Consider the following 56,820-nt stretch of genomic DNA (forward strand, 5'->3'; position numbering starts at 1 on the left):
TGACCAGTTGGAACCGCGCTGCGGAACGGATGCTCGGGCACGCGGGTCGCCTGGTGATGGGCGAGCCTTTCGCCGCATTGGCCAACGGTGCACCGGCACCGACGGTGGCGGCCGATGGGGACGTGACGACCAGCGTGCTACAGGTCGAGCGGCCGGACGGCAGCCCGGCCGAACTGCAGCTGAGCCGCACGGCGGTGTGTGCACCGGATGGGCGCCAGGTGGGGACCGCGGTGACCGTGCGCGACCTCACCGAGCAGCACAGCGCCGATGAGCGCTTCAGGCTCGCCGTGGACGCGGCCCCGACCGCCATGCTGATGGTCGATGCGCAGCAGCGGCTCGTGCTTGCCAACCGCAAGGCGGAAGAGCTGTTCGGCTACAGCAAGGACGAGTTGCTGGGCCTGCAGGTCGACGCCCTGATTCCCATGCGCCTGCGGGCACGGCATGCGCACCACCAGGCGGGCTACCTGCGCGATCCACGCTCCCGGCCCATGGGACAGGGGCAACCGTTGTTCGCCCTGCACCGGGATGGCCGCGAGATCTCGGTGGAGGTCGGGCTGAGCCCGGTGAAGACCCGGCACGGGCTCGGCGTGCTGGCGGTCATCACCGACATGTCGAGGCGCGTGGAACTGGAGGCCCAGCTGCATGCGGCGCTGAGCCGGCTGCAGATGGCCCTCGACGTGGTGGGCCTCGGCGTCTGGGTCTGGCGGCCGGACGACAACCTGTTGGTCTGGGACGAGCAGATGTTCTCGATCTACGGCGTTCCTCCCGAACTGCGCCATGCCGGCAACGACTGGTTGGCCTTCTGGCGCACGCGTGTCCATCCGGACGACCGGACGGAAGTCGAGGACCGGCTGCAGCAGCAGTTGCGCGGCGAGAACACGTTCGACCCCGTGTTCCGGATCGTCCGAGAGTCGGGCGAGCTGCGCTACATCCAGGCGGCGGCACTCGTGGAGCGAACGGCCGACGGCCGGCCGGTCCAGCTCGTCGGCATCAACCGCGACATCACCGAGCAGAAGGCCGCGGAGTCGCGCGTCCTGGAGCTGAATTCCTCGCTGGAGGAGCAGGTCGCGCAGCGCACCCGGCAGCTGCACCAGGCGCTGGAGTCCGCCGAAGCCGCCACCCGGGCCAAGTCCGAGTTCCTGGCGAACATGAGCCACGAGATCCGTTCGCCCATGAATGCGATCCTGGGCCTGTGCTACCTGCTGGAGCGCGAAAGCCTGTCGACGGCACCTTACGAAATGGTGCTGCGCATCCAGGGCGCCGGCCGCGCATTGCTGGGCATCATCAACGACATCCTGGACCTGTCGAAAATCGAGGCCGACCGCCTGGACATCGAGCGTGCCCCGTTCCTGTTGTCTGCCGTGCTCGACAGCCTCGCTTCGATCATGGCATCGTCCCTGGGCGACAAGCCCCTGGAACTGGTGGTGGGGCCGGTGCCTGCGGGCTCGGAGCATCTGATCGGCGACAGCCTGCGCCTGAGCCAGGTGCTGGTCAATCTGGTCAGCAATGCCATCAAGTTCACGGCGCACGGCGAGGTGGTCGTCAGTGTGGAACGTGTCGACGACGGCTCCGCGCAGGGGCCCGTGACACTGCGCTTCGCCGTGCAGGACACGGGGATCGGCATCGAGGCGGACAAGCAGGCGCAGATCTTCGAGGCGTTCAACCAGGCCGACACCTCCACCACCCGCCAGTACGGTGGCACAGGCCTGGGCTTGACCATCAGCAGCCGCCTCGTTGCGCTGATGGGGGGGCGCCTGACGGTGGACAGCACTCCGCAACGCGGCAGCACCTTCGCGTTCACGCTGGAGCTGCCGACCGGCGCGGCGACCGGCGGCACGGCGCCGTTGGTACGGCCCCTGCGCGTGCTCGTCGCCGACGACAACCCGGTGGCCCTGGGCATGCTGGCGGCCGTGGTGCGCAGTCTGGGCTGGCAGGTCGATGCCGTGGAAGACGGCGAGAAGGCGGTCGACCATGCCTGCGGTCCACAGGCCCGGCCCTACGACGTGCTGTTGCTGGACCTGCACATGCCCGGCATCGACGGCCTGGAGGCGGCCCGGCGCGTGCGCACCAGCAGCGGTGCGCGCCAGCCCATCCTGGTCATGGCGGCGCCACGCGACCGCGAGAAGCTGCTTGCCGGGGACACCCAGGGCGTGCTCGACCGTGTCGTACAGAAGCCGGTGACGGGATCAGGCCTGTACAACATCGTGATGGAGGTGCTGCGGGACCGCGACGTGCTGAACATCCCGGTGTCGGCGGCCGTCGCGGCACAACGCCTGCGCGGGCTTCGGTTCCTGGTCGTGGACGACAGCGACATCAACCGCGATGTGGCGGCACGCATCCTGGGCAGCGAGGGCGCTTCGGCGTTGTGCGCGGAGAACGGTGCCGAGGCCCTTGCCGTGCTGCAGGCGCATGAGCCGGCGATCGATGGCGTGCTGATGGACATGCAGATGCCGCACATGGATGGTTACGAAGCGACGCAGAAGATTCGCAGCTCGGCATCCCTGCGCCATCTGGTCGTGGTCGCGCTGAGCGCGGGCGCCTTCGCGTCGCAGCGGGCGCAGGCCCTCGCTGCAGGGGTCGACGCATTCGTGCCCAAGCCATTCGACGTGGACCAGTTGGTGGAGACCCTGTTGCGCCTGTGCCGCCCCGGGACCGATGCGCCGACCGCGACACCGGTCCCGTTCGCCCCTGCAGCGCCGGCGGCGCTCGATATCGAGCAGGGTCTTCGGCTCTGGGGCGATCCCGCGGTCTTCGCGAGCACGTTGGAGAAGTTCCTGGAGACCTATGGCGCAGTGACCCCGCAGATGCGGACGATGCCACACGCGCCCGTGGCGGAACTGGCGCACAGGCTCAAAGGTGCGGCGGCCCAACTCGGGATCGGGCACGTCGCCGCGAGCGCGGAATCGTTGGAGCACGCGTCGCGTGCGCGCCGGGACATCGCCGGGGCGATCGGGCACCTGCAGCTGGCGCTCGAGGCGGCCCGTGACGAGATCCGGGTGTATCTGCAACGCATGTCGACCAGGCCAACGGCGGTGCCCCCGCCTTCCATGTCCGCCCTGCAAGGGACGGCAGGAGAGATGCTGCACGAGTTGCTGAGGGCCCTGGCAAGCGACGATGCGGCCCGCGTCGAGGCCGCGCTAGCGCATGCTGCGCCGCATCTTTCCGTCGATGCGTTGAGCGCGCTGCGCTCTGCCGTGGCGTACTACGAATTCCGCGCCGCCGAGGCGCTGGTCCGCAGCGCGCTCGCCGCCCGGTCTCGCAACCAGGAGAGCTAGCCATGCCCACAGGCCCCATCCTTGTCGTGGACGACGAACCGATCAACCTCGATGCGATGCGCAACATCCTGGAGCGGGACTACAAGGTGATCGTGTCGCGCAGCGGGGCGGATGCCGTTGCGACCGCAGCCAGGCATGCGGCCTCGTTGGTGCTGTTGGATATCCAGATGCCGGGCATGGACGGCTATGCGGCCTGCCGGGCACTCAAGGCGGATCCGCGGACGGCGCACATCCCCGTCATCTTCGTCACGTCCCTGTGCGACAGCTGGGACGAGGCGCGTGGGTTCGACTGCGGTGCTGTGGACTACCTGACCAAACCCGTGTCTGTGCTGGCGGTGCGCGCACGTGTGCGCACGCACCTGTCCCTGGTCCAGGCCAGCCGGCTGGAGAAAAGCCACCGGGACGCCATCTCCATGCTCGGAAGAGCGGGCCATTTCAACGACAACGACACGGGCGTGCACATCTGGCGCATGGCGACCTTCGCCCGCGAACTGGCGCGCGAGGCGGGTTGGAGCGCGGCCGATGGCCGCACACTGGAACAGGCCGCCCCCATGCACGACATGGGCAAGCTGGGCATTCCGAGCGCCATCCTGCGCAAGCCCGGTCCGCTGGACGCGGACGAGTGGCGCGTGATGCAGACGCATGCGCGCATTGGCCACGAGATCCTGAGCGAGAGCGATGCCCCGGTGTTCCGCCTGGCCGCCGAGGTGGCGTTGCGTCACCACGAGAAGTGGGACGGAAGCGGGTACCCGGATGGCTTGCGCGGCCAGGACATTCCGCATTCCGCCCGCATCGTCGCCATCGCCGACGTCTTCGATGCCTTGTCCATGCGCAGGCCCTACAAGGAGCCCTGGCCGATCGAACGCGTGGTGCAGACCCTGGAGCAAGGCGCGGGCAGGCATTTCGATCCGGAGCTGCTGCACGCCTTCATCCGGATCCTGCCCCGCATCCGCGCCCTGCAGGCCGAATGGGAGGCGTACGAGCACGATCAGCTCGGCCGTAACGGCCTGGCCCAGCCGGCGCTCTGGTACAGGGCGTGATGCCCTGGGCAGCGCCGCCCCGAAGCGCCCGCGCCCCGCCAGCTTGACCTTGTACATGGCCGCGTCCGCCGCGGCCAAGATCTCCTGCCCTGTGGCGCCACTTGCAGCGCCTGGCGCCACGCCGATGCTGCAGTCGACCGTGACCTGCTCACCGCCGGTGAGGGCGATGGGACGCTGCACGGCATCCATGCAGCGCAGCAGAACCGGCTGGGCATCGAGGGCGGTCTCGACATCCGCGAGGATCCATGCGAACCCGTCGCCTCCCAGCCGGGCCACCGTATCGTTGGCACGCAAGACGTCGCAAAGCCGCTGGCCGACCGTCCGCAGCACCACGTCCTCGGCATCATGGCCATGGCGGCCGTTCACGGGCTAGAAGCCGTCGAGGTCCGTGCAGCAGACCGCGAAGCCCTGGCCGGTGCGCCGGGTCTGCGCGAGACTGCGCCGCAGAAGGTCTTCGAGGAGCCGGCGGTCGGCCAGGCCCGTCAGCGGGTCGTGCAGGGCCTGGTGCCGGGCACAGCTGCTCGCTGTGCTTGAGAACGTCGATGCCGACATCCACAGCGATGGGGCCTCGGTGATCGCAGCGCCGCTGAGATCGACCCAGAGATCGGCAGCCGAGCAGGTCTTCATCTTGGTCTGGATGCGGAATCGCCGATCGCGGAGCAGGGCTGCCTAGCCGACCTGACCGACGGCCGCGAACGAAGCGTCGCTCTCGGACAGGACGGCCTGGCTAGATCGACAGCCGCGCCATGCGCGGCAGCGTGCGCTCGCCGGACTTCTGCAGATGCCTGCGCATGCGCTTCTCGGCCAGGGCCGGGTCGCCGGCCAGGATGGCCTCGGTGATGCCGCGGTACTCGGCCACCATGGCGCGCAGGTCGGCGGCCGTGAGCGCATGGTAGAACTGGGCGCGGAACAGGTGGGCGCGCGATTGCGGCAGCACGCGGTCCAGCTCCTGGTTGCCGGCGATGTCGAACATCACCCTGTAGTAGTTGGCGCGTGCGTCGAGCACGCGGTCCAGCGCCTCGGGTGTGTCGGCCGTGACGAGCTTGTGTGCCGCCGCCGCGAAGCGGCGCGCGTTGTCGCCGGTGCCGATGCGGGCTGCGGCCAGCCGCGCCGCCAGGCCCGACAGCACCTCCAGCACGCTGAGCAGGTCGGCCGCGTCCTCGCGCGTGAGCGAGCGGATCACCGCGCCGCGGTGCGGCGTGAGTTCGACCACGCCGCTGGCGGCCAGGATGCGCAGGGCCTCGCGCACGGTGCTGCGGCTGACCTGCAGTTCACGCGTGAGGTCGGCTTCCACCAAGCGCTGGCCCACCGCGAAGCGGCGCATCAGGATGCCCTTGCTGATCGCATCGGCCACGCGGTCGGGCGTGCTGCGCGGGTGGCGTTCGGCTGCTGCGCCTGCGCGCAGGGCCGCGCGTGCCGCGCTGGGGGGTGGGGTGGTGTTCACGGGTCGGCCTCGGTCTGCGCGATGGTGCGTTGCGCCGGAAGCGCGCGGCGGCATCGCAGCCGTTCGCACCATACGCGATCGGGGCCGGATTGTCCGGCAATATCGGCGGACACGGCCACCTGAGTCGGCGCGCACGGCGCCGCCGCTGGCCGGGCTGCTACCGCGCGGATGCCGGGCCGTCGATGGCCTTGAGCAACTCCAGCTGGACGCGCACGACACCGCGCCGCAGCATGCCCAGTTCGCGTGCGGCGGCCGTCGACACGTCGCCGATGCGGTCGGCGCTCCAGGCGCCGCGGTCGTTGACGCGCACCACCACGCTGCGCCGGTTGAGCAGGTTGGTCACGCGCACCAGCGTGCCGAAGGGCAGGGTCTCGTGCGCCATGGTCATCTTCTCGGGGTCGAAGCGTTCGCCGCTGGCCGTCGGGCGGCCCGCGAGCCGGCGCGCGTAGTAGGTCAGGCGGCCCTCCAGGGCATGCACGGTCTCGGCCACCAGGCCCTCGGGCGCAGCCGGCTGCGCCCGGGCAGGCGTGGCGCAGGCCAGCAGTAGCGCAGCGCAACAGCAGCCCACGCGGGCGAAGCGGACGATGGGCAGGGGCTTCATGGCATCCGCATTGTCGCGCAGGCCGCAGCGCCTGGGCGCAAGCCCCCCGCTTGGCCGCCGCATACCCTCGCAGCGGCTTCTTGCCTGCCCGCCTGCCACGCCGGACAAACCCTGATGATTGTCTGACAATCTGGCCCTACCATCCTGGGCCATTGCAGGTGCCCGCCATGCCTGTTCAACACGCGGCACGCCAGCCGCCCCGAAAGGACGATGTGTACGAGTTCTCGCCCAGGGTCCAGGATCTGCAGCAGCGCCTCGCTGCCTTCATGGAGGCGCACATCTACCCCAACGAGCAGCGCTACTACCGCGAAGCCGAGGAGCTCGGCCCCTGGAAGGTGGCGCCGGTGCTCGACGAACTCAAGCCGCTGGCGCGCGCGGCCGGCCTGTGGAATCTGTTCCTGCCGGCCTCCGAGCACGGCGCGGGCCTGTCCAACTTCGACTACGCGCCGCTGTGCGAGATCATGGGCCGCTCGCACCTGGCGCCCGAGGTCTTCAACTGCTCGGCGCCCGACACCGGCAACATGGAAGTTCTGGCGCGCTACGCCACGCCCGAGCACCAGGAGCGCTGGCTCAAGCCGCTGCTGGCCGGCGAGATCCGCTCGTGCTTCGCGATGACCGAGCCCGCCGTGGCCTCCAGCGACGCGACCAACATCGAAAGCTCCATCGTGCGCGATGGCGACCACTACGTCATCAACGGCCACAAGTGGTACACCACCAACGCGACCGACCCGCGCTGCAAGATCTGCATCTTCATGGGCAAGTCCGACCCCGACAACGCCGACCGCCACAAGCAGCAGTCCATGGTGCTCGTGCCCATGGACACCCCAGGCGTCAAGGTGCTGCGCTCCATCCCGGTGTTCGGCTTCTACGGCGTGCCCGACCGCGCCTCCGAGGTCATTTTTGAGAACGTGCGTGTGCCGGTGTCCCACATGCTGCTGGGCGAGGGCCGCGGCTTCGAGATTGCGCAGGGCCGGCTGGGGCCGGGGCGCATCCACCACTGCATGCGGCTGATCGGCCTGGCCGAACGCATGCTCGAACGCATGTGCAAGCGCAGCCTCACGCGCACGGCCTTCGGCAAGACGCTGGCCCAGCAGGGAGTGACGCTGGAGCGCATCGCGCAGTCGCGCATCCTGATCGACCAGGCACGGCTGCTCACGCTCAATGCCGCGCACCGCATGGACACCGTGGGCAACAAGGCGGCCAAGGCCGAGATCGCGATGATCAAGGTGGCGGCGCCGCAGATGGCCTGCCAGGTCATCGACTGGGTGATCCAGGCACATGGCGGCGGCGGCACCAACAACGACCTGGGCATCGCCGCGGCCTACGCCACGGCCCGGCTGCTGCGCCTGGCCGACGGCCCGGACGAAGTCCATTGCGCGCAGATCGGCAAGCTCGAACTGGCAAAGTACCGCTGAGGCGCCCGCCGCACGACAACGCAACAGGAGACAAGGCATGCAGATCGATTTCCAGGGCACCGGCCTGCAGGCCGCCCGCCGCCCACCCGACGCCGACTGGCAGCGCATGATGTGGATCAACGCCGACCGCGTGCTCTACCTGGGCCTGCTCGGCGAGCCCACGGTGCGCTGCTTCGGTGGCTTCTCGGTCTACCTCTCGCTGCGCGGCACGCACCGCATCTGTGTGGACGGCGGCGACTGGCAGGACAGCGCGGTCTCGGTGGTGCCACCGTATGTGCGCCACCGCATCGTCTCGGGCGAACGCATGATCTGCAACCTGCTGGTCGAGGCCGAGACGGTGGACGTGGCGGCGCTGCCGCCGCACCTGCGCGCGGGCCGCGGCGCCGTGGACGCCCCGGCGGCGCTGCAGCGCATGCGCGAGGCGCTGGACGCCCTGCGCCGTGCCGACAACCGGCGCTATGCCAGCACGGCGGCGTTCGACGAGGCCTTCTTCGGCGCGCCGCTGCGCACGCGGGCGCTGGATGCGCGCGTGCAGGCCGTGCTGGACCGCATCAAGTCCGATCCCAACGGCCATGTCTCGGCGCAGGAGTGCGCCGCCGCCGCGCACCTGTCGGTCTCGCGCTTTTTGCACCTGTTCAAGGCCGAGACCGGCTCGCCGTTTCGCAGCTTCCGCACCTGGCAGCGCGCGCGCAGCCTGCTGTACTACGTGACGCAGAGCAGCAACCTGACCGACATCGCGCTGGACGCGGGCTACCCGGATTCCACCCACTTCAGCCACTCGATCCGCCAGGTCTACGGGCTCACGCCCAAGTCCATCTTCGCGGGCAGCCGCAAGCTGGCGCTGTACGCCAGCGGCGCCGGTGTGCCGCGCCTGAGCTACCACTAGCATGCAGATCGATCTCGACTACACCGGCCGCCATGTCGTCGTGTTCGGCGGCACCACGGGCATCAACTTCGGCATCGCCCAGGCCTTCGCACGCCAGCGCGCGCGGGTCACCGTGGCCAGCCGCAAGCAGGACAACGTGGACGCCGCCGTGGCCAGCCTGCGCGAGGCTGGCGCCGAGGTGCATGGCGTGGTGGCCGACGTGCGCGACTTCGAGGCCGTGGGCGCGGCCTTTGTGCAGTCGGTGGCGCGCTTCGGGCCGGTGGACGTGCTGGTCTCGGGTGCGGCCGGCAACTTCCTGTGCGCGGCCGAGGCCATGTCGTCCAACGGCTTCAAGGTCGTGGTGGACATCGACCTGGTCGGCAGCTTCCACGTGCTGCGCCAGGCCCACGCGCACCTGCGCAAGCCCGGCGCCTCGGTGATCCAGATCACGGCGCCGCAGTCCTTCGTGCCCATGCGCTACCAGGCCCATGCGGGCGCCGCCAAGGCCGGCGTGGACCAGCTCACGCGCACGCTGGCGCTGGAGTGGGGCCGCGAGGGCATCCGCGTCAATTCCATCTCGCCCGGTCCCATCGATGGGACCGAGGGCTTCCGCAAGCTCATGGCGCCGACCGCCGAGGACCGCGCCTTCGCGCAGGAGCAGGTGCCGCTGCGGCGCTTCGGCAGCCTGGACGACATCGCCAACCTGGCGCTGTTCCTGGGCTCGCCGTATGCGGGCTACATCTCCGGCGCGCTGATTCCCTGCGATGGCGGCGGCGCGCTGGAGAGCGTCAAGCCGGCGCTGGAGGCCGCGGGCCGCCGCGCCCTGGGCTGAAAGGCCAGTCTCCCCAAGCCATCCCGTCTGCGTCCCGCGATCACGGGATGCGCAATCACGGGATGGGCGCGCGCGCACCGTCTCCCCATACTCCAGCGCGTCCCCATGCGGCGCAGGGTGCGCCGGCACGGGAGTTCCCTTGCTGGAGGCTGGCGATGGTCAGAAGCTGTGTGCGTGCCGCTGCGGTGGCCTGGGCGGTGTGTTGCGGGCTGTTGCTCGGCGGTCCGTGGTCTGCGGCGCAGGCCGCGCCCATCGTGTTCGAGAAGGCCACGGACAACGGCACGGGCGCGGCTGCGGGCCGTTTCACGGCCGCGTTGCATCCCGGCAGCGGCGCCAGCCAGGCCTTGCTGCAGCTGTTCACCGCGGCGGACCCGGGGGCCAGGATCACGGGCCTGTATGTGCAGGACGACACGGGCGCCGTCGCACGCGACAGCATCTCCGGCGGCCCGCTGGTGCGGCTGTCCGAGACCCAGGTCCACGAGGTGGTGCTGGCCAGCCCCGGCGCCAACAAGATCGCCGTGATCAAGGCCTTGTCGGACGCCCTGGCCATCCCGCTGGCCGCTGCGAAGAACCTGGTGGACAACGCGCCCAGCGTGATCCGCACGGGCAGCACGTCCGCGGGCCACGCGCAGCTCCAGCAGGCCCTGGAAAGCGTCGGCGCACAGGTGAGGCTGAACAGCTACCCCGACCCCTCGGTCCCCGCCGGCGCGAACCTGGGCGTGACCATGCCGGGCGCAGCCCCGACGGGCTACGACGTGGTGCTGACCAGCGTCGGCGCCAGCAAGCTCAACGTCATCAAGGTGGTCCGTGACCTGACGAACCTCGGCCTGACGGAGGCCAAGAAGCTGGTGGACGAGGCGCCATCCGTGCTGCTGGCCAACGCGGGCCGCGACGAGGCGGCCGCGATGCGACAGGCCCTGCAGGAGGTCGGCGCCACGGTGGCGCTGGAGCCCGTCGGCGGGACGCCGGGGCAGGGCGTCGCGCTGCCGGCCGGCAGCGCCGGCATCGCGCCCGACTTCGCCTTCGGCTTCGCGTACGACGATCCCGATGTCCGGCCCACGCTGCAGTTGGCGCTGGGCCTGGACGGCGTGTTGGCCGATCTGCTGCAGGCCTGGCAGGACGGGCGCTTCCTGCTGGGCCTGCGCGTCACCGATGGCAACGGCGTCTCCGATCTCTACCTGGCCGCCAGCGACGCACCGCCGGCCGAGGTGCCCGAGCCGCCCACGGCGGTACTGCTCGGGCTGGCGCTGCTGGGCTTGCTGCGGCGGGCGCACGCCGGGGCCGCGGGCGCGCTGCCGGCCACGGTGGCCTGAGCGCCCGCTACGGCCGCTACGGGCGCTCGGCCAGAAACGCCGCCACGAGTGCGTTCGCATGCCCGTGGCCCAGGCCATGCTCGGCTTTCAGCCAGGCGACGTACTCCATGTGCTTGCGTGGCTCCGCCGTGCGCAGCAGCGCCATCCAGTGGCTGATGGGCTGCCCGTACTTGCTCTCGATCGACGGGAAGTAGGAGGCGGGGCCTTTGATCGTGCCTGACGTGGCCATGGCGTGAATCCTTTTGTTGTGGCGTGGTGGGGGCGGAACGCGCGATCCGGCGCATCCCGCTCCCACGACGTGCGAAGCGGCAGCATATCGACATGCGCGAACGGTCCGGCCCGTGGCGGGCCGCTCCCGCCTTGGCGTGACAGCGCGGTCGCGCCGCCGGCACCGTACCGCCTCGGCGGGATGTGCGGCGCACCCCCTGCTGCCTACAGTGCGGACGCCCGGTTGCACGGGCCCACGCGGCACGGCGGCTCGCCGATGTGCCCATGCGTTCTGAACTGGAGCCGTTCCCCATGCACCTGTTGTCGATGTTGTTCACGCCCGCGCTGCGCCAGCGCGTGAGCCTGGTCCTGGGCGTCGCCGTGCTGGCCCTGTCCGCCTGCGGTGGTGGTGACGACACCGCGCCAGCGGGCGACCCGGGCACCACGCCGCCCGTGGTCACGCCTCCGGTGACCCCGCCCGCGACACCGCCGGCACCGACCATCGCACAGCAGCCGCAGCCGGTCACCGTCACGGCGGGTGCGCCGGCCAGCTTCAGCGTGGCGGCCAGCTGCAGCAGCGGCACGCTGGGCACGCAGTGGCAGCGCAACAACGGCGCGGCCGGCGACTTCGCCGCCATCGCCGGCGCCACCGCGACCAGCTACAGCCTGAACACGGCCCTGGCCGACAATGGGGCGCAGTTCCGCGCCGTGCTGTCCTGCGGCGGCGACAGCACGACCAGCGACGTGGCGGCGCTCACCGTCGAGGCCGCGCCACCGCTGGCAGGGCCGCTGCTGGCGCCGCTGGCCGTCAACGGGCTGCGCGACCAGGCCGACATCGGCATGTCGCGCGGCATCGTGCGCGAACCCTCGGGCAGCTTCGCCTTTGTCTCGGGCAACACCGTGCGCCGCCTGGCGGCCGACCTCTCGTCCATCACGCTGATCGCCGGCGAGAGCGACAGCGCCGCACCGCGCTCGACCACGGACGGCACCGGCACTGCCGCGCGCTTCGACCACCCGATGGGCATTGCCGCGGACAGCGACGGCAACCTCTACGTGACCGAAGAGCTTGGCCACACGGTCCGCCGCATCACGCCCGCGGGCGTGGTGACGACGCTCGCCGGTGGGGCCGGTGTGGCCGGCATGGCCGATGGCGCGGGCAGCGCCGCGCGCTTTTCCGCCCCGGTGGGCATCGCCCTGGGCGCCGATGGCGACCTCTACGTGGCGGACAGCGGCAACGCCCGCATCCGGCGCGTGAGCCTGGCGGGCGCCGTCTCCACCTATGCCGGCAACGGCGGCTTCGGCTCGGTCGACGGGCCGGCCGCCAGCGCGCAGTTCGCCGTGCCGACGGGCGTCGCCGCGGCGGCCGACGGCACCGTGTACGTGAGCGAGTTCGGTCGCGTGCGCCGCATCGCGCGCAGCGGCGCCGGTGCCGGCCAGGTCGACACCTTCGCCGGCAAGGGCCCCGTGCAGGGCGATGACAACGCCGACGGCACCGGCCTGGCGGCTGGCCTGCCGACGACCGGGTTCCTGGCCCTGAGCGGCAACACGCTGTACCTGCGCGACGGCATCGGCCTGCTGCGCGCCATCGACACCGGCACGGCCGTCGTCACCACGGTGGCCGGGTCCCGGCCCACGGCGGCCGAGTACAACGGCCCATCCTCCTCTTACCCGGGCTTGGTCGACGGCCCGCCAGGCCAGTCGCGGCTGGACCGGTTCCGCGGCGGCGTGGCCGTGGTGGGCGATGGCAGCTTCATCCTGACCGACAACACCGCCGGTGCGGTCCGCCGGGTGGACGCCAGCGGCCTCGTCACCACGATCGCCATGGCCAGCGCCTACGCCGTGGCGCCGCAGGCGCGCGGTGGCACCGGCGTGCTGGCGCAGATGACGCTGCGCAGCACCACCTTCGGCTTCGCACCCCTGGCCGCCGCGCCCGACGGCAGCCTGGTCCTGAGCCAGGCCAACAGCGTGCTGCGGCGCATCGCCCCCGATGGCAGCGTCACTCCCCTGGTCGGCTTGCCGGGCAACCGCTGGAACGTCGACGGGACCGGCAGCGCAGCACTGCTCAATGCCGCCATCGCGCCGACCGTCGACGCCGCGGGCAACATCTTTTTCTTCGACGCCTACAACATCCGCCGTGTCGACGCCGCCAACACCACGGCACCGCTGGCCGGCGCGGCCTACGACTCCGTTCCGAGCCAGAGCGCGCCGCCGCCGCAGTACGGTGCCGCCGACGGCAGCGGCGCGGCGGCACGCTTTTCCACGGTCGTGGCGCTGGTGACCGGCGCGGGCGGCGAGCTGTTCGCCGCCGACCAGGAGAACCGTGCCATTCGGCGCATCGATGCCGCGGGCAACGTGAGCACCTACGCGGGCGCGCTGGGGCAGTCGGGCACCGCCGACGGGCCGGCCGCCAGCGCGCGCTTCAGCGGACCGCTGGGCCTGGCGCGCACGCCCGACGGCGCGCTGTGGGTGCTCGACGGCAGCCGCAGCAATACCGCCGCAACGCTGCGCCGCATCGCAGCGGACGGCAGCGTCAGCAGCTTCGCCGGCCTGGCTTACCGCATCGCCGTCGACCCGGCGGGCACGCTCTACGCCATCACCGGCGCGGGCGATCTGGCGCGCGTGGACCCGGCCACTGGCGACTTCACGACACTGATCCCGCGTGGCCAGGGCGTCACGCTCGGCAGCAGCCCGACGCTGGGCGGCACCGGCGCACTGGTGGCCACGGGCGTCAAGCGCCTGGTGCTGATCTCCGACGACCAGCTGCTGCAGGCCACGCTGCCCTGAGGCCGGCCGGGCGTGTTCGGCCTAGCGGCTGGCGCGCCGCGGCTTCGGGCGGCGCTCCGCGGCTTCGGGCGGGCCCTCGCCCAGCCATTGCGCTTCCCAGCGCCCGCTCGCGATCAGCGTGCGGGCAGCTTCGCCCAGGGACTGGGCCACCACGGCCGCGGCCGCGTCGAGCGGCCGGTCGGCGGCGGTCGCAAGGCTGTAGCTGCGCTGCAGTTCGGGCTGCACCACGCGCGCGACCAGCCAGGGCGTGCTGCGGCGGCCGGCGTCGGGCAGGGCACAGGCGGGCGTGAACGTGAAGCCGGCGCCGCTTGCGTAGAGCGAGCGGATCACGCGCGCGGAATCGTGCTCGTGCGCAATGTTGAGCACCACGTCCTGGCTGGCGGCGGTGTCCTCCACACGCTGGCGGATCGAGAAGCGGCGCGACTGCAGCACCAGTGGCTGGACCGCCGCATCGGCGAACGCGATGCGCGGATGGCCGCCGCGCGGCGCGCCGCGTTGCAGCAGCGGGGCCACGCGGCCGTCGGCGTCGTGGCCGCAGAAGTACATGGCCTCGCGCGCGAACGGTCGGCAGCGCAGGCCGTCGACCTGGGCGGTGTCGACCAGGATGCCGATGTCGGCGCGCCGGTCCAGCATGGCTTTCCTCACCATCAGGCTCAGGTCGTCGAGCACGAACACGCGGATGCGGGGGTGCGTGGCCTTGAGTGCGGTCAGCACCGGGCCCATGAGCAGCGAGGCGAGCAGGAAGGGCAGGGCCACGGTCACCGAGCCCTCGGGGCCCTGCGGCAGGCTGCGCACGCGCTCGCGCACGGCGGCGGCGTCGGACAGCAGCCGGCGCGCATCCTGGTAGAGCTGCAGCCCGGCCGGCGTGGGCGTCATGCCCGCGTGCGAGCGTTCGAACAGCTGGGCGCCGAGATCTTCCTCGAGCTTGCGGATCTGGGCCGTCAGCGCCGGCTGGGCCACGTACAGCGTGCTGGCCGCACGCGAGAGGCTGCCGGCTTCGAGCACGGCGATGAAGTAGCGCAGGGTTCGCAGTTCCACGGTGGGGCCGACTGTACGGCCTGCGCGCGCCGCACTCACATCGGCGCGAGCCCCACGCGCTTCATCATCGCCTCGGTGAACGCCATCTCGCGCGTGAAGCCGCGCACATAGTCCTCGCCGTCCAGCATGTCCACGCCGCCGCCCTGCGCCTGCAGGGCCTCGACCACGCGCGGCTGCTGCAGCGCGGTGCGGAAGGCGGCGCGGATGCGCTCGACCACCGCGTCCGGCGTGCCGGCCGGCACTGACACGCCGCCCCAGGACACGAGCTCGACGCCGGGCACGCCGGCCTCGGCCAGCGTGGGCACCTGCGGCAGCATGGGATTGCGGCGCGGACCGGCCACGGCCAGCGCGCGCAGCTGGCCGGCCTTGATCTGCTGGTAGGGCACGGACAGGATGGGCGTGCCGAACACCACCTGCTTGCCCAGCACCGCGTTGACGAGTTCGGAGGCGCCCTTGTAGGGCACGTGCAGCGCGCGTGCATCGAGCGCGCTGAGCAGCAGTTCCATGCCCAGGTGCGAGGGCGTGCCCACGCCGCCCGAGGCGTATTCGAGTTTGCCCGGCGCCGCGCGCAGCCGGGCCGCCAGCGCCTGCACGCTGTCGATGCCCGAATCGGCATGCACGATGAGCACGATGTCCGAACTCGTGAGCCGCATCACGTGGCGGAAGTCCTTCAGCGCGTCGAAGCCCGGCTGCTTGTACATGCGCATGTTCGCCGCCATGGGCGCGGCCGAGTAGACCCAGGTGTAGCCGTCGGCCGGTGCCTTGGCCGCCAGCCGCGCGCCGATGTTGCCGGCCGCGCCACCCTTGTTTTCGATCACCACGGGCTGGCCCAGCAGCGGGCCCACGGCCTCGGCCAGGATGCGGGCGGTGTTGTCCGGGCCGGTGGCGGCCAGGTAGGGCAGCAGCCATTTGATGGGGCGGCTGGGGTAGGGCTCGGTGGCGTGCGCGAAGGGCGCGAAGGCCGCGGCCAGGCCGGCGCCCAGCAGGGCGCGGCGTTGCGGGTGGAATGGTGTCGTCATCTGTCTGTCTCCGGTGTTCTTCGGCAGGCGCTGCTCAGGCGGATTCGAGCAGCTCCTTGGCGATGGTGTTCTTCTGGATCTCGCTGGTGCCCGTCAGCACGCGGTACATGCGCAGCATGCGGAACAGGAACTCCACGCGCCGGCCCTGCACGATGCCCTCGCCGCCGTGGATCTGCACGGCGCGGTCGGCCACGCGGAATGCGGTCTCCGAGCAGAACAGCTTGGCCATCGAGGTCTCGGCGCGCGCCGCGCCGCCGGCGTCCAGCGCGCGGGCCGTGCCCAGCATCAGCGCGCGCGCCGCGGCCAGCTCGGTCGCCATCTCGGCCAGCATGTGCTGGATCGCCTGGAACTGCGCGATGCTGCGGCCGAACTGGCGGCGCTGCAGCGCGTGGTCGCGCGCGTCGCGCAGCGCCAGCTGCGCCAGGCCCAGCATGGCCGGGCAGTGCAGCAGCCGGTTCACGCTGATGCGGCCCAGCGCCAGCGCCAGGCCGCGGCCGGGCTCGCCGATGCGGTGGGCCAGCGGCACGCGGCAGTCCTTGAGCACGATGTCGCCCGTGCTGCTCTGGCCGGCCATGGTCTTGTAGCCCGATTCCACGCGCACGCCTTCGCTGCGCAGGTCGATGAAGAAGGCCGTGACCTCGCGCTCGGCCGCGCCCTCGGCGGCAGTGGAGGCCAGCAGCACGGCCGCGTCGGCGAAGGGCGAGCCCGAGATGAAGCGCTTGCGGCCGTTGACGAGATAGTGCTCGCCCTGCAGCACGGCGCGCGTCTGCACGGCGCCGGCGTCCGAGCCGGCCTCGGCCTCGGTCAGCGCGAAGCAGATCGCCATCTCGGCCTGGGCCACGGGCACGATGAACCGCGCCATCTGCTCGGGCGTGGCCTGGCGCGCCAGCGCGCCCACGCGCGGCGGGCCGCTGAGTTCGCCGAACACGTGCGGCGCGAACGGCGAGCCGCTGGCGTAGATGGCCTCCTTGACCAGCACATGGTCGAGCACCGACAGGCCGAGCCCGCCCATGGGCTCGGGCAGCGTCATGCCGTAGAAGCCCAGCGCATGCGAGCGGCGCCAGACCTGCTGCAGCAGCGCGCGCTCGGCGCCGTGCTCGTGGTCGATGCCGTGGGCGCGGGCCAGCGCGGCCAGTTCGCCGTGCAGGAAGTCCTGCACGCGCGCGATGATGTCGGCGGCGCGTGCGCTGCCTTCGAAGGGGCTGTCGAACAGGGGTTTGGGTGGGGCGGTCATGGTTCAGTTCACCTTGCGGCTGTGGTTGGCCCAATAAGGGGCCTGAATGGCTTTGCGCGCCACCTTGCCGTTGCTGTTCTTCTCCAGGGCGGCGACGAACTCCAGGTGGCGCGGTCGCTTGAAGCCGGCCAGCCGCTCGGCGCAGAAGGCGTCCAGCGCGCGCGCATCGGCGGCCTGGCCGGGCCGCAGCACCACGTGGGCGGCCACGGACTCGCCCCACTTGTCGTCGGGCACGGCGAACACGCAGGCCTCGGCCACGGCCGCATGCTGGTACAGCACGGCCTCGACCTCGGAGGGGTACACATTGAAGCCGCCGCTGATGACCATGTCCTTCTTGCGGTCGACGATGTAGACGAAGCCTTCCTCGTCCAGCCGGGCGAGGTCGCCCGTGTGGTAGCGGCCGTCCTTGAGCACCTCGGCCGTGAGTTCGGGCGCGCGCCAGTAGCCGGCGAACACGTCCTCGCCGCCGACCACGATCTCGCCGATCTCGCCCAGCGCGACGGGCTGACCTGCGTCGTCCAGGATCTGCACATCGCACTCCAGCAGCGGCCGGCCGCACGAGGCCAGGCGCTCGGGCCGCGCGGCGCGGGCGTGCAGGTGGTCTTCCACCGTGAGGCCGCAGACGCCCGAGGTGGTCTCGCCCGCGCCATAGCCCTGCGACAGCACGGGGCCGAACACGTCCATCGCGCGCAGGATGCGCGCCGGTGCCATGGGCGCGGCGCCGTAGCCCAGGCGCTGCAGGTCGGGCAGCGGGCGGTACTGGCCCTCGAGCTCGGCCAGCAGCATGTTGACCATGGTCGGCACGAGGAAGGTGTGGGTCACGCGCTCGGCCCGCATGTCGGCCAGGAAGCGGCCCGGTTCGAAGCCGCTGAACAGCCGGATGGTGGTGCCGCTGCACAGCGCCGGCACCAGTTGCATGCCCGAGGCGTGCGTGATCGGGCCGACCAGGCCCAGGATGTGCTCCGGCCGCGTGGTGTCCGGCCGCATCAGGAACTTGCGCAGCTGCGCGAGCCGGTTGCCGAAGGTCTGCATCGCGGCCTTGAGCACACCCGAGGAGCCCGAGGTGTAGTGCAGCACGGCCAGCTCGTCGGCGTGCACGGGCACGGCCTCGAAGCGGTCGCTGGCGCGGGCCAGCAAGGCTTCGTAGTCGGCGCCGGCCGGGCCGTCGAGCAGCAGCAGGCGCGGCATGGCGCCGCGCACGTGCGGACGGAAAGCCTCGGCGCGCGCGGCCGTCGTGATGACCAGGCTGGCTTCGCTGTTGTCCACGGTGGCGCCGACCTCGGCGGGCGACAGCCGCGCGTTGTAGGGCGCCTTGACCAGCGCGGCCTTGTAGCAGGCCAGCTCGGCCTCGACGATCTCGGCGCAGTTGGGCAGGTAGATGCCGACGCGGTCGCCGCGCGCGAGGCCCAGGCCCAGCAAGGCGTTGGCCAGGCGGTTGGCACGCGCGTCGAGTTCGGCGTAGCTGAGGCTGCGTTCGGGCGTCACGATGGCGCGGCGCGTGGCGTGGCGCTGCGCGCTGCGGGCGACGAGGGCGGCCACGTTGGTCACGGGGCGGGGGGCTGGGGCGGTCAAGGGCTTGTCTCCTGGGGGGGCGGCGCGGGGCGCTGCGCTGCGGGCACTGTCCCAGAACGCCGGCCATCACGGAAATACGGATTGCTGATGCACGGCCATCGATTTGTGTGATGGACGCGGCGGCACCGCGTCCGACAGGCTGTGCGCATCGGCCTGCGCACCGGTGCGCGGCTGCCGACGCGAAGATCGGCCATTGGCGCTGGCGCGCAGGGCCGCTGCAGGCGCAAGCTCAGGCGCGTCACAGGAGACCACCATGCACTGCATCGCCTGCGGCCGCGAGGGCCACAATTCCGCACGCTGCCCGCTGCAGCTGTGGAAGCGGGAGGCACCTGCCGCGCCAGCCGCTGTCATACCTGCCAGCGGGGCGCAGCCAGTGCGGCGCCACGTCGACAGCCACGACCGTGCGCGCGAGGCCTGGCTGCCGTCCGCCTGACGCGCTGCGTTGCAAATGTCATCGAAGCCGCCGGCGCTGCAACGGCGTTGCAGCGCGTGCGCCCCACAGTGCGTCCATGGCAGGGCCGCCGGTCCTGCCGCTTGCAGGAGACGTGCATGCCCGAACCCACCACCACCTTCTCACGCCGCGGCGCCCGCCTGCTGCTGACGCTGGCCTGCATGGCGGCGTTGGCCGGCCCGGCGCTGGCCGCCGACGCCAGCCTGGACCAGGTCTACCAGGCGGCCCACAACGGCCATGTGGAGCAGGCCTTGCAGTTGATGGACCCGGTGCTGCGCGACCACCCGAACAGCGCCAAGGCCCACTATGTCGAAGCGGACCTGCTGGCCCAGCAGGGCCGCCTGGGCCCGGCACGCACCGAGCTGGCCACTGCCGAGCGGCTGGCGCCCGGTCTGCCCTTCGTGCAGGACCAGTCGCTGCAGCATCTGCGCCGGGTGCTCGACCAGCCGCCCGTGCCGGCCGCCAGCCGCAGCCCGCTGACCATGCCGGCCGCCGAGGCGGCCGAGACCGGCCGTGGCCGGCCCCTGGCCTGGGGCCTGGCATTGGCCGTGGGCTTCGGCGCCTTGCTGGGCTGGCTGCTGACACGCGCCAATCGGCCGCGCCCGGCACCCCAGGGGCCGGCCATGGCACCCATGGCCGCCGCCGGCCCGTCCATGGCCTGGCCGCGTGGCCCCGCGCAGCCCGATGGTGTGGTGCCTTGGGGTGGTGCACCGGCTGCGCCGGCGCCGGTCGGCCCGGGCTGGGGGTCGCAGGTGGCGGCCGGCGTGGCCGGTGGGCTGGCCGCCGGTGCAGCGGCCGTGGCGGGACAGGAACTGGGCCGCCGCCTGTTCGGCCATGAGACGGCATCCGCGCCCGTGTGCGTGCCCTACGCCGCGCCGCTGGCGCAGGCCGCGCCCACCGCAGATGGTTGGGGCGATCCGGACTTCGGCATCCGTGATGGGGGTGGCAGCTGGGACGATGCGACGGACGCCGACGCCGGTGGCCTGGGAGGGAACTGGGACGTTTAGGCGCCGTGGCGAAGGCCCGGCGCCATGGCCCGGCGCGTTCACCGCTTGCCGAGAGGCAGGGACGCGTGGGCGGATGCGGCCGCAGGCGGTGGCAGGCGGCCGTTGAGCACGGCATGCGCCACCAGCCCTGCCACCAGCCCCCAGAACGCGCCGCCGATGCCCAGCATGGTGATGTTGGCGGCGGCCGCCAGGAAGGCGATCAGCGAGGCTTCCCGGGTCCTGGCATCGGCCATGGCGTTGGCGAGGCTGCCGCCCATGGTGCCCAGCAGTGCCAGGCCTGCCAGCGTGGTGATGAAGGTCGCGGGGAAGGCCATGAAGACGGCCGCCAGCGTCACCCCGAACACGCCGACCAGGATGTACAGCGCCCCTGCGGCCACGCCCGCAATCCAGCGTTTGGAAGGGTCCTCGTGTGCGTCCCGGCCCGTGCAGATGGCGGCGGTGATGGCCGCGATGTTGAAGGCGTGCGCACCGAACGGCGCCATCAGCAGCGAGCCCAGACCGGTGGCAGCCACGATCGGGTTGGCGCTGGTGCGAAAGCCGTCGTTGCGCAGCACCAGCATGCCCGGCATGTACTGGCCGGTCAGGGTGATGAGGAACAGCGGCAGCGCCACGCTCAGCAAGGCATTCAGCGAGAACGCGGGCAGGGTGAGCACCGGGCCGGCCAGCTCCAGCCGCAATCCGGACAGGTCGACGCGGTCCTGCGCGAGCAGGAAGGCCAGCCCCAGCACCAGGATGCCCACCACCGCGTAGCGGGCCGCGCAGCGCCTGAGCACCACGTAGGCCAGGACGAGCAGCCCGGCCAGGAGCGGGTCGACGTTCATGCCGCCGAAGGCCTTGACGCCGAACTGCAGCAGGATGCCTGCCAGCAGGCCGGCCGCCACGCCCGGCGGAACCATGCGGATGACGCGCTCGAACCAGCCCGACAGCCCCAGCACCACGAAGGCGGCTGCCGAGACGATGTAGGCGCCCACGGCTTCGGCATAGGGTGTGGTCGCCAGGGCCGTGACCAGGAACGCCGCCGCCGGCGTCGACCAGGCGGTGATGATGGGTTCGCGTGAGATCCAGCTCAGGGCCAGCCCCGTCACACCCACGCCGATGGAAATCGACCACACCCAGGAGGCGGTCAGCGCCGGGCTCAGGCCCGCCGCCTTGGCGGCCTGGAACACCAGGATGAAGGTGCCGCCGTAGTTGACGATGACCGAGATGAGGCCGGCGACGACGGGATGGGTGAGATCGCTCCAGCGGATGGGTGAGGGTGAGGGGACGGACGGCATGGCTTGGCTGGGAAAGGGAAGGGCAGTGGGACGATAGCCTTCCAATGGCATGATGCCCCCTGCCACTTTTTCGATGAGATGCCGGCCAATTGTTCAAGCACGCCCAACTGGAATCCGTCAAGGCCTGGCTCGGCGACCCCGCGCACCGCAGCTTGCCGCTGCATGTGCGGGTGCAGCGGGCCATCCGCCAGTTGATCGTGGATGGCGCGCTCGCGGCGGGCCGCCCTTTGCCTGCGTCGCGTGCGCTGGCGAAATCGCTGGGGGTGTCCCGTGACACGGTGGAGTCGGCCTACGGCCAGCTGCACGCCGAGGGCTTCATCGAACGGCGGGTGGGCAGTGGCAGCTTCGTATCGGAGCGCGCGCAGCAACTGCCCGGGCGTGGCAGGCCCCGGCACACGGGAGCGGGCCTCCAGCCGGCCCTGCGTTTGAGCCAGCGCGGCCAGGCCGTGCTGCAGGGCGGCGGTGTCCGAGACTTCCTGCAGCCCCGCCCCTTCGCGCCCGGCGTGCCGGAGACCCGCAGCTTTCCGCTGCAGACCTGGGAGCGCCTGCAGCGCCAGGTGCTGAGGGAGTACGGCACGCTGGCACTGCTGCCCAGCCCGCCGCAGGGCATGGCGCCCTTGCGCCGCGCCATCGCCGACTACGTCAATCTCGAACGGGGTGCGCGTGCCACGCCCGAACGGGTCCTGGTGCTGACCAGCGCCCAGCAGGCCATGACCCTGTGTGCCACGGTGCTGCTCGACGCCGGTGAGCGCATCTTCATCGAAGACCCCGTCTACCACGGGGCGCGCAAGGCCTTCGACGCCGCGGGTCTGGCCTGCGTGCCGTTGCCGATGGATGCCGACGGCATCCTGGTTGAGCACCTGCAACGGGCGGCGCAGGCGCCTGGCGAGGCGGCCCGTGCCGTGTTCCTCACGCCTTCGCACCAGTTCCCCACCGGGGCCACCCTGGCGCTGGACCGGCGCCTGGCCGTCATTGCATGGGCCCGCCGGCACCAGGGCTGGATCATCGAGGACGACTACGACAGCGAGTTCCACTACGAGGGCAAGCCCACCGCCTGCGTGCAGGGGCTGGACCCGCACGAGCGCACGGTCTACATCGGCACCTTCACCAAGTCGCTGTTCCCCGGCGTGCGCATCGGCTACATGGTGCTGCCCGAGGCGCTGGTCGCGCCCATGACCACGGCCCGCACCCTGATGGACGGGCACAGCGCGCCGGTTCCGCAACTCACGCTGGCGCGTTTCATCGAGGGCGGGCACTTCGGCGCCCACGTGCGCACGATGCGCGCCGTCTACGCCGAGCGGCGCGACGTACTGGCGCGGCTGGTGCGCCAGCATCTGGCCGACTACGTGGAGCCGCGGGTGCCGGCCGGGGGGATGCAGATGCCTTGCGTGTTCGTCCGCGACATCCCCGAACACGAGGCGGTCGAATCGGCACGGCGGGCCGGCATCGACCTGCTCGGGCTGACGCCCTTGCATGCGCCGGGCCGCCACGAACCAGGCCTGCTCATGGGATTCGCCGCCCACGCACCGCACGAACTGGAGATGGCCGTCACCAGGCTGGCGAAGTTGCTGCGCGCGCTGTGCCGTTGAGATGAACCACCCGTTTGGACTTCTCACTGCGTGTAGAGCTCCCATCCCCCTCAAGGGGGCGCCGCGAGCGCCCAGGCAGAGCCCGTAGCGCCGCGTCCGCTGGCGTGGCCTGCTCCGCGGCTTTGGGAGCAGCGGCTTGCGTGCCGGTTTTGTGTCCTGCGGGTGGCGTGCCAGCGCCGTGGAAAACTGACCGGCACGCCCGGACGCTAGTACAGCGTCTCGACGTTCGCGTTGAACAGGTAGCCCGCGCCGCGCTCGGTCAGGATCAGCTGCGGCGTGAACGGATCGGCTTCGATCTTGCGGCGCAGCCGCAGCACCTGCACGTCCACCGTGCGGTCGTAGACCTCGGCGTTGTGCAGGCGCGAGAGCTGCAGCAGCTGGTCGCGGCTCAGCACGCGCTGCGGCGCGCTGCAAAAGGCCGCCAACAGGCTGAACTCGTTGTTGCTGAGGTCCAGCCGGCGGCCGTCCGCATGGCCGAGCTTGCGCGTGCGCAGGTTGAACTCCCAGCCCGCGAAGCGGTAGGCGCGGCGCTTGTCGTCGCGGCCAGCCAGTTCGGTCTGGACGTGGTAGCGGCGCAGCACGGCGCGGATGCGCGCCAGCAGCTCGCGCGGGCTGAAGGGCTTGGTCACGTAGTCGTCGGCGCCGAGTTCCAGGCCCATCACGCGGTCGGCTTCCTCGGCCTTGCCGGTCAGCAGCACGATGGGAATGCCGGCGCGCTCGCGCAGCGCGCGGGCCAGCTGCATGCCGTCCTCGCCGGGCATCTTGAGGTCCAGCAGCACGAGGTCGATGGCCTCGCGCTCCAGCAGCTCCAGCATGGCCGCGCCGCTGGCCACGGCCGAGACGCGCAGCTCGTTGGCGGCCAGGTACTCCAGCAGCAGTTCGCGCACGGCGGGGTCGTCGTCGACGACCAGGATGTGGCCGGCGGGTGCGGCCGGCGGGGGCGTGGCGGACATACTTGGGGCTTCCGATGGGCTCGATGCAATGGACGATTCCACTATAGCCGCGCCACCGCCCGGCCCCGACCGCGCGCACCTGCGCGGCGTCACCGCCGTGCTGCTGGTGGAGGCGCTGATCCTGCTGGCCGTGGCCTGGGGCCTGTGGGTGCTGCGCCAGCAGTCGCTGGATGGCGAGCTGCGCCGCCTGGGCTCGCTGGCCGCCGCCATGGCGACGCAGGCCGACGCCGGCCTGGACGTGGCCGAGTCCACGCTGCGTGCCACCCGCACCGAGCTGGCCGAAGGCCTGATCCGTCCCGGCACCGAAGCCGCCCAGAACCTGCTGCACACGCGCATGGCGGCGCTGCCGCAGTTCCGGGCGCTGGCGATCGCCGATGCGACGGGCCACATCCTGGCCAGCTCGGTGCCCGGGCCGCCGCCGACCGGCTCGCTGGCCGGGCTGGACTTCTTCCGCGCCGCCGAACAGGGGCTGGCCGACCGGACCTTCGTCGGCACGCCGTTCGCCAGCCTGCGCGATGGGCGGCCACTGGTGGGTGTGGCCATGCCCTGGAATGGCGCCGACGGCGGCTTCCTCGGTGCGGTGGTGCTGCTGGCCGACCCCGAGGTGCTGGACGGCGACTTCCGCCGCATCGCGCCGGCCGCCGACACCAGCCTGGCGATCTACCGCAGCGACCGCGTGCTGGTCTCCGACGGGCCCGGCGAGGATCCGTCCCAGCTGTTGCCCGCGAGCGTGACCGATGTGCTGTGGGATGCGCCGGCACCGCACCGCGTGCGCCTGCCCGACGGCCGCGAGCGCCTGGTGGCCGCGCAGGCCCTGCGTGGCCATCCGCTCATGGTGGTGGTGGCGCGCGATTTGCAGCCGGCGCTGGCCGACTGGGCCGAGCAGGCCTGGCTGGTGGCGGCTTTCGGCGCCTCGGCCCTCACGGTCACGCTGTTCCTGCTGGTGCGCAACGTGCGCGAGCAGCGGCTGCGGCTGGCGGCGCAGCAACTGCTGGCGGCCGAGCAGCAGCGCGCGCTGCGCGCCTTCCAGGCCGCGCAGGAAGGCAACTGGGAGTGGGACGCGCGCAGCGGGCGCGTGGACCTGTCGCCGCGCATGAAGGAGCTGCTGGGCCTGGCGCGCGACGCGGCCGTGCCGCCCGATCCCGTGGCCCTGCTGCGCGAGCGCGTGCATCCGCGCGACCTGCGCGCGCTGCGCCACGCGCTGGCAGCCCATGCGCGCGGCCGCCGGCCGTTGTTCGACGCCACGGTGCGCATGCGCCAGTCCGGCGGCGGCTGGCGCCATGTGCGCCTGCGCGGCAATGCCCGGCGCGATGCGGCTGGCGCGCCGCTGCTGTTCTCCGGGATGGCGGCCGATGTCGGCGACGAGGTGGAGGGCCGCGCGCGCGAACGCCTGCTTGCGGACCAGCTGCAGCGCGCGCGCCGGCTCGAGGCCATCGGCACGCTGGCCGGCGGCGTGGCGCACGACTTCAACAACATCCTGGCCTCGGTGGTCGGCTACGGTGAACTGGCGCGCGCGGCCGCAAGCGAGGGCTCGGACCAGGCACGCCAGCTCGACCAGGTGTTGCAGGCCGGCCAGCGCGGCAAGGCGCTGGTCGAGCGCGTGCTGTCGTTCAGCCGCGGCACGCCGCATGTGGCACAGCGCTTCGCGCTGCAGCCCGTGGTGGAGGAGGTGCTGCAGCTGCTGGCCGCCTCGCTGCCGGCCGGCGTGCGGCTGACGCCGGACCTGCGGGCCTCCGCCGCAGTGCTGGCCGGCGACCCCACGCTGGTCTACGAGGCCGTGCTGAACCTGTGCACGAATGGCGTGCAGGCAATGCCCGACGGCGGCGCGCTGCGCGTGCTGCTCGACGTGGAGCGCGTGGACGTGCCGCGCACGCTGTTCGAGTCCCGGCTGCAGCCTGGCCGCTACGCGCGGCTGCGTGTGCAGGACAGCGGCACCGGCATCGCGCCCGAGGCGCTGGACCGCCTGTTCGAGCCCTTCTACACCACCAAAGGCCCGCGCAAGGGCACCGGCCTGGGCCTGGCCGTGGTGCACGGCGTGGCGGCCGAACTGGGCGGCGCCATCGACGTGCAGAGCACGCCGGGCGAGGGCGCCTGCTTCACGCTGTACTTCCCCTGCCTGGATGCGCCGGCCGACGCCGCGGCCCCGGTGGCCGGCGGCGCGCTGCCGCTGGGCCAGGGCCAGGCTGTGCTGGTGGTGGACGACGAGCCTGCGCTGGTGGCGCTGGCCGAGGAGATGCTGGCCGGCCTGGGCTACGAGCCCTTCGGCCTGGCCTCCAGCACCGAGGCGCTGGCGCGCTTCACGGCCGCGCCCGAGCGCTTCGACCTCGTGCTGAGCGACGAGCGCATGCCCGGACTGAGCGGCACCGAGCTCGTGGCGGCGCTGCGCCGCATCCGGCCGGACCTGCCCGCGGTGCTGGTCAGCGGCTACGGCGGCCCCGGGCTGGCGCAGCGCGCGGCCGCGGCCGGTGTGCGCGTGCTGGTGGCCAAGCCGCTGGCGCGGGCCGAGCTCGCGCGTGCCGTGGCGCAGGCGCTGCAGCCTGGGTTGCAAACGTAACCGGCCCGGCGCCGGGCCGCATGGCGGCGTAACCGGGCGCGCGCACAGTGGCTTCCAACGGAGCCGCTGGCGCTTGGCGCACCCGGCCCGTCACGCAGAGGAAAGGAATCCGCCATGCGCAAGATGTCCAACCGCCGGGCCATCCAGGCCCTGGCCGCAGCCGCCGCGCTGCTGGCCGGTAACGCCATGGCCACCGAATATGGCACCGTGGTCTCCAAGACCGCGGTGTACAGCCAGGTGGCCGTTCCCATGCAGCAGTGTGTGCAGCAGGACCAGCTCAGCCGGGCTCAGCCCAGCGGGGCCGGTGCCTTGATCGGCGCACTGGTCGGCGGCGGCGCCGGCAACCTGATCGGCCACGGCAGCGGCCGCGCACTGGCCACGGGGGTGGGCGTGCTGGCCGGCGCCATCACCGGCAACAACGTGGAGGCCAATGGCGCTCCGACCGTGGTGACGCCCGTGCAGACCTGCCACCAGGAACAGCGTGTGGAGAACCGGCTGGTCGGCTTCGACGTGGTCTACGACTACAACGGCCAGCGTTACAGCACGCGGCTGGCCAGCGACCCCGGCGACCACGTGCCGCTCAACGTGAGCGTGTCACCGGCCAATGCGGTGGTGCCAGCCGCCCCGGTGACCTACGGCAACACCACCGTGCTGTCTCCGGTGGTCATGGCACCGGCCCCCGTGCTGGTGCAGCGTCCCTGGGTCGCGCCCGTGGGCGTGGAGGTCGACACCGGCTGGGGCTGGGGCGGCCACCACTGGCGCTGAGATGTTGCAGATGCAACCGGCGTTGCGCGCGGCGTAGCCCGCCCGCAATGCCCACGGCGCACCATGGATCCATCGCAACACCATCCTTCCAAAGGAGTTCACCATGTACAACGACACCGCTTCCCATTCGGTCCTGCTGGGCGCCATCGTCGGTGCCGGCGGCTACGACGGCCACCTGGACACCAGCGCGCCGCCGGCCTCGCACGCGGAGGCCGAGCGCGAGGCCCGCCATGACCTGCAGATGGCCCAGGTCGAGCTGTACTGCGACCATCGGGCCCAGGCACTCGTCGCGATCCGGCACGCCATGCAGCTGCTCGAGGCCTGCGACGACAAGGCCCTGGAGCCGCAACTGGCCAAGCTCAGCGAGGCCGCCTGGCACGTGCGTCACAACGCCAGCCTCGTGGCGGTCGACCTGCTGGACCAGGCCAAGGACCAGCTCCACGCATGACGCACGCATGACGCGTGCGTCATGCGCGCGGCCTGGCAAGCGGCCTCACGCAGTCGCCATGTGCTCCTCGAGCAGTTCGGCCTTGCGCGCCTCCAGCTGCTCGCGCATGGCCACCAGGTCCAGCTTGCGCGCGCTGCGGGCCTTGGGAAAGATCTCGTTGCGCTCTTCCTTGACGTGGTGGTCGATGTACTCGCCCAGCACCTTGACCTTGGCATCGTGCAGCTCGGGGCTGTCGGCGCCGGTCTGGATCTGCGCGATGAGGTCCTTGGCGCTCTGGTGTTCGACCTCGGCCTCGTCGAGCAAGTCGGTCGCCGACATCGCCCCGCGCAGGGCCGGGTAGAAGATTTCCTCCTCGATCTGGGCGTGCACCGTCAGCTGCATGCAGATCTCGCGCGCCAGCTCTTCCTTGCGCGCGGCGGCGGTGCGGCTGCGCGAGCCGGCCAGTTCCTCGTATTCCTTGAACAGCTTCTTGACGGCGCGGTGGTCGGCGTCCAGCAGGTCGCAGGCGTCCTTGGTGGTCTTGGTCGTGGCCATGGTGTCGATCCTTCGTGGGGGGGTGGAAAGCCTCCATGCTGCGCAGTCGCGCGGCGCGCCGGTGTAGGCCTGCGCAGCCAGCGCACGGCGTCGCGGGCCTACAGGCGTGTCGCCCGCGCGCTCGTATCGCCTGTGGGGGCCGGCCGCGTGCGCGGGTCAGGGCCGGGTGACGGCCATGGCTGCGCGTGGTAGAACCCCACCCGGAGGGCTGGGGCGACCATGGGAGGAGGCCGGCCGGATGCGTCTGGCAGGCCGGGTTCATGGGCACAGGGTTGCAGGGTCGCCAGGGCTGGGTTCCACTACAAAACGATTGGAAGTTTTCATGAAGTTTCTGTCCCGCCTGAACATCGGCCCACGCCTAGGCGTCGGCTTCGGCATCGTGCTGCTGCTGTCGGTCCTGGTCGGCGTGCTCGCGCTGCACCGGCTCGGCACCGTCAACGACGCAACCCGGGACATGGCCACCAACTGGCTCGTGTCGATGGACGCGCTCGACGACTACCGCACCGACCTGGCTGTGGTCCGCGATGCCGAAGGCGCACACCTCTCGGCCACCCAGGCCAGCGACATGGCCACGCAGGAAAGCACGGTCAAGACCGCGCAGGCGGCGATGGACAAGAGCTGGCAGCGCTACGAGCCGCTGGTCGGCGAGGGCGCCGAACGCGCGCTGGCCACGAACGTCAAGAGCGCGCAGCAGGCCTATTTCGTGGCGCTGGAGAAAACCTTCGCCGCATCGCGCAAGGGGCCCGAGGCGGCGGAAGAAGCGCGCCGGCTCTACATGGGCGACAGCGGCAAGGCCTATGCGGCGCTGGTGGGGGCGCTCAACAAGGCGATCGCACTGCAGGTGGAAGGCGGCGACGCTGCCTATGCGCAGTCGCAAGGCGCCTTCTCGCAGGCGCGGCTGGAAGTCATCGGCATCCTGGCCGCGGCCGTGGCGCTGGGGGCCGTGCTGGCCTGGCTGCTGACACGCTCCATCACCGAGCCGCTGGCGCGCGCGGTGCAGGTGGCGCAGACGGTAGCGCAGGGCGACCTGACCTCCGTCATCGAGGTGCAGAGCACGGACGAGACCGGCGTGCTGCTGGCCGCGCTGCGCGAGATGAACTCGAAGCTGGCCACCATCGTGTTCCAGGTGCGCGACAGCTCGGACTCGATCTCCACCGGATCCACCGAGATCGCCAGCGGCAACTCCGACCTCAGCTCGCGCACCGAGGCGCAGGCCAGCAGCCTGGAGCAGACGGCGGCCTCCATGGAGCAGCTGACGGCCACGATCCGGCAGAACTCCGACACGGCGCAGCAGGCCGCGCAGCTGGCGCAGTCGGCTTCCACATCGGCCCAGGCCGGCGGGCGCGTGGTGTCCGAGGTGATCCAGACCATGCAGGGCATCTCGCAGTCCTCCTCCAAGGTGGCGGACATCATCGGCGTGATCGACGGCATCGCCTTCCAGACCAACATCCTCGCGCTCAACGCGGCCGTCGAAGCAGCGCGCGCGGGCGAGCAGGGCCGCGGTTTCGCGGTCGTGGCCGGCGAGGTGCGCAGCCTGGCGCAGCGCAGCGCCGACGCGGCCAAGGAGATCAAGGAGCTCATCACGCAGAGCGGCGACCGCGTGGAGAGCGGCGCCAGGCTGGTCGCGGAGGCCGGCAGTTCCATGGACGAGATCGTGGCCCAGGTGCGGCGCGTGAACGACCTCATCGCCGAGATCAGCGCCGCCAGCCGCGAGCAGAGCAGCGGCATCGGCCAGATCGGCGAGGCGGTCTCGCAGCTGGACCAGGTGACGCAGCAGAACGCGGCCCTGGTGGAGGAGATGGCGGCCGCGGCCGACAGCCTCAAGAGCCAGGCCGCGCGCATGACGGGCGCGGTGGCGGTGTTCCGCGTGGCCGCGCATGCGCCTGCACACCCCGAGCCGGCGCCCCGGATGGTGGCGCCGCCGCCGCCGCGCAGCCCGCAGCGGCCGGCCGCCGTGCGTGCGCCCGCGGCGCCCGCCGCGCGCGCCTTGCCGGCCAAGGCCAAGGCCACCAAGGAGAAGGCGACGGCAGAGGCGGACTGGGAGGCGTTCTGAACGCCGCGGCTCAGGCCCGCGTCAGGCGAACGCCGCCGTCGACCAGCAGGATCTCGCCCGTGGTCTTGGCCGCGCCCACGCCGAGCCACCAGGCCGCCTGGGCCACGTCCTCGGGCTGGATGATCTCGGCCAGCGCGGCGCGCTGCTTGTAGCTCTCCACCGACGCGGCATAGGTCGTCTCGCCCAGACCGTTCTTGAGCCAGGGCGAATCGACCAGGCCCGGCGCGATGGCGTTGACGCGGATCTTCGGCCCCAGCGCACGCGCCAGGCCGATCGTCATCGCGTTGAGCCCGCCCTTGGACGCCATGTAGGCGATCGACGATCCCGCGCCCATGAACGAGGCGGTGGACGACACGTTGACGACGGCGGTGACGGGGTGCTGCTCCAGCAGCGGCACGAAGGCCCGCGTCATCTGGTACGCCCCGATGACGTTGACCGCGTAGATGCGCTGGAAGTCCTCGGCCTGCAGGCCGTCCAGGTCCTTGAGCGGCACGAAGCGCGTGGTGCCCGCGTTGTTGACCAGCACGTCGGTGCGGCCCCAGCGCGCCTGCACGTCGGCGGCCAGCCGCCTGCAGTCGGCGTCAACGGACACGTCGGCCCGGACGACCAGCACGTCGGCGCCGAGCGCGCGGCATTGCTGTGCGACCGCTTCGGCTGGCGCCGGATCGCGTGAGTAGTTGACGGCCACGTTCCAGCCCTGGGACGCGTAGAGCCGCGCGGTGGCCGCGCCGATGCCGGAGGAGGAGCCGGTGACGACGCAGACTTTGCGTGCGGGTGCTTCTTGCATGTTCGTGCCTTTCCTGGTTCGCTTGCCGGCCCAGTATCGGGCTGGCCAGCGGCCGGGCCTGTCACGCAGAGAGCAAGCGGCCGCCGCGCCGCAACGCGAACGGCCCGTCGCCCGCGAGCGCCTCGCGCAGGAACTGCACGCAGGCCCGCACCTTGGCCGAATGGCTGAGCCGCACCGTGCTGGCGGCCCAGATGTCGGCCGGCTGCGTGGTGCCGGGCAGCACGGGCACGAGCCGGCCGGCGGCCAGGTCCTCGTGCAGGTCCCAGTCGGCCTGGAGCACGATGCCGTGGCCGTCGATGCCCCAGCCGCGCACGATCTCGGCGTTGTTGGACGCGAGCCGGCCCGTGACCTTGACCTTCTCCTCACCGGCCGGGCCGGCCAGGCGCCAGACGCCGAAGGCCTGGTTGCGGTCGCGCAGCACCAGGCAGTCGTGCCGGCTCAGTTCGGCCACGCTGGCCGGGGCGCCGCGCCGCGCGAGGTAGCTCGGCGCGGCGCAGAGCAGGCGCGCGCCGGCTGCGAGCTGGTGCGCCACCAGGTGCGGCTCGTCGACGGCGCCCACGCGCACGTCCAGGTCCACGTCCTCGGCGATCAGGTCGACGCGGCGGTCCACCGCATCCAGCGTGATGTCCAGCGCCGGGTGCTGCTGCGCGAGCTGCGAGAGCAGGGGGCCGATGTGGCGCCGGCCCAGGCGAAAGCTCGTGGTCACGCGCAGCGTGCCGCGCGGGTCGATCCGGCCGCCGGCCACGGTCTCGCCCAGGTGGTCCACGCCCTGGAAGATCTGCTGGGCCGAGGCGTAGACGCGCTCGCCGTCCTCGGTCACCGTCACGCGCCGCGCGGCGCGGTGGAACAGCATGACGCCCAGCGCTTTCTCCAGCAGCGCGATGCGCTTGCTCACATAGGCGGGCGAGGTGCCCAGCTCGGTCGCGGTGGCGGCGAAGCTGGCCTTGCGTGCGGCCAGGCAGAACACGCGCAGGTCGTCGAGCTGGAAGTTGAGGTTCACGGTTCGTGAATCATAGAACCACATTTGGCGGCTTGTTCGCGCGAAGTGTCGTCAGTAGAGTGGCGCCTTCCGAGGAGACATCCGCATGACCCGCCCGCTTTCGCTCGCCGCCCTCACGGTGCTCGAGCTGACCCCGCCCGCCATGGTGCGCTGCGCCTTCGACGCCGGCTACAGCCACATCGGCATCCGCCTGATTCCCGCCACCGCCACCGAGCCGCAGTACGACCTGGTGGGCGACACGCCGCTGCTGCGCGAGCTCGAGGCCGCACTGGCCGACACCGGCGTGCAGGTGCTCGATGCCGAGATCTTCCGACTGCTGCCAGGCCAGCGTGTCGCCGACCACGAGGCCGCCATCGCCACCGCGGCGCGGCTGGGTGCGCGCGAACTGCTGGTGGCCGGCAACGATCCCGACGACGCGCGCCAGATCGACGCGTTCGCCGCATTCTGCGCACTGGCGGGCCGCTACGGCCTGGGCGCGGTGCTGGAATTCATGCCCTGGACCGAAGCCAAGGACCTGGCCGCGGCGGCGCGCATCGTGGCGCGCAGCGGCTGCGCCAACGCGGGCGTGCTGATCGACCCCTTCCACTTCAGCCGCTCGCGCAGCCGGCTGGAGGACATCGCAACCGTGCCGCCCGCGCAGCTGCGCTACCTGCAGTTTTGCGACGTGCCGGCCGCCATCCCGCCCGGCATGGACGCGATCCTGGCCCAGGCGCGGGCCGAACGCCTGTTCCCGGGCGAGGGCGAACTCGACCTTGCGGGCTTGTTGCGCGCGGTGCCGGCCGGCATCCCGCTCAGCATCGAGGTGCCGACGCAGACGCTCGCGCGCACCGTCGATGCGACCGAGCGCGCGCGCCGTGCGCTGGCCGCCACGCGGCGCGTGCTGGCGCAGGTGGATGAATGAAGCGCATCGACTGCGACCTGCTGGTCGTCGGCTCGGGTGCCTCGGGGCTGTCCGCCGCAGTGACCGCGGCCTGGCATGGCCTGAAGGTCGTGGTGGTCGAAAAGGCCCCGGTGTTTGGTGGCGCCACGGCCTGGTCGGGTGGCTGGATGTGGGTACCCGGCAACCCCTTGGCCCAACGCGCCGGCATCGTTGAGGACCCGCAGCAGCCGCGCACCTACCTGCGCAACGAACTCGGCCGGCACTACGACGCGGCGCGCATCGACGCCTTCCTCGACAGCGCGCCGGCCATGGTGGCCTTCTTCGAGCAGCACACGGCCCTGCAGTTCGTGGACGGCAACGGCATTCCGGACATCCACGGCCAGGTGCCCGGCGCGGCGACGGGCGGCCACCAGCTGATCGCGGCGCCCTACGACGCGCGTGCGCTCGGCACCCTCAACAAGCGGCTGCGCCCGACCATGCGCGAGACGGCGTTCCTGGGCATGCCCATCATGGCCGGTGCCGACCTCGGTGCCTTCCTGAGCATGACGCGCTCGGCCAAGTCGTTCTTTCATGTGGCCGGTCGTTTTGTGCGCCACCTGCGCGACCTCGCGCTGCACGGCCGCGCGATGCACCTCGTCAACGGTGTGGCGCTGATCGGCCGACTGGCCAAGTCGGCGCAAGATCTCCAGGTGCAGCTGATCGCCTCGGCCCCGGCGCAGCGGCTGCTGCTGGAAGAGGGCGCGGTGCGCGGCGCCGTCGTCGCCATGGAGGGCGGCGCCGCCGAGATCCGCGCCCGCCGCGGCGTGGTGCTCGCAGCCGGCGGCTTCCCGAACGACACCGCGCGCCGCGCGGCGCTGTTCCCGCGCACGCCCACGGGCCAGGAGCATCTGGCGCTGCCGCCCATGAGCTGTGCGGGCGACGGCATCCGCCTGGGCGAAGCGGTGGGCGGCGTGCTGGCCACCGACCTCGCCTCGCCCGTGGCCTGGGCACCGGTCTCGCGCGTGCCGCATGCGGACGGCACGGTCGGGCACTTCCCGCACATCATCGACCGCGGCAAGCCTGGCGTGATCGGCGTGCTGTCCACCGGCCGGCGCTTCGTCAACGAGGCCGACGGCTACCACGACTACACGGCGGCCATGGTGGCGCAGGCGCCTGCGGGCGAGGAGGTCTGTTCCTGGCTGGTCTGCGACCACCGCTTCCAGCGCCTGTACGGACTGGGCCACGCGCGGCCCTTCCCGCTGCCCGTGGGCCCGGCGGTGCGCAGCGGCTACCTGCGGCGCGGCGCCACCATCGAGGCCCTGGCGCTGGCCTGCGGCATCGCGCCGCAAGGGCTGGCCGACACCGTGCGGCGCTTCAACGCGCATGCGCGCCGCGGCGAAGACCCGGAGTTCGGCCGCGGCTCCACGCCCTACAACCGCAGGATGGGCGATGCGCTGCACCAGGGCCCCAACCCCTGCGTGGCGCCCATCGAGCAAGGCCCGTTCTACGCCGTGAAAGTGCTGCCTGGCAGCTTCGGCACCTTCGCCGGTCTGCGCACCGATGCCCGTGCGCGCGTGCTGGATGCGGGCGGCACCCCCATCGCCGGCCTGTACGCCGTGGGCACCGACATGGCCAGCGTGCTGGGTGGCTGCTACCCCTCGGGCGGCATCAACCTGGGACCGGCCATGACATTCGGCTACATCGCCGGCCGCCACGCGGCCGGGGCGTAGTGCTCAGCGGCGCAGCCACCAGGCCAGGCCCGAGGCCGCAGCCGCCAACGCCATCACGGCGGCCCAGCCGGCATGGGCCAGCAGCGTGGCGCCCAGGGCCGAGCCGACGGCCATGCCGACGAACATGCCGGTCAGCAGCACCGCGTTGAGCCGGCTGCGCGCGGCCGGGTCGATGCCATAGACGATGCTCTGGTGCGCCACCAGCGTGGCCTGCACGCCCAGGTCGAAGGCCACGGCGCCCAGGGCCAGCAGCACCAGCTGCGCGGCCACCGGCAGGCTGGCACCCAGGCCCATGGCCACGAAGCTCACGGCCGCGAGGCCCGCGCCCAGTCGCGCCACGCGGCCCGGCCCGCTGCGGTCGGCAAGCCGGCCCGCGAGCGGTGCAGCCAGCGCGCCGGCGGCGCCGGCCAGGCCGAAGGCGCCCGCCACGCTGGCGCCAATGTGGAACGGCGCGGCCTGCAGCATCACCGCCAGCGTGGACCAGAACGCGCTGAAGCCCACCGACAGCAGGGCCTGCGCGGCCGTGGCACGGCGCAGGGCAGGGTGCTTTCGCCACAGCTGCGCCAGCGAAGCCAGCAGCGCGCCATAGCCCAGCTGCGTGGTGGCCGCGAAGCGCGGCAGCAGCCGCCAGGCGGCCAGCCCCACGGCCGCCACGCCGACCGCCGCGCCCGCGTAGACCGCGCGCCAGTGCCAATGCTCGGCCACGAAGCCGCTGACCACGCGCGAGAGCAGGATGCCCAGCAGCAGCCCCGTCATGACGGTGCCCACGGCTTTGCCGCGTTCGGCCGCCGGTGCCAGCGTGGCGGCCGCCGGCACGATGTCTTGCGCCAGCGTGGCGGCCAGGCCGATCGCCAGGCTGGTGGCCAGCAGCAGGTGCAGCGAGGGCGCGGCGGCCGTGGCCAGCAGCATGGCTGCCAGCACGGCGGCCTTGACGAGGATGATGACGCGCCGGTCGAAGCGATCGCCCAGCGGCGCCAGCAGCGCAATGCCCAGCGCATAGCCGAGCTGCGTGAGCGTGGGCACGGCACCGGCCGCGCTGGGCGTGGTCTGCAGGTCGGCCGCCATGCGGCCGAGCATGGGCTGGCTGTAGTAGAGCGCCGCGACGGACATGCCGGCACCGGTGGCCAGGAGGCCCAGCAGCGGCGCTGGCAGGGCCGGTACTCCTTCGGTCTTCATATTCATCGTTTGCATGATGCCTTCCTTCCAGGATTCAATGCAATGCAGTGTCGCGGCGGATGCTCCCTCTTGGAAGTGCCGTAGCTCGCACAATTGCTATACGCTTGACGCATGAACGATACGACCACAGGCCCCGCAACGGGCGACCGGCTGCTGCTCATGGAGACCTTCGTGCGCATCGTCGAGGCCGGCAGCCTGTCGGCCGCGGCGGCGCAGCTGCAGGCCACCCAGCCCACCGTGAGCCGGCGGCTGCAGCTGCTCGAACGCTCGCTGGGCGTGCGCCTGCTGCAGCGCTCCACCCACGCGATGCGGCTCACGGTGGATGGCGAGCGCTGCTTTGCGCGCGCCAAGGAGCTACTGGCCAGTTGGGCCGCGTTCGAGGCCGACTTGCGCGGCGCGCAGCAGGAGCCCGAGGGCACGCTCCGCGTGGCCATGCCGCACGCCTTTGGCCAGGACCGCTTCGTCACGCCGCTGGCCGGCTTTCTGCGTGCGCACCCGCGCGTGTCGGTGGAATGGCTGTTGCGCGACGACGTGCGCGACTTCATCGCGGCCGGCATCGACTGCGCCGTGCAGGTCGGCGAGCCGGCCGATCCTTCGGTGGTGGCCGTGCGCCTGTCCGAGGTGCCGCGCATCGTGGTCGCCGCGCCGCGTCTGCTGGGCGGCGCACCGCCCCCGCAGGACGCGCAGGAACTCGCCGCGTTGCCGTGGCTGGCGCTGCAGACCTTCTACCGCCACGAGATCACGCTGCGCCACCGCGCCAGCGGCCGGCTCGCGCGCATCGCGCTGCGGCCGCGCGTGACCACCGACAGCCTCTACGCGCTGCGCAGCGCCGCATTGGAAGGCCTGGGCGTGTGCGTAGGCTCAGCCTGGCTGCTGGAGGACGACATCGCCCAGGGCCGGCTGCTGCACCTGGCGCCGCAGTGGGAGGCGGCGCCGCTGCCCGTCTACATCGTCTACCCGCAGGCGCGCTACTACCCCTCGCGACTGCTGCGCTTCGTGGCGGCGATGCGGGAGGCGGTGCCGGGGTTGACGGGTGCGGAGGAGGGCGAGGGTGGAACAGCGCTTCAGGCGTGAGCCACAGCCAGCCGGTCGAGCGGGCTGCGCACGGCCATGCCGCCCATGCGCATCACGTGCGTGGAGATCATGGTTGTGGCCACGTCGGCATGGCCCAGCAGTTCCTGCACGGTGCGGATGTCGCTGCCCGCCTGAAGAAGATGGGTGGCGAAGCAGTGGCGCAGCGTGTGGGGTGTGGCCGGCTTGGCGATGCCCGTCTGCCGCACTGCGCGCTTGAAGGCGCGCTGGAAGGTGTCGTCGTAGAGGTGATGGCGACGGATGACGCCACTGCGTGGATCGGTGGACAGCCGGTCTTGCGGAAAGAGCCAGAACCAGCTCCAGCTGCTGCCCGCCCGTGGGTACTCGCGTTCCAGCGCGTGCGGCAGCTCGACGCCGGCCTGGCCGGCCGCCGCGTCAGCGCTCCAGACCAGGCGGCTGCGGGCCAGTTGCGCACGGAGGTCGGCCACCAGGCTGTCGGGCAGCATCACCACGCGGTCCTTGCCGCCCTTGCCTTCGCGCACGGACAAGGCGCGCTGGGAAAGTCCAGGTCTTTCACGCGCAGCCGCAGCCCCTCGGCGATCCGCAGGCCGGTGCCGTACAAAAGCCAAAAGCCGGGCCAGCAACGCGTGCTCGCCCTGCAGGTGGTCGAGTACGGCGGCAACCTCGTCGGTCGACAGCACCACTGGCAGGCGCCGTTTGGCGACGGGCCGGCCGATCTCGGCCATCCAGGGCAGCGGCAGCTCCAGCACCTTGCCGTAGAGGAACAGCAGGGCCGACAGTGCCTGCCGGTGCGTGGAGGGGCGACGTCGCGCTCCGCTGCCAGGTGGATCAAAAAGGCCTCGACCTCATCCTTGCCCATGTCGGCCGGATGCGCAGCCCATGGAAGCGGATCAAGGCGCGGCACCAATGCACGTAAGCCTTCTCGGTCTGCTGGCTGTAGTGCATGCGTCGGATGCGCTCGCGCACCCGATCGAGCAGGCGCGGCGCCTGCAGGGGCGGCGACGCTACGCCGTGTTTGTATGCAAATCCGGTTTCCGGAATGCATTGGTCGAGCGCGACATGTGCAGCCCCTCGTGGCAACATCCCCCGACGGTCAAGCAAGTTTGTAACCGTTGCAGGTTTTTACGGTGAATTTAATTCTGGATAAAAATCCAGTCAATTGATCGAAAAATGATGGAAATTCAACGGCCTACCTGTACATTGGGCGAGAGGATATATCCGCAGTTGTGGTGCTATCGAGCTTGGGTGTGCGGGATATATCAAAGTTATGCTGAAAGCTGCTAAGGCTCACCGCGGGTTTCGGCGATTCGGGCCTGATGCGCATCATGCCGTCTACGAGCATGACAACACGCCGCACCAACTGCATGTGGTCTGCCCTACGTGCGGACGGCGGGCCGCGGCGAGAAATTCTGAGTGGGCCAACGCCAAGGCAGGGATCTTTGAGATACGCTGCCCAAGATGCTTATATCGAAAAGTCGGCGTTGATTATTCGGATTTGCCACCTCTCTTCTACCGCATGTCCGTAACTCGCGTGGAACTATGGGCATGGAACCGAGACCATCTTGTGGAGCTGCTGTCTATCATGAATGATCCTCACGCCAGAGGAACGTCGGTTCTCCGCGCGTATGTTCGACGAGAGTGGCTTGTCCGGCGGCGTGCGTTCGTGAAAGTAATCAATGCGAAGCTTAAAGAAGCAGCATAACAATTCGCTCCAGCGGACGGCTTCGCCGCCCGCTGAGCTATATCGTTAGACCTCACGATCCGCGCCCATGCAAATCGCACTTATCTCGTCAGAACAGGCCGAGCCCTTTGTCGACTTGCTGTGCGAGATCAATGCGTACTACAACCCCGGAAGTACAGCCAGTCGCGCGGAAACGCGTGAGCACGCGCTGAACAATCTACTGTCCTCGCGTTCCCCGCACCGTCTGGTTGTGGCGACGCTCCCAGACGGCAGGGTGGTAGGGCTCGCGGCAATCACGCTGGCCTACTCGCTTGTGGAGCCAGAGCCAGAGCGGCGCGCTCACTGTCAGCTCAAGGAGCTTTTTGTCAGCGCTCAGTACCGCAGTCTCGGTACGGGCCGAGCGCTCATGGCATGGGTGGCAAAGTATGCGCTGGAGAATGGCTGTCACCGCATCGATTGGCCCGTGAAAGCCGCCAACGCTCGTGGCCAAGCCTTCTACAAGTCGCTGGCTGCATTCCAAGTCGAAGACCGGCTGAGTTTTCGTCTTGTCGAGCCGCAGTTGGCAGCACTCGCAGCCACGACCGAAGGGGGCGAATGAGGTCTAACCATTCCCATCGAGCGCATGTCACAAGGGCTGTGCCCTTGTGCCACCGCTCATGTCAAGCGTTGGGCAGCCAAGTCGATACGCTATTGACGGAGGAGAAAGAAGATGGAGCCGACTGTGGTCGTCGTTGGGATGCTTCGCTTTCCGCCTGGCCGCGTGAAGCAAGTCTTACCACATCTCAAAACGCTTGTTGACGAAACTTGCCGAAATGATGGTTGCATTGCTTATGAAGTGGCGGAAGATCCATTTGATCCTGGGGTAATTCGCTTCTCAGAACTTTGGCCAGATCATGTTAGTTTGGAGCGTCATCTTAAAGCCCCGCATATTGATCCTTGGCGTTCTGCAGCAAAGGCTTGCGGCCTTATAGAGCGCAGATTTACAGCTTATGCCATCGGAGGCACTAAGCTTGTATAGCCCACTCACCCAAAATCTTGCCCAAATGGCGCTCCTGCATGGACAGCGCCGTGGAAAAGAGAGACCTGGTCATTCACTACGATGAGGATCGAGGGCGTTCTCCATTCGGTGCCATCTGGTGAAACGAAGGAACTCCGAGAAAAGAGCTTCGATGGAGTTCGTCCTGAGGTTTCATACTTCGAAGGGCTTTCCCCAGACGTAGCGGAGCAAACCCTCAGCCGCCTCATTTTCTCGCCAGTTGGCCTCAACTCCGAGACGAAAATCCGAATTCGAGACCACGAATCCGATGCGGAGATAGCTCACGCGCAGCACGTGAGCCGAATTGGACGAAAAGGTGAAGTCGGGCGAAATTGATGCCACGTTTCACTTGGCCCAAGGGTTGCATCGCCCGCTATGACCAACCTCTCACTGGCTGACTTGCGCCGCGCAGAAGATCTGCTCACCCATGCAGCCCATAAAGGGCATGAAGAGGCGATGAAATGGCTTGTTTCGAGCTGGCCGCTTTTGAACGCCGCTGCAAACAGGAGAATTGAACCGCCCCGGTTTTCGCGGAGGCTCAACACTCTGAGAGGATTGAGCCATGAGCAAGTCGAACAAGTTCTCGCCCGAAGTGCGCGAGCGCGCGGTGAGGATGGTGCAGGAGCAGCGTGGTGAGTACCCGTCGCTGTGGGCGGCCATCGAGTCCATAGCGCCCAAGATTGGCTGCGTGCCGCAGACCTTGAACGAATGGATTAAGCGCGCCGAGGTCGATACTGGGGCGCGCGAAGGCGTGACGAGCAGCGAGACGCAGCGGATGAAGGAGCTGGAGCGTGAGGTCAAGGAGCTGCGCCGGGCCAACGAGATACTGAAGCTGGCCAGCGCGTTTTTCGCCCAGGCGGAGCTCGACCGCCGACTGAAGTCGTGAAAGCCTTCATCGACCAGCACCGCAAAGCCTTCGGGGTCGAGCCGCTCTGCAAGGTGTTGCAGGTTGCCCCGTCGGCGTATCGGCGCCATGCCGCGCTGCTGCGCGAGCCCCACAGGCGCTGTGCCCGCGCCAAACGCGACGAGATGCTGATGCCGCAGATTCAGCGTGTCTGGCAGGCCAACATGCAGGTCTACGGTGCCGACAAAGTGTGGCGGCAACTGGCGCGCGAAGGCGTTGTCGTGGCCCGCTGCACGGTCGAGCGGCTGATGCGAAGCATGGGGCTGCGCGGCGTGATGCACGGCAAGGTCGTGCGCACCACCATCGGCGATGCCAAGGCCCCGTGCCCGCTGGACCGGGTCAATCGGCAGTTCCGTGCCGAGCGGCCGAACCAGCTGTGGGTCAGCGACTTCACCTACGTCCCCACCTGGCAGGGCTGGTTGTACGTGGCCTTCGTCATCGACGTGTTCGCCCGGCGCATCGTGGGCTGGCGCGTGAGCAGTTCGATGCGAACGGACCTCGTGCTCGATGCGTTGGAGCAGGCCCTGTACGCCCGGCAACCCGAGCGCGATGGCAGCCTGGTCTGCCACTCCGACAGGGGCTCGCAATACGTCAGCATCCGCTACACCGAGCGGCTGGCCGAGGCCGGCATCGAACCATCTGTGGGCAGCAAAGGCGACAGCTACGACAACGCTCTGGCAGAGACCATCAACGGCCTGTACAAAGCCGAGCTGATTCACCGCCGGGCGCCCTGGAAAACCAGGGAGGCCGTCGAGTTCGCCACGCTCGAATGGGTCTCCTGGTTCAACCACCAACGCCTGCTCGAACCCATCGGCTACATCCCGCCAGCCGAGGCCGAGGCAAACTACTACCGGCAACTCGCCAGTCAGACCACCGCGGTGGCGGTCTGACTTAAACCAAACAGCCTCCGCGGAAATCGGGGCGGTTCAAATTGCTCGTGGCAGTGCGGTTTAACAGGTCAACGAAGGCGGACGCCTACGGCGCCGCTTGTTTTCGGCGTTCATGCAAGTCCTCCCCGGCTTCTCTCAGAAAAGCTGGAGCTTTTCCCGTCGGCATGGTCGTCGGCTGGACCATCGGAACGCGCCCGGATGCCATGCTGGTCAACACAATGCTGGACGCGCCCATCCAGACCGTCGCAACAAGCAAGGAGCGGCCGGTTGCGCACTCGGATCGCGGCGCCCGCTACCGGTGGCCTGGATGGCTGCGGACGAGAGGCTTGTTTGCTTGAAGTGTCGCAAGTGCGAGCCTGCGGCCGTTTGTCCGACATGGGCAACAGCATCCTTAGTTGTTACGCAATCTGAACCAATCCAGCGCTCCGATCTCCGCCTTGTGCGCGGCGACTCCATCTTCGTAAGGATCTGTGAACAACAAATGCGACGAATGCGTATTTGCGACAATTTCATACAATAGATGTCGTGTTGTCTTACACGTCTTCGGCTTGTGACGTGTCTTGAAGAGGTGCGTTATTGAAGCACTTGATGTTTTTTCCTGTGGCACAGGGGTTGCGAATGTGTAACTTCTTGCAACAGGAGTCCCACATGAAAGTCCAACTCCCCTTTTTCGCCTGCGCCGCACTTCTCATTTCATCTGCCGCTGCCGTTGCGGGGCCGGTTCCGTCCGGTGCTTCCGGGACACTTGATCCGAGCAATCCTTGCAACGTCTCGAACTGGAAAATCACCGGTGCCACCCCGACGTCCATGTACTCCGGCGGCCCTGTTCCGTCTGTCGGAACGCCCATTGCCGCCACGAGTTGCGCGGGCGTGTTCACGGGCAACGATGGCCCAGCGTTGAACCCGTCTCCCAACCTGGGCTATCTCAACGACGGGTTGCTCAACGGCCAGTACGGTTTGCTGAGCCCCACCCAGTTCATTCAATCCAGCCAACTGCTGCCGCTGCGAAACCCAGGAGCCGCCGTCGATCCAGGCTGGATCATGCTGGGCCAGCTCAATGGCAATGCTGGCCAGCTCAGCTATTCGTCTGTCACGCCCCAGGGCGGTACGCCCTTCTCCCTGGGCAACGTGTTGAAGTACACGCAGACGCAGAACTCCAACGTCGGCGGCACATGGACGCTGGAAGTCAACAAGGACATCATCGCGATCTTTGAAGAGAACGATCTGTTCTCACGGAGCAACTTCGATCACCTGGCGTTTTCGGTGAAGTCGAGCACCAGCTGGGCCGTATACGACTTCGACTTCACGAAGATGAACGGCGCTTTCGACCTGGGCGTTCCTTACACGATCACGGGGACGTGGACCATGGACACCGACTTCGAAAACAAGAAGGGCAACGACCAGGACATCTCGCACATCAGCGTCTGGGCGCGTGATCCGATCGCGGTGGCCGAGGTTCCCGAGCCGGCTTCGCTGGCGTTGGTCGGCCTGGGGCTGGTTGGCCTCGCTGCTGCGCGGCGCCGCAAGCAAGCCTGATCCGCCTCCTTGCTGTCACGCGACCCGGCTTCGGCCGGGTTTTTCGTTGTCGGCGCTCTGCAAATGACGAAGAGCAGGCGGAAGAGGCACGGTGTTCACCTGGCGTCGCGCGCTGCCTGGGCGCTTGCTCGGCAATGGCAATTCTTGCGACAACCACTTGAGGGCTGATCTGCAGGGAAAATGGCGACCGCATTTTCTGTGTTCCCCTGCCTCCGAATTCCGATGGTTGAGAAAAATCAAGCGCTCCACATCAGCGTCGCCCCGATGCTCGACTGGACCGACCGGCATTGCCGCTATTTCCACCGCCTGCTCTCGCAACGCGCACGCCTGTACACCGAGATGGTGACGACCGGCGCGCTGCTGCATGGCGACGTGGCGCGGCACCTGCGGCTGGACGAGGCCGAGCACCCCGTCGCGCTGCAACTCGGGGGCAGCGAGCCGGACGACCTCGCGCATTGCGCCAGGCTGGGCGAGCAGTGGGGCTACGACGAGATCAACCTCAATTGCGGCTGCCCGTCCGAGCGCGTGCAGCGCGGCGCCTTCGGGGCCTGCCTGATGGCCGAGCCGCAACTCGTGGCCGACGGCGTGAAGGCCATGGTGGATGCGGTCGGCATCCCCGTGACCGTCAAGCACCGCATCGGCATCGACCGCGGCGAGGACTACGGCTTCGTGCGCGACTTCGTCGGCACCGTCGCCCAGGCCGGCTGCAGCACCTTCATCGTGCACGCGCGCAATGCCTGGCTCAAGGGTCTGTCGCCCAAGGAGAACCGCGACATCCCGCCGCTGCGCTACGAGCTTGTGCATCGGCTCAAGCGCGACTTTCCGCAGCTCTCCATCGTCATCAACGGCGGCCTCAAGACCACGGCGCAGGTGGGCGAGCAACTGGAACTGCTCGACGGCGCCATGCTGGGCCGCGAGGCCTACCACAACCCCTGGTGGCTGGCCGAGTGGGACAGCGCGTTCTTCGGCATGCCCGCCGATCCCGTGCGCACGCGCGAATCGGTGGAGGAGGCGATGCTGCGCTACATGGAGCACGAGGCGCGCACGCACGGCACCCACTGGCACGCCATCGCGCGCCACATGATGGGCCTGCGCCACGGCCTGCCCGGCGCGCGGCGCTGGCGCCAGGTCTGGAGCGACCACCGCATGAAGGCGCTGCCGCCGGCCGAGGTCGCGGCGATCGCGCATGCTCCCGTATCCTCGGCCGAGCCGGCGCACGCCGCCTGAGCCGCACCCACCCTCTGTTCAACCGACCGGACTTCTGTTCCATGACCCGACCACGCATCCTCCAGATCGGCAAGCTCTTTCCCGCCACCGAGCAGGCCCTGGCCGCCCAGTACGACGTCCACCTGCTGGCCAGCGAGGCCGATCCCAAGGCCTTTCTTGCGCGCGAGGGTGGCAACTTCGTGGGCGTGGCCACCAGCGCCGGCGTCGGCATCGATGGCGCCACCATCGCGGCGCTGCCGAACCTGAAGGTCATCTCCAGCTTCGGCGTGGGCTTCGACAAGGTCGACGTCGCCGCCGCCCGCGCGCGCAACATCCCCGTGGGCTACACGCCCGACGTGCTCAACGACTGCGTGGCCGACACCGCCTTCGGCCTGGTCATCGACGCGGGCCGCCGCTTCACCGACTCCGACCGCTACCTGCGCCGCGGCGACTGGCTCAAGGCCCCGTACCCGCTGGCCACGCGCATCAGCGGCAAGAAGCTGGGCATCGTCGGCCTGGGCCGCATCGGCCGCGTGATCGCGCGCCGCGCAAGCGGCTTCGACATGGAAGTGCGCTACCACAACCGCCGGCCGGTCGAGGGCGTCGAGGGCTACGAGGCCACGCTCGAAGGCCTGGCGCGCTGGGCCGATTTCCTGGTCGTGGCCGCGGCCGGCGGTGCCGGGTCGCGCCACCTGATCTCGCGCGAGATCCTGGCCGCGCTGGGTCCCCAGGGCTTTCTCATCAACATCGCGCGCGGCACGGTGGTGGATGAAGAGGCGCTGATCGAGGCGCTGGAGAACAAGACCATCGCCGGTGCCGGCCTGGACGTGTACGAGGACGAGCCGCGCGTGCCCGCCCGCCTGATCGCCTGCGAGAGCGCGGTGCTGCTGCCGCACCTGGCCAGCGGCACGCGCGAGACGCGCCAGGCCATGGGCGACCTGGTGCTGGAGAACCTGCGCAGCTTCTTCGCCACGGGGCAGGTGAGCGTCGCCGTTCCGTGAGCCGCTGGGGCTAAGCTTGGGGGCTTGACCCGAGGAGCCTCCCATGTCCCCCATCCCTTTCCGCCTGGCCGGCGTCGCCGCCGTGCTGGCCTTGGCCGGCTGCGCCACCACCACCGGCCAGGCACCCGCCGGTCCGCTCAAGAAGCCCGAACTCGAGCAGATCGCCGCGCAGCAGCAGGGCCGCGTGCCTGTGTCGTTCGCGGCCTTCCTGGCGCAGGTGGCGCAAGACCGGCCGGCGCTCGCGCCGCTGGCCCAGCGCTACCAGCGGCGTGAGGCGCTGACGCCTGACGAGACGCTGCAGGCCGCGCGCCTGCTGGGCCTGCACAACCGGCTGCTGAACCAGGCCGCCGTGATCGACACCACCGCGCGCATGGTGGCGCTGCCCACGTTCCGTGGCAGCGTGCCGCCGCACGAGGACCCGCAGATCATCGCCTTCGGCCGGCTGCTGGGTCGCATGGCGGCCGACTTCGGCCTGCAGTACCGCAACGTGGACAACCGCGTCTTCGAGGTCAAGCTGCCCGGCAGCGGCAGCGAGGAGTTCGGCATCCTCACGCACGCCGACGTGGTGCCCGTGGTGGCCAGCGAGTGGGTGCTGGAAGACGGCGCCCGGCTCGACCCGTTCAAGCTCACGCGCGTGGGCGGCCTGCTGTATGGCCGCGGCAGCATCGACGACAAGGGCTCCATCGCCACCGTGCTGTACGCCATGAAGGCCGTGAAGGACAGCGGCCTGCCGCTGGCCCGCACCATCCGCCTGATGGTCGACACCACCGAGGAAACCGGCGGCGAGGCGATCCGCTACTACCAGCAGGGCACGCAGCTGCCCCAGTACAACATCGTGCTCGACAGCCGCTACCCGGCGGTGGTGGCCGAGAAGGGCACGGGCGCGCTGCGCGCCAGTTTCGCCGTGGCGCCGGCACGGCCGGCGGCGCCGGGCACGGCCACGATCACGGCGCTGGCCGGCGCCGCATCGGCCAACGCGATCCCGCAGACCGCCACGGCGCGGCTGCAGGCGGCCGATCCGGCGGCCCTGGCCAGCACGCTGCAGGCTGCCGCCACCGCCTTCGTGCAGCAGTACACGCCGCAGGGCGGCAAGTTCGCCATCGAGGTGGCGCCGCGCGCCGACGGCGTGGACCTCAAGGTCACCGGCGCTTCGGCCCACGGCTCGCGGCCCGAGGAGGGTGTGAACCCGCTGCCGCGCCTGGCGCTGTTCCTGCAGACCGCCGGCGTGCCGCTGGCCGACAACGGCTACGCCCAGGCCACGCGCTACATCGCCGACCTGTTCGGCCTGGACTACCTGGGCAACAAGATGGGCTTGGCCTATGCCGACAGCTTCATGGGCCCGCTGACAGCCTCGCCCACGCTGGTGCGCGAGAACGCGGGCAAGGTCGAGGTCACGGCCAATGTGCGCATGCCGCGCGGCAATACGCCCGAGGCGCTCAGCGCGGCCACGCAGGCCAAGGTGCGCGCCTGGGGCGCGGCCAACGGCATCGCGGTCGAGGTGGCGCACACCCAGGGCAACTGGATGGCACGCGACCCCAAGGGGGCATGGCTGTCCACGCTGCTCAACATCTTCGGCGACACCACCGGCCTGCCGGCCGCACCCGTGTCCACGGCCGGCAGCACCACGGCCAAGCAGATGCCCAACGCGATCAACTTCGGCCCGGCCATGCCGGGCAAGAAGTACACGGCCCACAACGCCAACGAGTACAAGGAAATCGCCGATCTGGACGCCGACATGCAGATGTTCACCGAGATGCTGCTGCGCATCGGCAACCTGCCGCAGATGCAGTAGCGGGACTTGTCCCGACGGCGACGGCCGCGCCGTGCGGCCGCTGCGAAGATCCTGCGCTGCAACCAAGCCAGACCCCGGGAGAAGACCACCCATGAGCATCCAACGCAAGGCCTGCATCGTCGGCGCCTACGAACACCCCACGCGCAAGGCGCCCGACAAGACCGTGGCCCAGCTGCACGCCGAAGTGGCGCGCGGCGCGCTGCTCGACGCGGGCCTCACGCTCGGTGACGTGGACGGCTACTTCTGCGCCGGCGACGCGCCCGGCCTGGGCGCGCTGAACATCGCCGACCACATCGGCCTGCACCCGCGCCATGTGGACTCGACCGACATGGGCGGCTCGTCCTACCTGGCCCACGTGGGCCATGCCGCGCAGGCGATTGCCGCCGGCAAGTGCAACGTGGCGCTGATCACATTGGCCGGCCGCCCGCGTTCGGAAGCCTCCAGCGGCACGCAGCCGCGCAACTGGGGCCCGAACCTGCCGGACCAGCCCTTCGAGGCGCCGTTCGGCCCGGTCACGGTCAACATGTACGCCATGGTGGCCATGCGCCACATGCACGACTGGGGCACCACGGCCGAGCAACTGGCCTGGATCAAGGTGGCCATGTCCCACCACGCCCAGCACAACCCGCACGCCATGCTGCGCGATGTGGTCACGGTCGAGGACGTCATCAACTCGCCCATGATCTCCGACCCGCTGCACAAGCTCGATTGCTGCGTGGTCAGCGACGGCGGTGGCGCGCTGGTCGTCACCCGGCCCGAGATCGCGCGCAGCCTCAAGCGCCCCATCGTCAACGTGCTCGGCGCCGGCGAGGCGCTCAAGGGGCAGGAGGGCGGCAACATCGACCTGTCGTACTCGGGTGCGGTCTGGTCTGGCCCACGAGCGTTCGAGGAGGCTGGCGTGAAGCCCGCCGACATCCAGTACGCGTCGATCTATGACAGCTTCACGATCACCGTGCTCATGCAACTGGAAGACCTGGGCTTTTGCAAGCGCGGCGAGGGCGGCCGTTTCGTGGCCGACGGCAACCTGATCGCAGGCACCGGCAAGCTGCCCGTCAACACCGATGGCGGCGGCCTGTGCAACAACCACCCGGCCAACCGCGGCGGCATCACCAAGGTCATCGAGGCCGTGCGCCAGCTGCGCGGCGAGGCCCATCCCGCGGTACAGGTGAAGAACTGCGGCCTCGCACTCGCGCAGGGCACGGGCGGCCTGCTCGGCTCGCGCCACGGCAGTGCCACGCTCATCATGGAAAGGGCCTGAACATGACCACGCTCGCTCAAGACCGCGCCTGGCCCGCGCCCGTGGTCTACCCCGACAACGCCGAGTTCTGGGCCGGCACCGCCGCCGGCCAGCTGCTGGTGCGCCACTGCGAGGACTGCGGCAAGCCCCACTGGTACCCGCGCACGCAGTGCCCGTTCTGCATGTCCGACCGCACCGCCTTCAAGCGCTCGGCCGGCAAGGGCGCGATCTACAGCTTCACCGTGTGCCGCCGCGTCGGCCCGGTGCCCTTCGCCATGGCCTATGTGCGGCTGGACGAAGGCGTGACGATGATGACCAACATCGTCGACTGCGACCTCGATGCGCTGGCCATCGGCCAGCGCGTGCAGCTGGTGTTCAAAGCCGCCGAGGGCGGCGCCATGCTGCCGATGTTCACGCCGGCCTGAGCGCCGCATGGACGACCTGCCGCACGCCGATCTGGCGCTGGACGACAGCGGCGTCGCCACGCTGCAGATCGCCAACGGCACGGCACTGAACATCCTCGGCAGCCCGACCATCGTGGCGCTCACGCAGGCTCTGCGCCGCCTGGCGCGCGACGCCCGCGTGCGCGCGCTGGTGCTGCGTGGCAGCGGCGACAAGGCCTTCGTGGGCGGGGCCGACATCCACGAACTGGCCCGGCTCGACCAGGACACGGCCGTGGTCTTCATCACGCGGCTGCACGACCTGTGCGAGGCCGTGCGCGACTTCCCGGTGCCGACCATCGCACGCATGGCAGGCTGGTGCATGGGCGCCGGCATGGAACTGGCCGCGGCCTGCGACATCCGCATCGGGACCACGGCCAGCCAGTTCTCCATGCCCGAAGTGCGCATCGGCATTCCGTCCGTGATCCACGCCAACCTGCTGGCGCGCCTGGTCGGCGAAGGCCGCACGCGCTGGCTGCTGCTGACCGGCGCGGCCATCGACGGCGCCCAGGCCGAGCGCTGGGGCTATCTCAACGACTGCGTGGTGCCCGGGGCGCTGGATGAGGCCATCGCCGCCACGCTGCGCGAGATCCTCGCCAACGGCCCGGACAGCGTGCGCGCGCAGAAGGTGCTGCTGCGCGCCTGGGAAGCGCCGCACCTGGAGCGCGGGCTCAAGGAGAGCATCGCGGTGTTCGGCCAGTCCTACGCGGGCAGCGAACCGGCTGCCTACATGCAGCACTTCTTCGAACGCAAGCGCAAGAAGGACTGACGTCAGGCCGCGCGCGGCGCGCGCAGCCGGTCCAGCAGCACCGCCACGTGCACGGCCTCGCGCTGCGCGCCGTCGGCGATCTGGTGCCGGCAACTCGTGCCGTCGGCCACGACGATGGCCTCGGGCCGACGGCGCACCGCAGGCAGGAGGTCGGCCTCGGCCATCTGCATGGACACGGCGTAGTGCGCGGCCTCGTAGCCGAAGCTGCCAGCCATGCCGCAGCAGCTGCTCTCGATGAGTTCGGGCTTGGCGCCCGGGATCAGCTTCAGCACATCCAGGATGGGGGTGACGGCGCCGAAGGCCTTCTGGTGGCAGTGGCCGTGCAGCAGGATGGGCTGGCCGGCGGGCTGCAGGGCGAGGGCGAAGCGGCCGGCCTTGACCTCGCGCGCGACGAACTCCTCGAACAGCAGGGCCTGCTGCCCGACGCTGACGGCGTTCTCGCCCAGGCCCATGACCAGCGCCTCGTCGCGCAGCGTCAGCAGGCAGGACGGCTCCAGGCCAACGATGGCGATGCCGGCCTGGGCGAATGGCAGCAATGCGTCGATCAGCGCGGAGGCCTTCGCACGGGCCTCGTCCACCATGCCGCTGGCCAGGTAGGTGCGGCCGCAGCAGTGGTGGCCGCCGGCCTTCTCGACCGTGTGCAGCACGTAGCCTGCGGCACGCAACACGCGCGCGGCGGCCAGTGCGTTCTCGGTCTCGAAGTTGCCGTTGAAGGTGTCGACGAACAGCACCGCCGCCTTCTGGCCGGCCTGGGCCGCGGAGAGCGTGGCCTCGCGGCTGGCGAACAGACGTTCGTCGCGCGCGCGCCAGAAGGTGTCGCTGCGCCAGGCCGGCAGCGAGCGCTTGGCCGACAGGCCCAGCGCCTTCTCGCCCAGCCAGGCCGCACCCGGTACGCGGTTGCGCAGGTTCATGAGCCAGGGCATCTTGCTGGCCATGTGCGCATAGTCGGGCAGGCGGGCAATCAGCTTGTCCTTGAGCGTGTGGCCGTGCGTCTTCTTGTAGTGGGCCAGGAACTCGATCTTCATCTTCGCCATGTCCACGCCGGTCGGGCAGTCGCGCTTGCAACCCTTGCAGCCCACGCACAGGTCCATCGTGGCGTGCAACTCCTCGCCGGTCAGCGCATCGGGGCCCAGCTGGCCCGAGAGCGCCAGGCGCAGCGTGTTGGCGCGCCCGCGCGTGAGATGCTGCTCGTCGCGGGTCACGCGGTAGCTCGGGCACATGGTGCCGGCGTCGAATTTCCTGCAGTGGCCGTTGTTGTTGCACATCTCCACGGCCTTGGCGAAGCCGCCCGTGCTGTCGCCGCCCGTGCCGGGCGGGGTCGTCACCTCGGTCACCGGATCGGCCTGCACATTCCAGGCCGACCAGTCGAGCACGGGCTTCAGTTCGATGCGCTTGTAGGGCCGCGGTGACGCGGGCGGCGCAAAGCGCAGCAGCGCGGCGTCGTCCATCTTGGGCGGGTCGATGATCTTGCCGGGGTTCAGCAGGTTGAGCGGATCCAGGTGCTGCTTGATGCTGCGGAACGCGGCGTTGATGGCCGGGCCGAACTGCCATTCGATCCATTCGCCACGGCACAGGCCGTCGCCGTGCTCGCCGCTGAAGGCGCCCTTGTACTTGCGCACGAGCGCCGAGGCTTCTTCGGCGATCGCGCGCATCTTGGCGCCGCCGTCGGTGCGCATGTCCAGGATGGGCCGCACGTGCAATGTGCCGACCGAGGCGTGCGCATACCAGGTGCCGCGGCTGCCGTACCTGGCGAACACCTCGGTCAGCGCGTCGGTGTATTCGGCCAGGTGCTCGAGCGGCACGGCGCAGTCCTCGATGAAGCTCACGGGTTTGCCGTCGCCCTTGAGGCTCATCATGATGTTGAGGCCGGCCTTGCGCACCTCCCACAGGTACTTCTGTGCCGCGTCGTCGGGCATCTGCACCACGCTGCCTGGCAGGCCCAGGTCGCCCATGAGCTCGGCCAGCTGGCGCAGCTGCGGCAGCAGCGCAGCCTTGTCGCTGCCTGCGAACTCCACCAGCAGGATGGCCGCGGGCCTGCCGATCAGCGCGGTCTCCACCGTGGGGCGGAAGGCCGGGTTGGCCAGGGCCAGCTCGATCATCGTGCGGTCGACCAGCTCCACCGCCGTGGGGCCGAGCTTGACGATGTGCTGGGCCGCGTCCATCGCGGCGTGGAAGGTCGGGAAGTTGACGATGCCCAGCACCTTGGCGCGTGGCAGTTCGGCCAGCTTCAGCGTGAGGCTGCGCGTGACGGCCAGCGTGCCCTCGGAGCCGATCAGCAGGTGCGCCAGGTTCACGCTGCCGTCGCTGGTGTAGGGCTTCTCGCTCTGGTTGTAGAAGATGTCGAGGTTGTAGCCGGCCACGCGGCGCATGACCTTGGGCCAGCGCGCGGCGATCTCGGCGCTGTGCTGCGCCGCGAGCTTGCGCACATGGTCGGCAATCGCCGCCGCGCGGCCGCCGACGCCGGCGACCGGCCCGAAGTTCACGAGTTCGCCGTCCGACAGCCAGGCCTGCGCGCCCAGCACGTTGTGCACCATGTTGCCGTAGGCGATCGAGCGCGAGCCGCAGGAGTTGTTGCCGGCCATGCCGCCCAGCGTGGCCTGGGCGCTGGTCGACACGTCCACCGGGTACCACAGGCCATGCGGCCTGAGCTGCGCGTTGAGGTGGTCCAGCACCAGGCCGGGCTCCACCGTGGCGGTACGGGCCTGCACGTCCACCTCGAGCACGCGGCGCAGGTGCTTGCTGTTGTCGATGACCAGCGCCGCGCCCGTGGTCTGGCCGCACTGGCTGGTGCCACCGCCGCGCGCGAGCACGGGCACCTTCAGGTCGCGCGCGATGTCGATGGCCAGGGCCACATCGCGTTCGGTCTTCGGCACCAGCACGCCGGCCGGCATGATCTGGTAGATCGACGCATCGGTGGCGTAGCGCCCGCGTGAGCCCGCGTCGAACAGCACCTCGCCCTCGGTCTCCGCACGCAGCCGGCGCGCCAGCGCCTCGCAAATTTCGTTGGGTGGCAGCACGGTGCCGGCCGGGAGCAGGGCGCTTGCGGGTTCGATCTGCATGGGGTGTTCCTAGTTCTTTCGGGCGGCGGCGGCGATCGGGTAGATCTCGCCTGCGCGCAGCAGCGCGAGCACCGTGTCGCGCTTGCGCAGCACGTGGGCCACGAGCACATCGCGCAGCGCAGCCGCATCGCGCGCCTGCAGTGTCGCGACCATCTGCTCGTGCTCCTGCACGGCGTGCTGCCACTTGGCTTCGTCCTGGTTGGTGCGAAAGCGCAGTGACTGCACGCGCGCGTTGATCGCGCGGTAGGTGCTGGTCAGCACCGGGTTGCGCGCGGCGGCGTTGATGGCGGTGTGGATCAGCGCGTTGAGCCGGTAGTAGCCCGACAGGTCGCGCCGCGCATGGCAGGCCAGCATCTCGTAGTGCAGCGCGCGCAGTTCGGCCAGTTCGGCGTCCGTGATGCGCTGCGCCGCGAGCTCACCCGACTGGCCCTCCAGCATGGCCAGCACCTCGAAGGTGTTGAGCACGTCGGCTTCGGTGAGCTTGACGGCCACGGCGCCGCGGTTGGGCAGCAGATCCACGAGGCCCTCGGCGGCCAGCAGCTTGATGGCCTCGCGCAGCGGCGTGCGCGAGACACGCAGCTGCTCGCACAGTTCTCGCTCGTTGAGCTTGGCGCCGGGCGCGATGCGGCCCTCCACCAGCATGGTGCGCAGCCGCGCGGCCACCTGGTCGTGCAGCGCGAGACGGGAGATTTCGATGATGTCGGCCATGGCTTCCTCGGACGAATGGATTTTGCATTCAAATTCTTTGGCCAGCTCTGCGATAGATCTAGGGTTATCCATGGCTCAGTATTGTTTTTTGAATGCAAAAATTCCGAAGGCAACAAGGACCCGACATGCTTCAGCTCGACATCCATCCCACCGGCCGCCATTTCCTGCAGATCCCCGGCCCCAGCCCGGTGCCCGACCGCATCCTGCGCGCGATGAGCCTGCCCACCATCGACCACCGCGGGCCCGAGTTCGCCGGCCTGGGGCGCAAGGTGCTGGCGGGCATCCAGCAGATCTTCAAGACGGAGCATCCGGTGGTGATCTACCCGGCCTCGGGCACTGGCGCCTGGGAGGCCGCGCTGCTCAACACCCTGAGCCCCGGCGACCACGTGCTGATGTACGAGACCGGCCACTTCGCCAGCCTGTGGAACAAGATGGCCACCAAGCTCGGCGTCGTGACCGAGTTCCTGGCCTGGGAGGGGCGCGACGAACACCTGCCGAACGCCGGCAGCTGGCGCCGCGGCGTGCAGGCCGAGCTCATCGAGGCACGCTTGCGCAAGGACACCGAGAAAAAGATCAAGGCCGTGTGCGTGGTGCACAACGAGACCTCGACCGGCGTGACTTCCGACATCGCCTCGGTGCGCAAGGCCATCGACGCTGCGGGCCACCCGGCCCTGCTGATGGTCGACAGCATCTCGGGCCTGGCCAGCGCCGACTTCCGCCATGACGAGTGGGGCGTGGACGTGACCGTCAGCGGCTCGCAGAAGGGCCTCATGCTGCCGCCCGGCATCAGCTTCAACGCCTTGTCGCCGCGCGCGCTCGAGGCGTCGAAGTCGGCCAAGCTGCCGCGCGCCTTCTTCGACTGGGCCGAGATCGTCGAGATGAACAAGACCGGCTACTGGCCCTACACGCCCAGCACCAACCTGCTGTATGGCCTCTCGGAGGCGCTGGACATGGTGCTGGGCGAGGGCCTGGAGAACGTGTTCGCCAGGCACCAGCGCTGGGCGGCCGGCGTGCGCGCGGGCGTCAACGCCTGGGGCCTGCCGATCCAGTGCGCCGACCCGGCCGTCTACTCGCCCGTGCTGACCGGCGTGATCACGCCCGAGGGCGTGGATGCCGACGCGCTGCGCAAGCTGATCCACGAGCGCTTCGACCTCTCGCTGGGCACCGGCCTCGGAAAGCTCAAGGGCCGCATGTTCCGCATGGGCCACCTGGGCGACAGCAACGACCTCACGCTGGTGGCCATGGTGGCGGGCGTCGAGATGGGCCTGAAGCTGGCCGGCGTCAAGCTGGCGGGCAGCGGCGTGCAGGCCACCATGGACCACTTCGGCGGCCATCCGGCCCCCACGCCGCTGAAGAACGCCGTTTAAGCGTCCGCGACACGACCACCCCAACGGAGACACACGATGCAAAGACGTTCCCTGATCCAGGCCGTGGGCGCCGCGGCGGCCACGCTCGGCGCCCCCTCCCTGTTCGCGCAGGACTGGCCCTCTGGCCCGGTGCGCATCGTGGTGGGCTTCCCGCCCGGCGGCGGCACCGACGCGCTGGCGCGCGTGGTGGCGCAGAAGCTCACGGCCATGTGGGGCCAGTCGGTCATCGTGGAGAACAAGCCCGGCGTGGCCGGCGTGCTGGCGGCCGAGTACGTGTCGCAGCAGCCCAGCGACGGCAGCACGCTGCTCATGGCGCACATCAACAGCCATGCGCTGGCGCCCAGCCTGCAGCCCAAGCTGCGCTACGACGTGCAGCGCGACTTCGTGCCCATCGTGATGGTGGGCGTGACACCCAATCTGCTGATCGCCGGCCCGGGCCAGAAGGCCACGGCGCTCAAGGACATCGTGGCGCTGTGCAAGGCCGAGCCCGGCAAGGTCAGCTTCGGCTCGGCCGGCGCCGGTTCGGCCCAGCACCTGGCGCTGGAGATGTTCAAGCTGCAGGGCGGACTGGACGCCATGCACGTGCCCTACAAGGGCAGCGGCCCGCTGCTCGCCGACCTCATGGGCAACCAGATCCAGTACAGCTTCGAGACCATGACGGCGGCCACGCCGCATGTGAAGAGCGGCAAGGTCGTGGCCGTGGCGCAGACGCGCACGCGCCGTGCCAAGGGCCACCCCGGCGTGCCGACCATGCAGGAGCAGGGCTTCGAGGGCTTCGAGGCCACCACCTGGTACGGCCTGGTGGGGCCCGGCAAGCTGCCGACGCCGATCGCCGACAAGGTCAACCGCGACGTCAACACGGTGCTGGCCATGCCCGACGTGCAGGAGCGGCTGGACACCTACGGGGCGGAAGACGGCGGCGGCTCGCGCGAGAAGTTCACGCAGTTCATCGCCAGCGAGACCGCGAAGTGGGGCAAGGTGGTGCGCGACGGCAAGGTCAAGGTCGACGCGTAGCCTCGGCCTCGAAGACGGCGACTGCCGCCGCGAGATCTTCGAGCGCCGTGCCCACGGCCTTGAACACCGTGCGCTCGCTCTCGGCGCGGCGGCCCTGGGCGGCGCCCGTCACGAGATCGGCCAATGTGCCGCGCACGTCGTCGGCGCGGAACACGCCGCGCGCGAGCGGCCCCAGCAGGTCGCCGCTCTTTTGCAGTGCCTCGGGCGTGTCGACCCAGACGCCGGCACCGGCGAAGCAGGCATCGTCGGCCTCGACCATCTGGGGCGAGAAGCTGCCGATCAGGTCCAGGTGGCTGCCCGGTGCGAGCCAGGCGCCTTGCACCACGGGCGAGGTGGCCAGCGTGGCGCAGCTCACGATGTCGGCGCCCGCGCAGGCGGTGGCCAGGTCGTGCGCGGCGAGTGCGTCGAAGCCGTCCTCGCGCAGGCTGGCCGCCAGGGCCGTGGCCTGCGGCGCCGAGCGGGCCCAGACCGTCACGCGGCGGATCGGCCGCACGGCTGAGAAGGCCGCGGGCAGCAGCCGCGCGAGCCGGCCCGCGCCGACCACGAGCAGGTGCTGCGCGTCCTCGCGCGCGAGGTAGGAGGCGGCCAGCGCCGAGGCCGCCACCGTGCGGCGCGCCGTGATGGCATCGCCGTCGAGCAGCGCCAGCGGCACGCCCGTGGCCGCGTCGTGCAGCAGGTAGCTCGCGTGCAGGCCCGGCAGGCCCAGCGCGGCATTGCCGGGGGCGATGTTGATGACTTTCACGCCATAGTGGCGCGCGGTCCAGGCCGGCATGATCAGCGAGGTGAAACGTTCGTCGACTGCGTGGGTGTGGCGCAGCGGCACCTGGCAGGGCGTGGCGAAGGCCTGGCGCAGCGTGGGAATCAGGTGGGTGAAGGGCAGGGCGGCATGCACCGCGGCCGCGTCGATGAACCTCATGCTTCGGCCAGGTAGTGCTTCATCTCCACCGCCTCGCCAGGCAGCACGAATGCGCGCACCTGCGCTTCGAGTTCGTGGTCGGCCTGCGTGTGGCGCGCGCGCTGGTGCAGGTAGTCGGCCCAGGAACTCACGATGAAGCGCTCCACGTAGCGCGAGGGATCGGCCAGGTCGCGGTAGACGCGCCAGAAGGTCGCGCCGTCGCGCTTGCGGTGGGCGCGCAGCAGGCTGGTCGCTTCCAGGAAGGCGCTCGCGTCCTCGGGCCGGATGCGGTAGCCGATCTCGATGGCCACGGGGCCGGCCTCGGGCGCCGGCTCCTTGGACACGTAGAGCTCGTCCCAGGGCGTGGTCTGCGTCACGTCCTGCGCATCGCCCATGCGCAAGGGGAAGGGCTT

Annotated in this window: 48 protein-coding genes, 2 pseudogenes and 1 other annotated feature (2 of these 51 only partly in view); of the genes and pseudogenes, 30 read left to right on the forward strand and 20 right to left on the reverse strand. The window is 70.4% G+C overall.

Annotation, left to right across the window (positions count from 1 at the left end):
* Both ASF45_RS25775 and ASF45_RS25780 read left to right on the forward strand, forming a co-directional pair.
* Positions 1-3,275: the 3' portion of a CHASE domain-containing protein gene (locus ASF45_RS25775; protein WP_056670194.1), read on the forward strand. Its footprint begins 1,099 nt before the window's first position; 3,275 of the gene's 4,374 nt are visible here — the last part of the coding sequence; its start codon lies beyond the left edge, outside the window; its stop codon occupies positions 3,273-3,275.
* 26 nt (positions 3,276-3,301) lie between these two features.
* A complete protein-coding gene (locus tag ASF45_RS25780; RefSeq protein ID WP_369802167.1) occupies positions 3,302-4,315 on the forward strand; it encodes an HD domain-containing phosphohydrolase in 1,014 nt (337 codons plus the stop codon).
* 33 nt (positions 4,316-4,348) lie between these two features.
* Here ASF45_RS25780 and ASF45_RS36665 read toward each other — a convergent pair.
* The 3 genes and pseudogenes from ASF45_RS36665 to ASF45_RS25795 form a co-directional block, all read right to left on the reverse strand.
* Positions 4,349-4,942: pseudogene (locus tag ASF45_RS36665) on the reverse strand (diguanylate cyclase domain-containing protein); the annotation flags it as partial.
* Positions 4,943-5,042: 100 nt separating this feature from the next.
* Positions 5,043-5,759, reverse strand: a complete 717-nt coding sequence (locus tag ASF45_RS25790) for a GntR family transcriptional regulator (protein WP_056670205.1) — start codon at positions 5,757-5,759, stop codon at positions 5,043-5,045.
* Positions 5,760-5,916: 157 nt separating this feature from the next.
* Positions 5,917-6,360, reverse strand: coding sequence for a septal ring lytic transglycosylase RlpA family protein (locus ASF45_RS25795; protein ID WP_056670208.1), 444 nt, complete (start codon positions 6,358-6,360; stop codon positions 5,917-5,919).
* Between the two features lie 167 nt (positions 6,361-6,527).
* Here ASF45_RS25795 and ASF45_RS25800 point away from each other — a divergent pair, with 167 nt between their 5' ends.
* From ASF45_RS25800 to ASF45_RS25815, 4 genes are all read left to right on the forward strand, one after another.
* Complete coding sequence (locus tag ASF45_RS25800; RefSeq protein ID WP_056670906.1) at positions 6,528-7,775, forward strand: acyl-CoA dehydrogenase family protein; 1,248 nt, start codon at positions 6,528-6,530, stop codon at positions 7,773-7,775.
* Between the two features lie 37 nt (positions 7,776-7,812).
* A complete protein-coding gene (locus ASF45_RS25805) occupies positions 7,813-8,661 on the forward strand; it encodes an AraC family transcriptional regulator (protein ID WP_235581037.1) in 849 nt (282 codons plus the stop codon).
* A gap of 1 nt (position 8,662) precedes the next feature.
* A complete protein-coding gene (locus ASF45_RS25810) occupies positions 8,663-9,472 on the forward strand; it encodes an SDR family oxidoreductase (RefSeq protein WP_056670210.1) in 810 nt (269 codons plus the stop codon).
* A 155-nt stretch (positions 9,473-9,627) separates the two neighbouring features.
* A complete protein-coding gene (locus ASF45_RS25815; protein ID WP_162244058.1) occupies positions 9,628-10,785 on the forward strand; it encodes a ribosomal protein L7/L12 in 1,158 nt (385 codons plus the stop codon).
* A gap of 16 nt (positions 10,786-10,801) precedes the next feature.
* Here the strand turns inward: ASF45_RS25815 and ASF45_RS25820 are convergent, their stop codons facing one another.
* Positions 10,802-11,014 carry a DUF4287 domain-containing protein gene (locus tag ASF45_RS25820; RefSeq protein ID WP_056670218.1) on the reverse strand — a complete coding sequence of 71 codons (213 nt, stop codon included), beginning with the start codon at positions 11,012-11,014 and terminating at the stop codon, positions 10,802-10,804.
* A 263-nt stretch (positions 11,015-11,277) separates the two neighbouring features.
* On the opposite strand from ASF45_RS25820, the gene ASF45_RS25825 reads away from it, so the two are divergent.
* Entirely contained in the window at positions 11,278-13,776 is a 2,499-nt protein-coding gene (locus ASF45_RS25825; RefSeq protein ID WP_082551279.1) for a hypothetical protein, read from the forward strand.
* Positions 13,777-13,797: 21 nt separating this feature from the next.
* On the opposite strand, the gene ASF45_RS25830 is transcribed toward ASF45_RS25825, so the two are convergent.
* From ASF45_RS25830 to ASF45_RS25845, 4 genes are read right to left on the reverse strand one after another with little or no spacing between them, the layout of a single operon-like run.
* Positions 13,798-14,814: a LysR family transcriptional regulator gene (locus ASF45_RS25830; protein WP_056670225.1), complete on the reverse strand. Its 1,017-nt coding sequence runs from the start codon at positions 14,812-14,814 to the stop codon at positions 13,798-13,800.
* Positions 14,815-14,849: 35 nt separating this feature from the next.
* Complete coding sequence (locus ASF45_RS25835) at positions 14,850-15,833, reverse strand: tripartite tricarboxylate transporter substrate binding protein (protein ID WP_056670228.1); 984 nt, start codon at positions 15,831-15,833, stop codon at positions 14,850-14,852.
* A gap of 34 nt (positions 15,834-15,867) precedes the next feature.
* On the reverse strand, positions 15,868-17,067 hold the full coding sequence (locus ASF45_RS25840; protein WP_056670230.1) for an acyl-CoA dehydrogenase family protein: 1,200 nt from the start codon (positions 17,065-17,067) through the stop codon (positions 15,868-15,870).
* Between the two features lie 3 nt (positions 17,068-17,070).
* Complete coding sequence (locus ASF45_RS25845) at positions 17,071-18,639, reverse strand: AMP-binding protein (protein ID WP_056670234.1); 1,569 nt, start codon at positions 18,637-18,639, stop codon at positions 17,071-17,073.
* Positions 18,640-18,892: 253 nt separating this feature from the next.
* On the opposite strand from ASF45_RS25845, the gene ASF45_RS25850 reads away from it, so the two are divergent.
* Positions 18,893-19,072 (forward strand): hypothetical protein, encoded by a 180-nt coding sequence (locus tag ASF45_RS25850; protein ID WP_056670240.1) that lies wholly within the window; start codon positions 18,893-18,895, stop codon positions 19,070-19,072.
* 116 nt (positions 19,073-19,188) lie between these two features.
* The gene (locus ASF45_RS25855) at positions 19,189-20,097 is read left to right on the forward strand and encodes a tetratricopeptide repeat protein (RefSeq protein ID WP_056670243.1); all 909 of its coding nucleotides are present in this window, start codon (positions 19,189-19,191) and stop codon (positions 20,095-20,097) included.
* A 38-nt stretch (positions 20,098-20,135) separates the two neighbouring features.
* Here ASF45_RS25855 and ASF45_RS25860 read toward each other — a convergent pair whose 3' ends face one another.
* Complete coding sequence (locus ASF45_RS25860) at positions 20,136-21,371, reverse strand: benzoate/H(+) symporter BenE family transporter (protein WP_056670248.1); 1,236 nt, start codon at positions 21,369-21,371, stop codon at positions 20,136-20,138.
* An 89-nt stretch (positions 21,372-21,460) separates the two neighbouring features.
* Here ASF45_RS25860 and ASF45_RS25865 point away from each other — a divergent pair, with 89 nt between their 5' ends.
* Positions 21,461-22,960 (forward strand): PLP-dependent aminotransferase family protein, encoded by a 1,500-nt coding sequence (locus ASF45_RS25865; protein ID WP_056670251.1) that lies wholly within the window; start codon positions 21,461-21,463, stop codon positions 22,958-22,960.
* Positions 22,961-23,166: 206 nt separating this feature from the next.
* Here ASF45_RS25865 and ASF45_RS25870 read toward each other — a convergent pair whose 3' ends face one another.
* On the reverse strand, positions 23,167-23,913 hold the full coding sequence (locus ASF45_RS25870) for a response regulator (protein ID WP_056670255.1): 747 nt from the start codon (positions 23,911-23,913) through the stop codon (positions 23,167-23,169).
* Between the two features lie 28 nt (positions 23,914-23,941).
* Here ASF45_RS25870 and ASF45_RS25875 point away from each other — a divergent pair, with 28 nt between their 5' ends.
* From ASF45_RS25875 to ASF45_RS25885, 3 genes are all read left to right on the forward strand, one after another.
* Complete coding sequence (locus ASF45_RS25875) at positions 23,942-26,467, forward strand: ATP-binding protein (protein WP_056670258.1); 2,526 nt, start codon at positions 23,942-23,944, stop codon at positions 26,465-26,467.
* Positions 26,468-26,581: 114 nt separating this feature from the next.
* Positions 26,582-27,232, forward strand: a complete 651-nt coding sequence (locus ASF45_RS25880) for a glycine zipper 2TM domain-containing protein (RefSeq protein WP_056670261.1) — start codon at positions 26,582-26,584, stop codon at positions 27,230-27,232.
* Between the two features lie 103 nt (positions 27,233-27,335).
* Entirely contained in the window at positions 27,336-27,680 is a 345-nt protein-coding gene (locus ASF45_RS25885) for a hypothetical protein (protein ID WP_056670264.1), read from the forward strand.
* 45 nt (positions 27,681-27,725) lie between these two features.
* Here ASF45_RS25885 and ASF45_RS25890 read toward each other — a convergent pair whose 3' ends face one another.
* Positions 27,726-28,214, reverse strand: a complete 489-nt coding sequence (locus ASF45_RS25890) for a hemerythrin domain-containing protein (protein WP_056670267.1) — start codon at positions 28,212-28,214, stop codon at positions 27,726-27,728.
* Between the two features lie 322 nt (positions 28,215-28,536).
* On the opposite strand from ASF45_RS25890, the gene ASF45_RS36980 reads away from it, so the two are divergent.
* The gene (locus ASF45_RS36980; protein ID WP_056670270.1) at positions 28,537-30,267 is read left to right on the forward strand and encodes a methyl-accepting chemotaxis protein; all 1,731 of its coding nucleotides are present in this window, start codon (positions 28,537-28,539) and stop codon (positions 30,265-30,267) included.
* Between the two features lie 10 nt (positions 30,268-30,277).
* Here ASF45_RS36980 and ASF45_RS25900 read toward each other — a convergent pair whose 3' ends face one another.
* On the reverse strand, positions 30,278-31,054 hold the full coding sequence (locus ASF45_RS25900) for an SDR family NAD(P)-dependent oxidoreductase (RefSeq protein ID WP_056670273.1): 777 nt from the start codon (positions 31,052-31,054) through the stop codon (positions 30,278-30,280).
* Between the two features lie 61 nt (positions 31,055-31,115).
* Entirely contained in the window at positions 31,116-32,054 is a 939-nt protein-coding gene (locus tag ASF45_RS25905; protein ID WP_369802168.1) for a LysR family transcriptional regulator, read from the reverse strand.
* Between the two features lie 85 nt (positions 32,055-32,139).
* Here ASF45_RS25905 and ASF45_RS25910 point away from each other — a divergent pair, with 85 nt between their 5' ends.
* Together ASF45_RS25910 and ASF45_RS25915 are read left to right on the forward strand one after the other, a co-directional pair.
* Positions 32,140-32,955 carry a sugar phosphate isomerase/epimerase gene (locus ASF45_RS25910; protein WP_056670279.1) on the forward strand — a complete coding sequence of 272 codons (816 nt, stop codon included), beginning with the start codon at positions 32,140-32,142 and terminating at the stop codon, positions 32,953-32,955.
* Positions 32,952-34,643, forward strand: a complete 1,692-nt coding sequence (locus tag ASF45_RS25915; RefSeq protein ID WP_056670282.1) for an FAD-dependent oxidoreductase — start codon at positions 32,952-32,954, stop codon at positions 34,641-34,643. Before ASF45_RS25910 ends, ASF45_RS25915 begins: the two co-directional genes overlap by 4 nt.
* Before the next feature lie 3 nt (positions 34,644-34,646).
* Here ASF45_RS25915 and ASF45_RS25920 read toward each other — a convergent pair whose 3' ends face one another.
* Complete coding sequence (locus tag ASF45_RS25920) at positions 34,647-35,834, reverse strand: MFS transporter (RefSeq protein ID WP_056670284.1); 1,188 nt, start codon at positions 35,832-35,834, stop codon at positions 34,647-34,649.
* Positions 35,835-35,930: 96 nt separating this feature from the next.
* Between ASF45_RS25920 and ASF45_RS25925 the strand changes: the two genes are divergently transcribed.
* Complete coding sequence (locus ASF45_RS25925) at positions 35,931-36,893, forward strand: LysR family transcriptional regulator (protein WP_056670287.1); 963 nt, start codon at positions 35,931-35,933, stop codon at positions 36,891-36,893.
* Here the strand turns inward: ASF45_RS25925 and ASF45_RS25930 are convergent.
* Positions 36,884-37,621 carry an integron integrase gene (locus ASF45_RS25930; protein WP_235581038.1) on the reverse strand — a complete coding sequence of 246 codons (738 nt, stop codon included), beginning with the start codon at positions 37,619-37,621 and terminating at the stop codon, positions 36,884-36,886. The genes ASF45_RS25925 and ASF45_RS25930 overlap by 10 nt on opposite strands.
* A gap of 79 nt (positions 37,622-37,700) precedes the next feature.
* A complete protein-coding gene (locus tag ASF45_RS37155; RefSeq protein WP_369802176.1) occupies positions 37,701-37,955 on the reverse strand; it encodes a phage integrase N-terminal SAM-like domain-containing protein in 255 nt (84 codons plus the stop codon).
* A gap of 686 nt (positions 37,956-38,641) precedes the next feature.
* Here ASF45_RS37155 and ASF45_RS25935 point away from each other — a divergent pair.
* From ASF45_RS25935 to ASF45_RS25980, 11 genes and pseudogenes are all read left to right on the forward strand, one after another.
* Positions 38,642-39,151 carry a GNAT family N-acetyltransferase gene (locus ASF45_RS25935; RefSeq protein WP_056670291.1) on the forward strand — a complete coding sequence of 170 codons (510 nt, stop codon included), beginning with the start codon at positions 38,642-38,644 and terminating at the stop codon, positions 39,149-39,151.
* 111 nt (positions 39,152-39,262) lie between these two features.
* On the forward strand, positions 39,263-39,571 hold the full coding sequence (locus ASF45_RS34825) for a putative quinol monooxygenase (protein ID WP_082551280.1): 309 nt from the start codon (positions 39,263-39,265) through the stop codon (positions 39,569-39,571).
* A gap of 580 nt (positions 39,572-40,151) precedes the next feature.
* A protein-coding gene (locus tag ASF45_RS25945; RefSeq protein ID WP_156473185.1) for an IS3 family transposase occupies positions 40,152-41,383 on the forward strand; the annotation gives its coding sequence in 2 pieces (ribosomal slippage) (positions 40,152-40,440 and positions 40,440-41,383; 1,233 coding nt in all).
* Positions 40,430-40,546 (forward strand) — a sequence feature (AL1L pseudoknot). Its footprint overlaps the gene before it by 117 nt.
* Before the next feature lie 161 nt (positions 41,384-41,544).
* Positions 41,545-41,697 (forward strand): annotated as a pseudogene (locus tag ASF45_RS35895) (IS3 family transposase); the annotation flags it as partial.
* 334 nt (positions 41,698-42,031) lie between these two features.
* Positions 42,032-42,919, forward strand: a complete 888-nt coding sequence (locus tag ASF45_RS36680) for a PEP-CTERM sorting domain-containing protein (protein WP_235581039.1) — start codon at positions 42,032-42,034, stop codon at positions 42,917-42,919.
* Positions 42,920-43,141: 222 nt separating this feature from the next.
* A complete protein-coding gene (gene dusA / locus ASF45_RS25955) occupies positions 43,142-44,146 on the forward strand; it encodes a tRNA dihydrouridine(20/20a) synthase DusA (RefSeq protein ID WP_056670302.1) in 1,005 nt (334 codons plus the stop codon).
* A gap of 41 nt (positions 44,147-44,187) precedes the next feature.
* The gene (locus ASF45_RS25960; protein WP_056670305.1) at positions 44,188-45,126 is read left to right on the forward strand and encodes a 2-hydroxyacid dehydrogenase; all 939 of its coding nucleotides are present in this window, start codon (positions 44,188-44,190) and stop codon (positions 45,124-45,126) included.
* A 43-nt stretch (positions 45,127-45,169) separates the two neighbouring features.
* Complete coding sequence (locus tag ASF45_RS25965; RefSeq protein WP_056670308.1) at positions 45,170-46,918, forward strand: dipeptidase; 1,749 nt, start codon at positions 45,170-45,172, stop codon at positions 46,916-46,918.
* 91 nt (positions 46,919-47,009) lie between these two features.
* On the forward strand, positions 47,010-48,176 hold the full coding sequence (locus ASF45_RS25970) for a thiolase domain-containing protein (RefSeq protein ID WP_056670311.1): 1,167 nt from the start codon (positions 47,010-47,012) through the stop codon (positions 48,174-48,176).
* A gap of 2 nt (positions 48,177-48,178) precedes the next feature.
* Positions 48,179-48,580, forward strand: coding sequence for a Zn-ribbon domain-containing OB-fold protein (locus ASF45_RS25975; RefSeq protein WP_056670314.1), 402 nt, complete (start codon positions 48,179-48,181; stop codon positions 48,578-48,580).
* A 7-nt stretch (positions 48,581-48,587) separates the two neighbouring features.
* Positions 48,588-49,364, forward strand: a complete 777-nt coding sequence (locus ASF45_RS25980; protein ID WP_056670317.1) for an enoyl-CoA hydratase — start codon at positions 48,588-48,590, stop codon at positions 49,362-49,364.
* Between the two features lie 2 nt (positions 49,365-49,366).
* Here ASF45_RS25980 and ASF45_RS25985 read toward each other — a convergent pair whose 3' ends face one another.
* Together ASF45_RS25985 and ASF45_RS25990 are read right to left on the reverse strand one after the other, a co-directional pair.
* Complete coding sequence (locus tag ASF45_RS25985) at positions 49,367-52,423, reverse strand: FAD-binding and (Fe-S)-binding domain-containing protein (protein WP_056670321.1); 3,057 nt, start codon at positions 52,421-52,423, stop codon at positions 49,367-49,369.
* Positions 52,424-52,432: 9 nt separating this feature from the next.
* On the reverse strand, positions 52,433-53,131 hold the full coding sequence (locus tag ASF45_RS25990; RefSeq protein WP_056670323.1) for a GntR family transcriptional regulator: 699 nt from the start codon (positions 53,129-53,131) through the stop codon (positions 52,433-52,435).
* Between the two features lie 125 nt (positions 53,132-53,256).
* On the opposite strand from ASF45_RS25990, the gene ASF45_RS25995 reads away from it, so the two are divergent.
* Positions 53,257-54,498, forward strand: coding sequence for an alanine--glyoxylate aminotransferase family protein (locus tag ASF45_RS25995; RefSeq protein ID WP_056670326.1), 1,242 nt, complete (start codon positions 53,257-53,259; stop codon positions 54,496-54,498).
* A gap of 36 nt (positions 54,499-54,534) precedes the next feature.
* Positions 54,535-55,512 carry a tripartite tricarboxylate transporter substrate binding protein gene (locus ASF45_RS26000; protein ID WP_056670329.1) on the forward strand — a complete coding sequence of 326 codons (978 nt, stop codon included), beginning with the start codon at positions 54,535-54,537 and terminating at the stop codon, positions 55,510-55,512.
* On the opposite strand, the gene ASF45_RS26005 is transcribed toward ASF45_RS26000, so the two are convergent.
* Positions 55,496-56,428 carry an ornithine cyclodeaminase family protein gene (locus ASF45_RS26005; RefSeq protein WP_056670332.1) on the reverse strand — a complete coding sequence of 311 codons (933 nt, stop codon included), beginning with the start codon at positions 56,426-56,428 and terminating at the stop codon, positions 55,496-55,498. The two genes, ASF45_RS26000 and ASF45_RS26005, sit on opposite strands and share 17 nt — an antisense overlap.
* Positions 56,425-56,820 carry the 3' end of an MFS transporter gene (locus tag ASF45_RS26010; protein WP_056670335.1) on the reverse strand. Its footprint extends 1,200 nt past the window's final position, so only the last 396 of its 1,596 coding nucleotides appear in the window; its start codon lies beyond the right edge, outside the window; its stop codon occupies positions 56,425-56,427. Before ASF45_RS26010 ends, ASF45_RS26005 begins: the two co-directional genes overlap by 4 nt.

The sequence above is a fragment of the Pseudorhodoferax sp. Leaf265 genome (genome assembly GCF_001422365.1).
GTDB lineage: Bacteria > Pseudomonadota > Gammaproteobacteria > Burkholderiales > Burkholderiaceae_C > Pseudorhodoferax.

Excerpts from the sequence above, each read along its gene's own strand:
- ASF45_RS25795 (WP_056670208.1), bottom strand. The coding sequence starts at position 6,360 with ATGAAGCCCCTGCCCATCGTCCGCTTCGCCCGCGTGGGCTGCTGTTGC.
- ASF45_RS25800 (WP_056670906.1), top strand. The coding sequence starts at position 6,528 with ATGCCTGTTCAACACGCGGCACGCCAGCCGCCCCGAAAGGACGATGTG.
- ASF45_RS25805 (WP_235581037.1), top strand. The coding sequence starts at position 7,813 with ATGCAGATCGATTTCCAGGGCACCGGCCTGCAGGCCGCCCGCCGCCCA.
- ASF45_RS25810 (WP_056670210.1), top strand. The coding sequence starts at position 8,663 with ATGCAGATCGATCTCGACTACACCGGCCGCCATGTCGTCGTGTTCGGC.
- ASF45_RS25815 (WP_162244058.1), top strand. The coding sequence starts at position 9,628 with ATGGTCAGAAGCTGTGTGCGTGCCGCTGCGGTGGCCTGGGCGGTGTGT.
- ASF45_RS25820 (WP_056670218.1), bottom strand. The coding sequence starts at position 11,014 with ATGGCCACGTCAGGCACGATCAAAGGCCCCGCCTCCTACTTCCCGTCG.
- ASF45_RS25825 (WP_082551279.1), top strand. The coding sequence starts at position 11,278 with ATGCGTTCTGAACTGGAGCCGTTCCCCATGCACCTGTTGTCGATGTTG.
- ASF45_RS25835 (WP_056670228.1), bottom strand. The coding sequence starts at position 15,833 with ATGACGACACCATTCCACCCGCAACGCCGCGCCCTGCTGGGCGCCGGC.
- ASF45_RS25840 (WP_056670230.1), bottom strand. The coding sequence starts at position 17,067 with ATGACCGCCCCACCCAAACCCCTGTTCGACAGCCCCTTCGAAGGCAGC.
- ASF45_RS25850 (WP_056670240.1), top strand. The coding sequence starts at position 18,893 with ATGCACTGCATCGCCTGCGGCCGCGAGGGCCACAATTCCGCACGCTGC.
- ASF45_RS25855 (WP_056670243.1), top strand. The coding sequence starts at position 19,189 with ATGCCCGAACCCACCACCACCTTCTCACGCCGCGGCGCCCGCCTGCTG.
- ASF45_RS25860 (WP_056670248.1), bottom strand. The coding sequence starts at position 21,371 with ATGCCGTCCGTCCCCTCACCCTCACCCATCCGCTGGAGCGATCTCACC.
- ASF45_RS25870 (WP_056670255.1), bottom strand. The coding sequence starts at position 23,913 with ATGTCCGCCACGCCCCCGCCGGCCGCACCCGCCGGCCACATCCTGGTC.
- ASF45_RS25875 (WP_056670258.1), top strand. The coding sequence starts at position 23,942 with ATGGACGATTCCACTATAGCCGCGCCACCGCCCGGCCCCGACCGCGCG.
- ASF45_RS25880 (WP_056670261.1), top strand. The coding sequence starts at position 26,582 with ATGCGCAAGATGTCCAACCGCCGGGCCATCCAGGCCCTGGCCGCAGCC.
- ASF45_RS25885 (WP_056670264.1), top strand. The coding sequence starts at position 27,336 with ATGTACAACGACACCGCTTCCCATTCGGTCCTGCTGGGCGCCATCGTC.
- ASF45_RS25890 (WP_056670267.1), bottom strand. The coding sequence starts at position 28,214 with ATGGCCACGACCAAGACCACCAAGGACGCCTGCGACCTGCTGGACGCC.
- ASF45_RS36980 (WP_056670270.1), top strand. The coding sequence starts at position 28,537 with ATGAAGTTTCTGTCCCGCCTGAACATCGGCCCACGCCTAGGCGTCGGC.
- ASF45_RS25900 (WP_056670273.1), bottom strand. The coding sequence starts at position 31,054 with ATGCAAGAAGCACCCGCACGCAAAGTCTGCGTCGTCACCGGCTCCTCC.
- ASF45_RS25910 (WP_056670279.1), top strand. The coding sequence starts at position 32,140 with ATGACCCGCCCGCTTTCGCTCGCCGCCCTCACGGTGCTCGAGCTGACC.
- ASF45_RS25915 (WP_056670282.1), top strand. The coding sequence starts at position 32,952 with ATGAAGCGCATCGACTGCGACCTGCTGGTCGTCGGCTCGGGTGCCTCG.
- ASF45_RS25920 (WP_056670284.1), bottom strand. The coding sequence starts at position 35,834 with ATGCAAACGATGAATATGAAGACCGAAGGAGTACCGGCCCTGCCAGCG.
- ASF45_RS25925 (WP_056670287.1), top strand. The coding sequence starts at position 35,931 with ATGAACGATACGACCACAGGCCCCGCAACGGGCGACCGGCTGCTGCTC.
- ASF45_RS37155 (WP_369802176.1), bottom strand. The coding sequence starts at position 37,955 with ATGTTGCCACGAGGGGCTGCACATGTCGCGCTCGACCAATGCATTCCG.
- ASF45_RS25935 (WP_056670291.1), top strand. The coding sequence starts at position 38,642 with ATGCAAATCGCACTTATCTCGTCAGAACAGGCCGAGCCCTTTGTCGAC.
- ASF45_RS34825 (WP_082551280.1), top strand. The coding sequence starts at position 39,263 with ATGGAGCCGACTGTGGTCGTCGTTGGGATGCTTCGCTTTCCGCCTGGC.
- ASF45_RS36680 (WP_235581039.1), top strand. The coding sequence starts at position 42,032 with ATGAAAGTCCAACTCCCCTTTTTCGCCTGCGCCGCACTTCTCATTTCA.
- dusA (WP_056670302.1), top strand. The coding sequence starts at position 43,142 with ATGGTTGAGAAAAATCAAGCGCTCCACATCAGCGTCGCCCCGATGCTC.
- ASF45_RS25960 (WP_056670305.1), top strand. The coding sequence starts at position 44,188 with ATGACCCGACCACGCATCCTCCAGATCGGCAAGCTCTTTCCCGCCACC.
- ASF45_RS25965 (WP_056670308.1), top strand. The coding sequence starts at position 45,170 with ATGTCCCCCATCCCTTTCCGCCTGGCCGGCGTCGCCGCCGTGCTGGCC.
- ASF45_RS25970 (WP_056670311.1), top strand. The coding sequence starts at position 47,010 with ATGAGCATCCAACGCAAGGCCTGCATCGTCGGCGCCTACGAACACCCC.
- ASF45_RS25975 (WP_056670314.1), top strand. The coding sequence starts at position 48,179 with ATGACCACGCTCGCTCAAGACCGCGCCTGGCCCGCGCCCGTGGTCTAC.
- ASF45_RS25980 (WP_056670317.1), top strand. The coding sequence starts at position 48,588 with ATGGACGACCTGCCGCACGCCGATCTGGCGCTGGACGACAGCGGCGTC.
- ASF45_RS25985 (WP_056670321.1), bottom strand. The coding sequence starts at position 52,423 with ATGCAGATCGAACCCGCAAGCGCCCTGCTCCCGGCCGGCACCGTGCTG.
- ASF45_RS25990 (WP_056670323.1), bottom strand. The coding sequence starts at position 53,131 with ATGGCCGACATCATCGAAATCTCCCGTCTCGCGCTGCACGACCAGGTG.
- ASF45_RS25995 (WP_056670326.1), top strand. The coding sequence starts at position 53,257 with ATGCTTCAGCTCGACATCCATCCCACCGGCCGCCATTTCCTGCAGATC.
- ASF45_RS26000 (WP_056670329.1), top strand. The coding sequence starts at position 54,535 with ATGCAAAGACGTTCCCTGATCCAGGCCGTGGGCGCCGCGGCGGCCACG.
- ASF45_RS26005 (WP_056670332.1), bottom strand. The coding sequence starts at position 56,428 with ATGAGGTTCATCGACGCGGCCGCGGTGCATGCCGCCCTGCCCTTCACC.